Below are 57,671 nucleotides of genomic sequence, written 5' to 3' on the forward strand. Positions count from 1 at the left end.
ATGAAAAATGTCACTTTCAGAATTTCCTTTCAGGATTTTGCTGCTCTGAAAGACTTTGCTGAGTCAAGAAATATGACCGTCAGCGAAGCTATGAGAGAGCTGATCCGAAGCATCGGAAAACAGAAGGCATTTGAAGCCAGACTAATTGAATTTATGAAGAAGATTGAGTCTGAGCTTGGAGCCGGAAACGGCGATAATGACGCCGTCAGAAGACTTACTGATGAAATGGTGAATATCAATAAAGGCTTGTCAATTCTGCTGAACAGGCATGGGCGCAATGAGTGGGAAGATATGAATAAGCTGAAAAAGGCTCTATATCTTCTTGCAGGTTCAAACCCTCATGCAGCTAAAGAAATCAAAGCAGTCTTTGAGAATTAGGAGATAATTATGTCAAATGGTAAAACATATACAGGGTTTGAGGCTTGGAAATATAACCTGAAAATGTCACTGAGAATGAGGCTGTTCATACTTTTAGCCCTGACGGCTATTTATCTGGGATTTATAGCCGCATATATTCTGCTGAAATATGATGCGGAAGAAATTAAAATTTTAGCAAAATGGGCGGCATCAGCATTTTGGGCGCATTTTCTTCCCAAATACCCGTTTAACATTGTCCATGAAGGTGAAATACTCAAAGTGACAGCAGCAAGATATTACGAAATATTCTATGAAATAGGCACGGAGCATATAAACATGCTGAAGACATTTGCTGTCAGGTCTTTGCTGGTTTATCTGGGCTATTTTCCGGCAATATGGTTCTTTAAAAAGAAGGCAAATGAGCATTCCGCTGAGGATTTCAGGAGGGGAACTGAAATACTCACGCCAAAACAGCTTAATAAACTGACAAAGAAGGAAAAGTGCTATTTGAAAATCGGTGAAGTCAACATGCCCGTTTCCGCCGAAAACAAGCATTGCTTCATAGTCGGCCGCCCCGGTACTGGCAAAACTGTTCTGACCAGCGCACTGATTGAGCAAATAAGAGCCAGAGGCGATAAGGCGGTCATCTATGACTTCAAAGGTGATTATGTCAGCAGATTTTATGATCCGGAAAAAGATTTGCTGTTCAATCCACTGGACAGCCGCTCTGTCAGTTGGAATATTTTTGCTGATATGCACACTCCGATGGATATAATATCCATGACATCATCGCTGATACCGGAGCTTCCACACACTTCGCAGCCTTTCTTCAATCTTGCCGCCAGAGATGTGCTCAACGGGGCATTCAGCTATCTTTACAGCACAAACAGGAAAAGTTATGCCGCTCTTTGGGAGATTATCAGCAAAGCTCCTGAAGAACTTTCTGAAATTCTCAAAAATACCAAAGGCGGAACTGCCGGAGCAATACACATCGCTGATCCGGCAAATAAGCAGACAGGCTCTGTTATGTCAACCCTGCACCTGTATTCAAAGATCTTTGAGTATATGCAGGACAGCGAGAACGGTTTCAGCATCGGTGACTGGATAAAAAACGGTTCGGGGATACTCTTCATATCCAACTATGCAGAGCTGAAGGAGACACTGCGCCCTATTCTGACTGTGTTTATAGACACTATCGCCAGAAACCTGCTAGCACAGCCGGAGAACACAGCCAACAGGCTTTTCCTGATGATTGATGAATTCGGCACGCTCCAGAAAATGCAGAAGATTATTGAACTGCTGAATCTCTCACGAAGTAAAGGCGGTGCGGTGTTTCTCGGCATTCAGGATATTGGTCAGATAGACAATATTTACGGCAAAGAGTTGAGAAGCAGTATAATCAATGCTTGCAGCACAAATGTCATTTTCGGGGTAAACGACCCTGACACGGCGGATTTCCTCAGCAGGAAAATAGGCGACAGGGAATATAAAACTCCATATTCCGGCTTTACGGTCGGATCTGCCGATGAAAGAAACGCTCTCTCCCTGAACAAACAGAGAGTCAAAGAGCCGCTGATGATTTCCTCAGAAATAATGCAGCTGCCTGATTTAAAATGCTTTGTCCGCTTCCCTAACTTTTCCGGCAGCGTAACTAGCCTGAAGCCTAAATCATACATGGAGCTTCAGCCCAGCTTCCTCATGCGTCCGGATTTGTCTCTGGACAACATCTTTCTGGAATGCAGGGAAATTCTGAGCGAATTGAACCTAAAAGCACGGGAAGGAAAGGGAGCTGTTGAGATAGAGAAATTCTAACAAAAACATTCGGTTTAGGGCAGAAATGCCCTAAACCTCTATGAATACAGTTCTATTCAAATAGTATCACAACATATTTTCGTTAAAGTAATCCGTATCGATTTCTTTGATTTCGTATGTATCCTTCACCGATACACCTATATTATGCTTTACCATCAACTCCGCCAGTTTGCGCCCGTCAATGAGGACGACTTTTCTTTCAAGATTTTCGGCATATCTGACAGCCTCTGCACTGAACTCTGAAGTAGTTATAAACACTCCCTTGTGCGCTTTTTTGCCAAGCAATGCTCCGGCAAACTTCTGGATTTCAGGTCTCCCCACCTTACCTTCCCATTTTTTTGCCTGAATATAAATTTCGTCCAAACCAAGAATGTCTTCCTTGATAATTCCGTCTATGCCTTCATCACCGGAGCGTCCGATTGCACGTCCGGCATCTTCCACAGAGCCGCCGTAGCCAAGCCCCAATAGGACATCAACAACAAGCTGCTCAAAGAATGATGGAGTACATTTTGAAATCTGCTCCTGAATGTCGGAAATGAGTGTGTTTTTCAAATCCTTATATGCGCTCTGGAACTGCTCCGAAGGTGTGAAGGATGCGTCATCTTCTCCAATCTCCTGGACATCATTCTTTTTTGAAGGTGAAACAAATTCGGCAAACTCAGAAAATTTCATCAGATATTCTTTGCTGATATATCCCTTCTGCTCTTTAAGGGTTCTTATGCCTCGGTCAGTTATCCTGAAGTATCCTCTTCTGGTAACTTCAATCAGCTTCGCTTTTGAGAGATATGTCTTTGCCCATTGCGCTCTGTGGTAAAAAATCGGAATTTTATTGCTTGGGAGAGTAAGAGTCAAGTCGGCTTCAGACAGAGAAAAATATGCGGAGAGTTCCGGCAGGAGTTCTTTGACGGTATGTTCCTGCCTGTCTTCAATAAGTTTTAACAGCGGATACATTATTTTGTCATATGATGGTACGCTCATCACTCCTCCTTGTTTTCTATCCTTTTGAGCATCCTGTCAAAATCGCTCTCGAATAAGCGATCCTGAATAATGCGGTATTTTTCAAATTCACTTTCGGCGTGTTCTTTGGCAATCTGAGCGGTTATCTTTCCCGAATCCTGCAAGACTGCACGGTCGTCAAACTCCAAAAACATATCTAGCCGCTTTGCCCAGTCTTCCATTGTCATGGGAATTTTGCGCCTCGCTCTTTCCTCTGCCAAGTCAAGATAGGCGTTCACGATTCTGCCCAGTGACTGAAGTTCGTCTTTGGTGAGATAGTTTTTTGCTGTCGATACATCAGATTTGACTATTTTTCCGTCAGGTGCTTTTTCCCAAGTGGTCAGCCCCATGTGTTCTTTGGTGCTGTCTGCCCTGTTCATGATTAATTCCGCCGCCGTGCTGCCGTGCACTGCGTAATGAAGCTTATTCTGCACCTTTGCGAAAAAGGTTTTGGTGGTGGGTGCGTCTTTGTTGTAATCAACGCTGGTTGCGTATATATCGGTCATTTTCTGGTAAAAGCGCCTCTCACTAAGGCGTATTTCCCTGATTTCCTCAAGCAGACGCTCAAAGTAATCTTCCCCCAGAAAGCTGCCGTTTTCCAGTCGTTTTTTATCAAGGACATAGCCCTTTATGGCAAATTCTTTCAGAACGCCCGTTGCCCATTGGCGGAACTGCGTAGCCCGAACAGAATTTACCCTGTAGCCGACAGAGATTATTGCATCAAGGTTATAAAATTCAACTTGTCTGGCAACGTTTCTGCTGCCTTCTGTTTGAACTATTCGAAATTTTCGAACAGTTGCTTCAGGGCTGATTTCTCCACTCTCAAAAATCTCTTTGAGATGATAGTTTATGGTGTTGATCCCCACATCAAAAAGCTGTCCCATCAGTTTCTGCGACAGCCATATTGTTTCATCCTCATATCTGGCTTCAATGCTCTGTTCGCCTGATTGTCCGGTGAATATCAAAAATTCTGCTGTGCTGTTGCGGATTAGCTTTCTATCTGGCATTAGGGTTCCTTGTCTTAGATTGAAAGCAAGAACTCCGCTTGAGTATATCATGTCTATCCCAAACATGTGCTGATGCCGCATCATATAAATTGATCTTAAGTTTACTTCTTCCACCGCATTTTGAGTTGTATGTATTCCTTTCTTCTTCTAATAAAAACACTCTATCAATGATTTTCTTATTGTTTTCATCATCTTTATTTCCATATATGCTAACATAAATATCAGTAACTTTACTTTCTAAGATCGCATTAATTACGTGTTGGTCATTTTCGGAAAAGGACATACCGTAAATAAATAAAGTGCGAGAAATGCTCTTTAAGCTTCTCAAACATTTATGCAGATAGGCATTATGTATTATTTTCTCTAACTTCTGCTCACTGGTGCCTTCAGAAACAAATATAGGGAATTCATTGTTTTGAAGAGACTGCTCTATTTGGTCACGCAAAGCTATACCAGTTCTATTAAAAGTTATCTTTCTTATCCTACTCCCATCATCAAAAAGATGTAAAGCTCCGTGTAAATAATGTACATTACTTTCATGAGAACCTGTCCAGTAAACACAGTCATCATCGTCAGAACCACCAAATCCATCTTGCGGCTTCAGTTCTTGAGAAAATTTCATGAAAGTCCAATAAAGCAAAAGATCATAGTTCAAGGTATAAAATCTTACGAAATGCTCTAAAAAAAATTTACAAGATGAATATTTTAAATCATCTACCGAAACTGATTTATTAGGGTGATTCTTTGTGAGCACTTCAACAAGTTGCTTTTTGAGCCATTCTGCACTATCAGAATAAGTTTTTATATCGTCTTTTTTTTTGGGAAAGAACGCACGAACAACACTTATCGAATCGAGAAGAGTTTTGATAACTAACTCAAAATCAGTGGTGTTTATTACTTCAAAAAGTTTCTTGAGCTCTTTTCTTTCTGAAAAATCAGCAGAATCAAATAAAGCCCTGTAGTTAAAAATCTTGCTACTATAAGCGATGCTAAAGCCATTACCCATTAATAAGCTGCGCCTTTGCCCTTCTGTTGCTTTTAAAGCTTCTTCAAATGTCATCAAGCCAGTTTCAGTCTTTGACATTTTATTCTCCAAATTACTTACTTATATTCTCGACTTATTCAAGAGTACTTTTCATTATCCTTACAATTTTAAAAACCCTTTTTCAAAAGCCTCAGGAAAGACAAACTTTTTCTCTGCTTTTTTACCATCGGAATTAAAAGAGATAGTAATTCTATTGCCATACAGTTCAGTAACCCTGCCATTACCAAATTTGCTGTGGGATACATTTGTGCCAACTCTCACCTTCGATATGTCAATCTTCGCTACTTGCCTTTCAGCTTCAGGTTCTTTTGTCTGAACTTGGATATTAGGAGTATGTTTTTGATAATCATCGTTGCTTATGACAGTATCAAAAAGTCCTACATTTTCATCTTTGTGTTTATTTATCCCTGTGTATGTCAAGCTTGCGTCTTCGTATCGTTTAAATTTATAAATTGCGTCATTCATTAATGCTGAGTTGAACACACCGAGGGAGATCAAAAGCTCAAAGTCCACAAGGTCAAGCCCTGTAACTTTTCTGAAAAGCTCAGGCTCCAACTGCCTTATAACATCCTTCAGGCAATATTCCCTGTAATCACTCAGATACATAAAGACTGGAATTCTCGTAGCAAATTTTATCAGCTTTTCCTGAATCTGCTTACGTTTGGACTTATATTCTTTTTCCTCCTCCGTCAGAGCCTGCTTTTCTTTTAGAGAAAGCTCTTTGCCTTCTTTTCTGGCTTTCTTAACCGCTTCCGATTTATTGATAATAGTTTCAATATCCGCATTCAAGCTCCTGAATCCCTCAATTTTCATAAGAGCTTTCATAGCTTCATCATTTGCAATCAGGCGGGACAGAGTGTCATTATCAACATTAACGAGCAACGCACTTTCCCAACGTCTGGCAAGCAGAGTTGCTGACGTGCCTGACATTGCAATCTGGAGAATTTCTCCTGCGTCAACCTCTCTCATGCTGCTGCCATCATAGGCGAGTACAGGAAGAAAACTGATAAACTCCTCAACTTTTTTCTCTGGATTCCCCTCTTTGATGTTTAATCTGCAACTATAATCAGATATTTGCCTCAAAGCACGATCCAGAGCAAAGTCAAAAACATAGCAAACATGCTTCAAAATTTCTTTTTTCCCATCTTCTGAATCAATCACCCACGGGCTTTGAACACGGAACGCAGACTGAAAATATGTTTCAGGACTGGAAAGATTACGAAGCATAAGAATACCGCTCCACGGCTTAACAGTTACACCTGTAGTGAGTTTGCCGCAGGAAAGTGTTATTGTTTTAGTTTTAAGCGGGTCACCCATAGCACGGCGGACAGGTTCTAGTGCGTTCACGCCTATTCCTGCCTTTGTTCCGGCACTCACTATAACTTTATAATCATGATAAAAGGAGTTTTGCTTTTCATCTAAGAGATTCTTCATCGCATAACATGAAGCAACATCAGGCAAAAACCATAATGTATGCGTCAAAATACCAAGTAGTCTGGCATCAGAATATGGTAAAGGCGGCTTCTTTGCCCCCAGCTTAAGATCGTCTACAGTGGTTGCTAAATATGAGCCACGTATAAGATCCAGCCACTTCTGAACATAGTCCTTGTATTTGAATATAGCCATCTCTTCTCTGCCCGTGGCGGAAAAGAATTCGTTAAGGTCAAATTCATTAAATTCGCCTTGCATAGCGATATTTCTGATACTGTCAGGCAATTTATAAGTCAACATAACCATCTGAGGCAAAGAAGCATACGGGTTATCGGGTTTCTCGCCCCAGTTCTGCTTTGCCTGCTGTTCATCGCTATATGTCCAGTTGTAGATCTGGTCTTCTATAAATTCACCGGAGTTCAAGGCTCGAAAGGGTGTTCCCGAAAGAAATAGGTAATATGATGTGGTTATAGGCAGGAATGTTTCATTGTAAGCGTTGTCTGCTTCTTCCTTTTTATATTTTTCTATATCAAGAGCATAATAAGATTCATCATCCTCTTCAAACAGCTTCTTTACGCTGTCACGCCATGCGCCGAAGTGATATTCATCAAAAATCACCAAATCCCAGTTGGTGGTATGTACCCATTCATTTTTTACTTTTATTCCGCCGGAATCATTTCTGCCTAAATAATCCTGAAAAGAGCCAAAGCAAACGATAGGCTTAGAAATATCTGCGTCTTCATACCTCATTCCGTTATTAGGGCTTATGAACTGCCAGCCCTCAAAATCCATATGAGTAAGTAGGTCTTCCCGCCATGAGCTTTCAACTGCGGGCTTAAATGTCAAAACTAACACTTTAGTGAAGTTCATTCGGCGGGCAAGCTGATACGAGGCAAAGGTTTTGCCAAACCGCATTTTTGCATTCCAAAGGAATTTGGGAATACTTTGAGGATATTCTTTATTCATTTTTTCAAAGTAACTGATGGTTCTGTTTACCGCCTCTTCCTGCTCAGGACGCATGGGGAAGGCGCATGTGCGGTTTTCTATGTTTGCTTCGTTGTTTTTAACCGCCAGATAAGCAGCCTGAACATCAGCAACAGTACACCGAAACCACTCGCCCTCGATTCGGATAATGCCCTTTCTTGCCAGCACACGGTGAATATCGTGATCAGTAAATGTTGAACCGTCAGGACGAATGGCAGATTCTGAAAAAACTATTCTATATTGCTTTTCACCGGGCTTAATAGTTGCATCATACTGTTGTGCTACACGTTCGGAAGCACCTTTTTCGGTATAGCCGACTTTCAGCAAACCTTTACGGTCAGGGTGAAATTTATCCTCATAGGCGTAAATTGTCGGATTAGCGAAAGGACGAACCCGAAAAAAACGCTCTTCAGCCATTATCAAGCTCCATCGGCTTTATCATAGATTCAATAAACTCAATTTCCTCTGCGGTTAATCCGTATTTTTCATAGAGTTCTTTATCTGTCCACGATTTTGAGAAGTCCTGCATGGGAACAAAGGAATATACTTTTTGCATTGCTTGTTGTGTATTTTTTACAAGGCTTATCATGAAATGAAAGAATTTTGTATTAATATATGAAACCAGATTCTCAGCTTCCTCTCGACATTTTAGTGGACCAATAGCGAGATATGTTTCAGTACTACAAGAATTAGGTTCAACAATAAAAGGATTCACTCTATCAGTTGCCGGATCCCCTGTACCCCACACACGTGGCACAAATACTTTGTATGAATTTACTAGTTCTTGCCCCTTTCTTATGTATTTTTTATCAACATATCCGATACCTTCTTTTCTCCAGCCGTTATAATAATATCGAACACTACCAGAGAATTCGGTTAGTTCAAAAGGAGCTCTAATTCTTTTAAAACTATTTTTCTCACGAACATCAAACCCAAAAGGATCATTAGCACTTACAATATCAATAAACGGCTGTTCATTTTGTGTTTTAACTTTATGGAATATTGAAATTTGCTCTGAATGTCTAATAAACATTTCCATACCCTCTTCTAAAAGAGGGCGTATAGATTTTGTCGTTATATTATTATGATGAGTATAAATTTCACAATCACCGTGAGTATCTCTGCTCCAAAGAAAATAGCATACGCCTCCTTTGATTTCGACACCAGGAAAACAATCTGACGCATTAACGAAATCATTCAATACTCTTATACGATCATCATGTAACATTTGTGCACGAAAAGAATCTAAACCACGTCCACCAGTAAACCAACGTGAAGGCATAATCATGACCAAATGCTTAGGGGATAACTTTTGAGCCTGCTCGACAAACTTATGATAGATGGGGATAGCACTTGCTTGCGCTCCTCCATCACTCAACTGATATGGCGGGTTCCCGATAATAACATCAAACTTCATATTGAATATCTCCTCAGGATTTCTTATATGTATAAATTCATAAGCATGTGTTTCCAGCTCCTTGCCACGATCATATTCACTTTGAGATGCTCCGCAAAACTTACATTTTCCGTTTTCCCAAGTATGCTCAATACGCTTGAAACGCACGTTCCCCTGTTCATCACTGAATTTTGAAACAGAATATTTTTTATTAGGATATTTTGAGCAGTATAGACTGCGGCGAGAGAGCAATGATGTGAGTTCCGTAATTGAGATACCATAGAGCTGGTTGTGGTATATATGATCGAGTCTTTTTTGCAGATCAGGGAAATCCTTTTCTAAGCCATCTATCAACCTTTTCGCTATCTCTCTGAGAAACACACCTGATTTGCAAGCAGGATCAAGAAATCTTGCATTTTTATCCTGCCATATGCTTTCAGGCAGCATATCAAGCATCTTATTAACAAGCTCAGGCGGAGTGAAAACCTCATCGTTCGATAAATTCGCTAAGCAGTTTAATACATCAGGATTATAACCGACTTCATTCATCATACTGCTGTACCTTTTTATAATCAGTCAACGGGTACTCTTTTATCGGCTTGGGGATGTACGCCTTTATTTCCTCGTCATACTCCCACTCGTTCAAGAAAACAGATATCTGTGTCTCATGCCCCTCAAGCATCTGATCCAAATAAAAATCACGGCGTTGCATAAGAGAACCAGAGACAAGAGACCATTCAGAAAAGGTTATAGGTGAATCTTCTAATGTTTTCAATGTAAGAGCATCACCGCAGATGATATTATGCTTCAAGATATATTTAACAGCCTCTCTGCATTCATCACTTGCAGTTCCTTTGCAAACAGCAGAGTATTCAACATCAAAGATACTAAATAATCTCTCACGGCATTCTTCTATATTATCAGGCAGAAGATCGATACCGTATAAGCTTGTTACGGCAACAACAGCAAATTTCTCATAATCTGACGCATTCTTGCCATAACGCTGCCTGACGACAGCCAGCTTTCGCCTCAGAATCTCAGCCAAAAAATTCCCATTACCGCAGGCAGGCTCTAAAAAACGGCTGTCAATACGCTCCGTTTCCTGCTTCACCAAATCAAGCATGGCATTTACCTCACGTTCCGAAGTAAACACCTCCCCATGATCCGCCACCCGCTGCTTGGACTTAACCTGTTTTGTCATGAATAATGCACCAAATAAGTAAAATATTTACAAATAAGATAACAGTATTGTGTTTTCTTGTCTAACGGTTTCAAAACGTTCATTTTTTATTACGAAAAAGAATATTTAGTAGTCGTTAACGTGCAACCACTCATTCATAGTAATATTTTTCTTTTCTTTTATTAAATGCTGGCATCGTGCCTTCTAGTACTTGAACAATCTTTTCATTAATTTCTTTATTTTCAATACTTCCTGAGATGACAGCAAATTTATTATTATTTTCTTTTTCAATGTTCACATAAATAACTTGCTCTGAATCAGCAACTACAGCAAGATTAGGATTGTGTGTAACCATTATAATTTGCCGTTTCTTCTTTGCTTTTTTTATAAAAGGTACTAATACTTTTGCTACACTTTGATTATCAAGATTATCTTCTGGTTGGTCTATCATGAGAGGAATATCACTCTTATCAAGGAGTAAATAAAATACCAATAATAATGCGCCACGCTCACCAGGAGAAAGTTGCTGAAGCTGCTTGCCACCTTGTTTCAACTGGTAATTATAATCTAAAAAATCTAAGCTAAATAAGTATTTATACAATCCTGCCCTATCGTTTACTTGATCTCCGATAAAATGTTCTACATCCTTCTTCAAATCCACGTTAAAAGCTTTTATTATATTTTCAAGAAAAAGAATAATTGAATTTTCATTGTTAAAATCAATCTCGTCGCAAAGTGTATTAAGATTTTCTATTGATCCTTCAACAGTATAAAATGTACCGGCACGTTTTTGATTAATAAAGCTAAAAAATTTACTTTGAAAAGTATTTTGGGGAACGAAAGAAGCATCAATATTAATACCATAGCTTTGCAACACATCTCGGTTTTCTTCAATAACGGTATCCACTTTTTCTTTTATCTTCTTATATAGTTTTATAATTTCGTTTTTATTCTTAAAAATTTCTCTTGTTTTTAATATCCTCTTCTTAAACTCCTCCTTTAATTCATTTGCAAGTTTTTCATCAAGATATGAAATTGTGTCTTTTAAATACATAATTGTATCAGGTGTCTCATTGTCGCCCATAATGAGTTTTCTATTGTCTTCCCACTCTTTTTTCTGAATTAAGTAATTTTGGTATTGTATTTGTTCTGAATTTAACGCTGCTCTTATATTTTGGAGTTCATTCTTTTGAATGATTATTTGATTCGCAATGGAGCTATCTCCTTCATTAACGGAAAGCTGTTTATCAATATTGGAAATCAGCAATTTTTTCACAGTCATTATTGTGTCCAGTTTGCTATAATCAATATTCAGTGACACTATCTCTGAAATATTTAAATCAAATGATTCAAGAATATCCTTTTTATTTTCAAGTAACTTATCAAGCTCTTGAACTTTAATTTCAACTTCTTTCTTAAAATTACCAAGCTGCTGAATATCAACCAAATGGTTATTTTTTTCTAAACGGATATTGGAAAGATTTTGTTCAAGCAGTTCAATACTATGAGCTAAATCATCAATTTCTCTGAGCTTTGCACCATTGACTATTTTTTTTGCTGGGTCACTATTTGGATCGATAACTGCTACAGGAGGAATTAAAGCATCATAATCTTTTTGCTTTAATTCAAGCCTTTTCTCTATTCCAGCTCTGTATTCTTTTGTTTGCATGTTCTCTAATGAAATAACTCTGTCATTAATCTTTTTCAGCTCACCCACTAACATATCTATTTCAAGTTCAATAGTTTTTTTATGTGAATCAATATAATCTTGAAAAGTTTCAAGTTTCATTTTTTCAGAATCATCAAAATGCGCAAACACCACTTTTTCAATTTCCTTCTGAAATGCCTCAACACTTTTTATTTCATTAGTTAAATTCTCAAACTTTTTTTGAGGAATGTATTTAACTATTTCAACTTCAGTATTTGAATTAGTCTCTTGCAAATTTTTTGTAAGTCTGTCCTCGCTTTCCCATAGTAAAGTTGCTCTAAAATTTTCAGCTAACTTTTCTTTTTTAAATCGCTCTTTATGTAAAAACGAGAACGAATCATGATCTTTGTAATTCCCACATAATGCGATTATATCTGCCAATGCGCTTTTACCACTGCCTTTATTTCCAATTATAGACACAAGCTCGCTATTTATAGGAATATCTATGTTTTTAAACCACTGTCCTTGCTTATCTGAATATGTTTCGACAGAATTAATTTTAATATTTTTAATGTATTTTGTACGTTTGTGATTTATTCTTAAAAACAACTCTGGAATCTCACCAATAAAGACTCTGTCATTAAATTCGTTAAGAGCCTGTCTAAGTCCATCAAATGTGGGATCTGCCTTAATCCATGTAAAACAATTGCCAATCCTATCTTTATCACTGGAATAAGAAAAATGATGTGCATCACTGCAATCAAGCAAGTCGGACTTAACACCATTCTCAATCAGTTTTGCTTTTGCATTTTTAAATATTTCAATAGAATCAGAAGATGTAAAAATTAAATCTGCACTATTAATAATAGTTTTTTTGGTTGAAATAGAAGAATCCGTCCATTTTAACGAATCCCACTCTGTTTTACCTATTGCAATCAAATACTTATTATTAAAGCAGTCTTTTTTTAGCGAATCGAAAATCCTTTTTTCATCAAGACTGAGATTATTAAAACCTTCTACAATGTCAGTCTTATACTTTTGTAATTCTCCTGCGGGAACAGTAGATTTTATTTCTTTGCCCAGTTCAGCAACACTTTCCCTTGTTATTGCTCTTGTCCAACTCCTGCCTGAATCCAACTTATAACTTTGCTCAAGTGTATTAAGAAAATGACTTTTTATAGTTTCTAAACTTAGCTCATCTGAAAAAATAACATGCAAATTAATTCGCTTAAGGTTTTCAAATTGTACACCTGCAAATTTTTCAATTCTAAACTCTAAAACAGGAAGTAACTTTCTTCCTTTTAATCTATTATTATTTTTTTGTTCGTTTGTTAATCTTTCATACCCATCAAGAAATAGATAATCATTAATGCCTAAAACAGCGAATTCAGAAGGAAGTTTCTCCAAATCACTAATAAATTTCTCCCAAACGTCATCAGTGTCACCACCATAATGGTGGCATATTGATTTAGGCGTATGAATATGTAAATCCCACTTACGCCATTCTGAACCTCTGCTAAAATTGTTCATAAGTCCCTCGGAAAACATTTAATCAATTTTCTATAAAAAACCCACAATTGATAAAAAACAACATATTCACACTTCTTATATTTTTAGCATATTGCCACATATGCTTCAATAATCATTTAAATGTGATATATTGCAACATGGCTACTTTCAGAAATGTTTAGCAAAAATCTATAAATTCTATCTTCGACCAATATTTCTGATTTCACTGTCAGCTGTCAATCTCATCGGGGATCCTAAATATGAGTTAACTCTATAATTGTTTATACCTTCGCCACGGCTTCCCGAAGGTGCGGCTGATTCAGGTGGGCATATCGCCTTGTAACACTCAAATCACTGTGACCGAGAAGTTCTGACACAGTATAGAGGTCAACACTGTTTAAGACAAGCCTGCTTGCGAAGGTGTGCCTTAAATCATGGAAAGTGAAATTTTCAATTCCAGATTTTTCAAGTGTAGAACTGTACGCTTCCTTGATGCTTTTCATTTCAAATAAATCCTCATCATCCTGAAGATTATATTTATTAAAAAATTCAATAAAGCAATCATACAGAGTGTCGTTTATTGGGATATGCCTCTGCTTGCTGTTTTTGGTGTTTGTCTGATTCACAAAAATGTATCTTTCGGTGAGATGAATATCTGAAGCCTTCAGAGACAGTATCTCAGAAAGCCTCATTCCTGTCCGCAGGGCAATCTGGATAATGTAATAGAGCTTTTTATTACGGTTCTCTTTTGATGCTTCCAAAAGCTTCTCAATCTGCTCTTCAGTGAGGCACTTCACCCTGATGTTATCGACAAACATCTGCCTCAGATGTTTTGCCGGATTCACCGCAATGATATTAAGCTCCACAGCATAATTCAACATCCGCTTAACCGTTGCAATATACCTGTTAATAGTGCTTTTAGAGATTTTCCTTTCAGCAAACAGGTATTTGAAAAACTGGTCTATGTCAAACTCACTGAGATTTTTAATCGGTATGCTGCCGAGATATTCCCTGACGATCTTGAAACGCCGCTTTTCCTTCTCAAAAGACTTATTTTTCATCATGTAATGAGGGGAAAAATGATTATCTATAAACTCTGCAAAAGACATATTTTTGAGCTGTCTGTTGACTATGCCGATCTTTTTATCAATCACATCTACACGTTTTTTAAGCTCAAGCTCTTTAGCGAGCTTGTAACTATGACCCGCCGCTTCCCAAACATGTTTACCATTAAGCACATAGACAATATAATAGAGCTTATTTTTATCTTCTCTCAGATCATTGCCGCATTTGCATACAGAGTTTTTCACGGAGACTTTTTTATGACATGCGGAGCATTTAACCATGAGAGCCATAGACTTAACACCTGTTTTTTTCTAACGTTTTTTCTAACATTACCCCCCAAAATACACCAAAAAAGGCGAAAAAATCAAGAAAAATATTTTTGTAAAAATCAGGATAAATATTTAATAATAAAAAATAAATCAAAATATTCAAAAAAGCATATAAATAGGCAAAAAACCGTTAAAACGGACTCAAAATCCGCCGGTGGCAACACCGTGGGGGTTCGAGTCCCCCTTTCGGCACTCTTTATTATCTTCATACAAGCTTATAAGGCGAACCTCCCCATCGGTAACACAACGTATTAAATACGTGTGACGAAAACTCTTGCACATTGTTTTCTACAATGTTAGTGTCACGAAAAATTAATAACGTGACATGGTATGGAGTTTATTAACTGTAACACAGCGATATTCGACAGATCAGTTAAACTATTAGTATTAGTTATTGTTTTGTTTCTCACAGAGGGAAGGGTTCAGGCTGATTCAATGAAAATCGTTGTTCTCAACAGCGACGGTTTTGAAATGATATGCGGGTGATGCGATCTCCGTTGAGCCTGATTTCTGGGGCGGATATTATAATGCTGAAAACAGCGAAAACCTTAGCCGCATGGAACGGCAGAAAAACAGTTTCGGATGAGGATATACTTGAGGCAGCAAAATTCGTGCTTCCGCACAGAATGAGGAGACAGCCTCTCCAACAGGTGGGTAAATCATGAATCATCTCACACAGCTTATAGATTACGGCATTATCGGGATTCTTGGGCTTATGAGCGTTGCTGCGGTTGCGGTGTCCATAGAGCGCTTCCGCTTCTTTGCGGGGATCAGGCCGGAGGACTACAAAACAGTGCAGGAATATGAGGCAGTACTCACCAGACGGCTGTACATAGTGGCAACCATCGGGAGCAATGCGCCTTATGTCGGGCTTCTCGGAACGGTTCTCGGCATAATGCAGACATTTTACGCCATGGGGCTCACAGGCTCTGCCGATGTGACAGCCATAATGACAGGCCTTGCACTGGCGCTTAAGGCCACCGCAGCGGGTCTGTTAACGGCTATTCCCGCCATTGTGCTGTACAACATGCTCCACAGAAAGGTAAACGAACTCATACTAATGAAGGAGGCGTCCCTTGCGGGAGAAAAGCTTTGACTCCATAAATGTTGTTCCGTTTATAGACATCATGCTGGTTCTGCTCACCATAGTTCTTGCAACGGCCACCTTCATTAAAACAGGCGTTATCCCTGTGAAGCTGCCGGAAGTGAACCACGCTGAGCCTTTCAGGGAAACTCCCGCTGTTGATGTCACAAAAGACGGCTTTTACCTGTTCGCAGGGCAGAGAGCCACAGCGGATGAGCTTAGAGATCTGCTTGCTGCAATTGACAAAAACACGGTAATAACCGTACGCGCGGATAAGGAATCACAGATCCAGCCCTTTGCCGTGCTTATGAGCATGCTGAAAGAGCAGGGTTTTGAAAAAATAAGCCTCCAGACGGAGCTTGAGAACTGAGATGCTTCGTTCTGTTCTGGAATCTGCTGTTCTGCACGGCGTTCTTATATCTGCGATACTGTTCCTTTCACAGAGTCAGCTTTTTAAAGCGGAAACCGAAAATAAGCAGACAGAAAATATAATTATATCCACCTCAATACTGAAAACAGCGAAGCCTGAACCGCCTGCCGCTCCCACTGTTCAGCCGGAGACTCCTAAGCCTCCGGTGAGCAGGCCTCAGCCTGTTAAGAGGGAAACATCAAAGACTGAGACAATAAAACTGAAAGCCGCCCTCGCCTCACCTGAAACAGCGCCCCACGCCGCTGAACAGTCCGCACCGGCTCTTTCCGAGGAAACTACCGGAACGGCAGATGCATCCGCCGACCCTGCACCGTCAGGCGCATCAGCGGAGAACACAGGGAAATATGCCGCAAAACACTCACATTCAGCGGAGGAACTGGCTGAAACATACAAAACCGAGCATTTCAGATACATTCTGGCTTCCATCCGCTCCAACCTGAAATACCCCGTGATTGCCCGTAAAAACGGCTGGGAAGGCCGGGTTGATGTATCTTTTATCATCAAAAAGAGCGGCCATATCGAAAACCTGACAGTCAGCAGCTCATGCGGCTTCAAAGCACTGGATGAATCTGCTCTGGCTGCCGTCCGCGCTGCTGTGCCCTACCCTCCTCCGCCTGTTGAGGCTAATATCATAGTCCCCCTTGTTTTCGGGCTGAAATAGCAAAACCTGAGCCCTGACTTCGCTCCGGTTGCCCGGAATCGGGACTGGCAGCTAAATATTTTTATTGTTGACTTAATCACAAACCATAATCTTTCAAAACACTGTTATTGTAAGCAAATAAACATCACAGATTTATGCCATGAAATTAAAGCAGTTTTTGACAGAAAAAATGAATGGATCGTCATTATAAATTGTCGTAATAATCACTATAGCACAAATAAAACACGATACCATCCCAGCAGGAGCCTGAAACAAATAAACATGTTGAAATTACAGGGAAAAAAGCACTAAATTTGATAGTGAATAATAACCGGGGTGACTGATGAGTAAAATTTTAGATAAAAAGCTGCTCTCAAGGGATGTGGTGCAGATGAAGCTTCTCGCACCGGAAATAGCCTCCGAGAGACAGGCGGGTCAGTTTATAATAGTGCAGGTCGATTCCGATTTCAGTGAGCGCATTCCCCTCACCATAGCTGACGCTGATGCGGAAGAAGGCAGCATTACCATAATATTTCAGATTGTCGGCAAGTCCACTCTCAAGCTTGCTCAGAAGAATGTCGGAGACCATGTTGAAAACCTGCTGGGGCCTCTGGGCAAACCGACGCACATAGAAAAGGCGGGCACGGTTGTCTGTGTCGGCGGCGGAATAGGCGTTGCGCCGCTTCACCCCATAGCTCAGGCGATGAAAAAAGCGGGGAACAGGGTGATCACCATAATCGGCGCACGGAATAAAGATCTCCTCATCCTTGAAGACGAGATGCGCGCCATAGCCGATGAGCTGATAGTCTGTACGGATGACGGATCATACGGCCGCAAGTGTCTTGTGACCGAGCCTCTCAGGGAGATATGCGAAAAAGGCGGTGTTGACCTTGCCGTGGCGATAGGCCCTGCGATCATGATGAAATTCTGCGCCGAGACCACCCGCCCCTTCGGCGTGCTCACATACGCATCCCTCAATACAATCATGGTTGACGGAACAGGCATGTGCGGCGGGTGCAGGGTAACTGTCGGCAATGAAACCAAGTTCGTCTGTGTTGACGGACCCGAATTTGACGCCCATCTGGTGGACTTTGACAATATGATGCTGCGTCTGCGCTCCTACAAGCCGCAGGAGCAGGATGCTAACCATGAATGCCGCCTTCAGGCTGCCATAGACGAACTCCAGAGGTGACAGATGTCGTACATTCCCGCTGATGAATTAAGGAAAGAGGCCGAAAGCCTCATTAATGAGATAGATTTCACAAGCCTTAAACCGAAGGACAGGCTGAAAATCCCCATGCAGGAGATGCCTGCTCAGGAGCCAAAAGCCCGCGCGAAGAACATTCAGGAAGTGGCGCTTGGTTATTTTGAGGAGCAGGTAAAGCTTGAGGCAGAGCGCTGTCTGCAATGCAAAAACGCCCCCTGTATAAAAGGCTGCCCCGTTGCGATAGATATTCCCGGCTTTATCAAAGCAGCAGCGGAAGGGGACTACCAGAAATCGGTAAACATCATAAAACAGTCCAGCATGCTGCCCGCCATATGCGGAAGGGTCTGCCCGCAGGAAACACAGTGCATGGCAGAATGCACCGTGGGAAAATCCCTGAAGGATCTTGATAAATCTGTGGCAATCGGCCGCATTGAGCGCTTCGTTGCGGACTGGGAAAGGGCAAAGGGAAAAATGTCCGTTCCTGAGATAGCCCCGCCCACAGGGAAAAAGGTAGGCATAGTCGGCTCAGGCCCCGCAGGACTGACAGCGGCGGCGGACGTTCGCAAGGCAGGGCACGAGGTGGTGCTTTTTGAGGCCTTCCACAAGCTGGGCGGCGTTATGATATACGGCATACCTGAGTTCCGTCTGCCGAAGGAAATACTTGATAAAGAGATAGATAACCTTCTCTCCATGGGTGTTCAGATCAAAAAGAACTTCCTTGTGGGCAGAACAAGAAAGGTTAAGGATTTAATAGAGAAGGACGGTTTTGATGCCCTGTTCATAGGAACAGGCGCAGGCCTGCCCAATTTCATGAACATAGAAGGTGAAAACCTTGTGGGGGTCTCCTCAGCAAACGAGTTTCTCACAAGGGCAAACCTAATGAAGGCGTACAACCCGGACAAGGCGGACACGCCTATTTTCACCGGAAAACGGACAGCGGTCATCGGCGGCGGCAACGTGGCTATGGACGCTGCGAGGATGGCGCTGCGTGTCGGTGCGGAAGAGGTTTATGTAATCTACAGGCGTACCGAAAAAGAGATGCCGGCCCGCCGCGAAGAGGTAGCACACGCCAAGGAAGAAGGAATAATATTCAATTTCCTTTCCAGCCCCGTCCGTATCATCGGCGATGAAACAGGGAAGGTAAAAGCCGTTGAGTGCCTTAGATATGAACTTGGCGAGCCGGATGATTCCGGCAGAAGAAAACCTGTCGCGGTTAAGGGAAGCGAGTTCATCCTTGAGATGGATTCCGTGATAATGGCTCTCGGCAACTCATCTAACCCGCTGATAAGCCAGACTGCGCCGGAGATAGGGATAAACAGGTGGGGCAACATCACTGTGGATGAAGACGGCAAAACATCCATGGAGAGAGTTTACGCAGGCGGAGATATAGTTCTCGGTGCAGCTACGGTAATTCTTGCCATGGGTGAAGGGAGGCGCGCTGCCGCCTCGATAAACAGGCTTCTTGCAGAAGAATAGTCATACACCCCCTGCCGGTTTCAGCGTTGGCGGGGGGCTCCTGCTTCCCCGCTACAAATCATTACAATTTGTTTCTCCCCGGCAACCACGTTTTTTCGTTTATAATTATATTGGGTTTCAGGAGGAAGCTATGAAGCCCGGTGATATTCTCTTGTTCGTTACAACGGTTATTTTCATAGCCGTTATGACCATAGCACTGATTTCAGTCTTTTTTTGAGGTGGATGCAGCATGCAGACAAAGATTATGATCATAGACGATGATCTGAAACTTATAAAAATGCTAAAAAAATATCTCTCAGAATACTCGTTCATCATTGATGCCTTTGATGAACCGGAAAAGGCCCTTGAAAAATTCGCGGAAAGCACGCCGGATCTGGTAATTCTGGACATCATGATGCCCGGTATGAACGGCTTTGAGGTGTGCAAGCGCATCAGGAAATTCTCGGATGTACCCATAATAATGCTGAGCGCAAGGGGAGAAGTGGAGGACAGAATAGTCGGGCTTGAGATAGGCGCTGATGATTATCTGCCCAAGCCTTTCGAGCCCAGAGAACTGGTGGCGAGGATTCAGGCTGTCACAAAACGGAGAGAGCCCCAGACAACAGCAGAAAAAAGAGTTCAGGCATATATATTCGACAGGCTCACTGTTGAGCCGTCAAAATTTACGGCAACTCTGGACGGCACAAGGCTTGATCTCACCACCAGCGAATTCGGAGTGCTTCATCTTTTTGTCAGAAACGCATTCATCACTCTGGACAGAGACAAAATTCTCAATGAACTCAAAGGTATCGACTGTGATGCATTTAACCGCACGGTTGATGTCACAGTGAGCCGCCTGCGGTACAAGCTCAAGGACGACCCCAAAAACCCACGGTTCATCAAAACAATGTGGGGGACAGGCTATATGTTTATCGGTGAAAGAATAAATGCTTAAGAAACTGATCAGCTCCGTATTTACCAAGCTGCTTTTCATCATAGTCTGCTCTGCGGTTCTTTTGAATATAACCGTTTACGGCATATTCAACAACTATGTGGAAACCTCCGAAACAAGCATAGACAGACACAGGGTTTACTACATCCAGTATCTCCGTGATGAAATAGGCTACCCGCCTGATATGGAAAAAGCGGAAGCCCTATCGGAAAGAACCGGGATAACCATAATCTATGACTCGCCGGACGAAAGCTGGACAGTGAAAAAACACGATGGCAGGTTCCCTGAGAAAAAGCTCCATTACAGAAAAATTGACGAAAACCTCACTCTGGGGGAGCTCCACGGCTACCAAATGGCAAAAATAAACGAAGGCAGCGCGAAGCTTACCTTTATGTTCTGGCCTCTGCCGGGGGAGATGGAGCGTCTCAGGATGTACGGCTGGTATATCATAGGTGCTGTTTCCCTGCTGATGGGAGCGGTTTATATGCTGATAAGGCATATACTCAAGCCTGTCAACTCCCTCTCCGCTGCGATCAGGGAGGTTAAAAAGGAAAACTACGAATACAAAATAAACAGGTGCGGCAGTGATGAGCTGGCACACCTCTGTAATATGTTTGACTCGCTTACATCGGAAATCTCCCGCTCAATCAAATATAAAGACAAGCTGCTCACAGGGATAAGCCACGAACTGCGCACACCCCTCACAAGCCTCCGCATTGCTGCTGAAATGGTGAAGGACGAATACCTCCGCAGTGATATGACAGAGGATATAAAGCAGATGGACACTCTGATCAACATTCTGATGGAGGGGGCAAGGCTCAAACACGGGGCATTGAAAAAAACGCATACAGACATCAACAGCCTGACCGGAGACCTATGCACGCAGTACGGCGAAAAAACAGGAAGAGTCATATTCACCCCCCACCCTTACCCTATCGAACTGAGTGTTGATACAAAAGCCGTGGAGCATGCTGTCAGGAACCTCATAGACAACGCCCTTAAATACTCGGAAGAATCAGAAGAGCCTGTACGCGCCGACACAGGAGTGCTTAACGGGTTTGCCTTTATAAAAGTCACAGATAAAGGCATAGGCATTCCGGCAGATGAACTGCCCTATATAACCGAACCGTTTTACAGAACAGACATTTCCCGCAGCAAGAAAACCGGCGGCTACGGCATAGGGCTTGATATATGCAAACAGATAGCCGAAGCACACGGCGGAAGGCTTGAAATCAGCAGTGTGCTGCATAAGGGAACAGAGGCATGCCTCTTCCTCCCTGTTGAGCAGCAGACAGCAATACACTCTGTTACCGATTTTAAAGATTATGAAAAGCATTGAACTCTTAAAAGCGCTACTGTAAGCGAAAGAAGGAGGAAAGCAAATATGGATACTGAAAAAGTCATTGAAGCATTTAAGCTCACCTGGGCGGAATATCCCACACCTGTCATGCTCCTCAGCAGAAAGCATGATATATTGGCTCTCAATAAAGCAGGCGAGGAGTATGGACTGCCTTTGGGCGTGAAGTGTCACAGTATCGGCGATGCCGCCTCACATGCAAAATACTGCAAGGCCGCAGCGGCGCTCAAATCGGGAAAGGCTGTGCGCAGCGTTTGTTTTATGGAGGAAAGAGGGATAGTTTACGACGGCTTCTGGCTCCCCGTTGGGGAGGATTATCTGATACACTTCGGCAATGACATAACAGAATATGCTAAAGACGAAATGTTCATAAGATCAGACAGCCACTAACTGAAAAAGCCGCTCAGGACAGAGCGGCTTTGTATATTCTTTAAGCGGCGGCTACCTGTGCCGTACATATCTCCTTTAAAAAGTTTTTTCTGAACGGCGCCGCCGCTTATGTTCAGGCTTATAATTAAAGTATAAGGCATGCTCCGGCGTATGCAACTCAAAGTGTCAGAGAAAAGCGAATAATTATTTATTGAAACACAAACTCGCTGATGGCAATGCATAAAAAAACCCGCCTTTTTGAGGCGGGCTGAGAGACTGTTGTTTTGATTATGCTTACTGAGCAGCCACAGACAAGTCAGTTTCGCCGATTATAAACTTCATCGGGTTAACCTGCACACCGTTCACCAGCACTTCATAATGAAGGTGGGGGCCTGTGCTTCTGCCGGTGTTGCCCACTTCCGCTATCACCTGCCCTTTCTCAACATTATCCCCTTCTTTCATGAAAAGTTTGTTGCAGTGGGCGTATCTGGTGACATAGCCGAAGCCGTGGTCTATTGTGATCACGTTGCCGTAGCCTGCTTTTCTCCCGGAGAAGATAACAACGCCCTTGGCGGCGGATCTGATGGGAGTGCCTATCTTGTTTGCTATATCAAGCCCTTCGTGGAAAACGCGTCTTCCTGTAAAGGGTGATATGCGGTAGCCGAAGCTGCTGGAAATCCAGCCCTTTGTCGGCCATATGGAGGGGGTGGAGCTCATTATCAGCCTGTGCTCCTCAAGGAAATCGGAAAGCTCCGAAAGGCTCGCCGTTCTCTTCTCAAGTTCAAGGCCAAGGGTAACGAGGTTTTCGTTAAGCTCCTCAAAGAACTCCTTTTCCTTCCTTTCACTGACTGCTGAAAGGTCCTGAATTATGTCGACCTCTTTACCGCCTATAGCAAGCTGCTTCTGTGGAACCGGTCCGTTGGCATAGGTGGCAAGATTTCGAACTTTGTACTCCAGCTCGTCAACACTGGCGATCTTTTTCTCGATCTCCTCAAGCTGCATGGCATAGCCTTCAATTTTTTCCTTAAGCTTTTCATTTTCGCGTTTGAAAACCAGCATATCATGACGCTCGGAGTAGAGGCTGGTTAAAAAGAAAAAGCCCGTAAAGGAAACAACGGCGTAAAGTGCCACCAGCATCATGACAAATTTGATTGCGGAGAGGCTTATTTTTCTTGTTTTAACCTCGCCCAAACGCGATTCGTCAAATATCATAATGGTATAGCGTTTCTTCATCGTACCTCCGAACGCTTAAGAGAGAATCAATCTATGTTTGTTTTACATAATAAATTTCTCTTTAGCAAGAATTACCTTTGTTCAGCGCAGCTTTTCCAGTATTTCCATTACTGCCGAAATGCAGTCTTCCTTTTTGACAGCAACGGTTTCTCCGGTTCTGCGCACAGTTACCTCTACATTCCCCTCTGCAAGCGACTTTTTGCCGATTGCAACACGGACAGGATAACCCACCAGCTCAGCATCGGTGAATTTAACACCCGCCCTTTCATCCCTGTCATCGTACATAACATCAAGACCAAGGCCTGAGAGCTCTTTATAAATAGTATCTGAAAGATCCGCCACTGCCTGCTCATTGGGGTTGAGGGAAACGATAACAACCTCAAAGGGGGCAAGCTGAACAGGCCATATTATACCTTTTTCATCGTGGTTCTGCTCTATGGCGGCGGCAACAACCCTTGTCACCCCTATTCCGTAGCAGCCCATGATCATCGGGTTTCTTTTGCCTTCCTTATCAAGGTACACGGCGTTCATGCTTTCGGAATATTTCGTTCCGAGTTTGAAGATGTGCCCCACCTCGATTCCTCTGGTGAGAACATACTTTCCGCCGTCAACAGGGCAGATGTCCCCTTCGATGGCGTTTCTGAAATCGCCGAAGGTTCTGACCTCAAAGTCCCTGCCGAGGTTAGCGTTTATAATGTGCAGATCCTTGATGTTCGCACCCATGACAACGTTCTTCATGGCGCGCACGGCGTAATCGGCATAAACTTCTATCTTGAGCCCTGCGGGGCCTATGAAGCCTGCGGGGGCTCCGCCTGTCTGCTCTGCTATGTCTTCATATGAGGCAAGCTCCGCCGAGGGAGCGCCGAAAAAGTTTTTGACCTTGGCAAGGTTGAGTTCGTGATCCCCTCTTACGAGGAAGCAGTAGAATTTGCCGTCAACATTGACAACCATAGCCTTGAGGATCTTCATAACCGGAACACCGAGGAAAGCGGCAAGCTCCTCCACTGTTCTGGTATTGGGGGTTTCCTTCTCCGCTGCGGGAAGGATCTCCTCTTTCCACTCCTCCCAGTTATCAGCGCATACAGCCTTTTCAAGGTTGGCTGCGTAGCCGCCCCTGTCACTGCTGATTACGCTGTCCTCACCTGTATCGGCAAGCACCATAAACTCGTGTGAATATGAACCGCCGATGGCGCCGGAATCGGCCTCGACCATAGTGTACCTCAGGCCGCAGTCATCGAATATGCGGCGGTATGCATCACGCATTTTGCCGTAGCTGACATTTGCGCCCGCATCATCCACATCAAAGGAGTATGCATCCTTCATTATGAACTCTCTGCCGCGCATCAGGCCGAATCTGGGGCGGACTTCATCACGGAATTTTGTCTGTATCTGGTAGAGGTTTATGGGAAGCTGTTTGTATGAGGTGATGAAGCTTCTTACTATATCAGTCGTAACTTCCTCGTGGGTGGGGCCGAAGCAGAAGTTTCTGTCGTGCCTGTCCTTTATGCGGAGAAGCTCCTTGCCGTAATAGCTCCAGCGGCCTGACTCCTCCCACATTTCAGCGGGCTGGACAGCAGGCATGAGAATCTCTATGGCGCCTGAGGAGTCCATGTTTTTTCTTATTATATTTTCAGCCTTGCGGATAGCCTTGAGTCCCAGGGGGAGGTAATCGTAAATCCCTGAAGCGAGTTTTTTGATCATCCCTGCCCTGAGCATAGCCTTATGGCTTACTACTTCCGCCTCTGCGGGTATTTCTCTGAGCGTGGGGATAAAGTATCTGGTTAATCTCATGCCGCCTCCGAAAATGATGGTTGAATATCCGAAAAAGGTTACAATTATTCGGTACATAAATCAACGGGTACTTTTACCATAATTTCTTTGATCTGCCCATCCCGTTGGGCTATAGTGAATAACGTGCGGCGGGGGAATTTATGCAGGATAAACAGCTCGGACAGTTGCTTATAGAGATGGGCTACCTCACGGAGGAACAGCTCGGTGTCGCACTGAGTGTTCAGCGTGTCCACTCCGGAATTCTGGGGGAGATACTCACATCCCTTGCGTTCGTCTCCTCCGCTGAAACCGCCTCCGCTGTCGCAAAACAGGCAGGCAGACCGTTCACTGATATTTCAGGCATCAGGCCGGACAGCGCTCTCCTGCGGATGTTTGATACTGAAATGCTGAAAAGCCTCTCATTCATACCTTTTGACCGAAGCGGAGATACAGTCCGCATAGCCTCGGCAGACCCCTTTGACATACGCATAACGGACATTGTCCGCAGGAAAACAGGCTTCAGGCCGGAAATCCATGTGGCGGACAGGGAAAGCATACTCAGGAGCATTGAGATAAGCTTCTACCTCATAGAAAAGCCGGTGCGGGACGAAATATCCCGCCTGATTGCTCAGAGTGCTGATACCCCTTCCCTTTTGGACAATATACTGAAATACGCCGTCACGGAGCGGGCAACGGACATCCACATCTCCCCCGAAGCACTGGGAGCGCACATTTTTTTCCGCACTGACGGCATAATGAGGCACTGCTTCTCCATTCCCGCCGGTATCCACGCATCGCTCATTTCACGGATTAAGATACTCTCCCATCTTGATATAGCGGAACAGCGCCTCCCGCAGGACGGCTCCATGACTGCGGAGTTTTTCGGCGGGGAATATGACATACGAGTGTCAACCATACCCACTGCCTACGGGGAGAACGCAGTGCTGAGGCTTCTGGGCAAAAATCTCTCCATGTTCAGTCTGGAGAGCCTCGGCTTTGACGAATCAGTGAGAGGAAGGCTTGAGAAATGCTTCGCCAGACCGCACGGAATATTCCTCGTCACAGGTCCCACGGGTTCAGGAAAAACAACCACGCTTTACTCCGCATTGCGGAGGATTAACGCTCTTCAGCGGCGCATCCTCACTGTGGAAAACCCTATAGAATACAGGTTTCCATTCATAAAGCAGACTCAGGTGAACGAAAGGGCAGGCTACACATTCCCCGCCGCCATGAAGGCATTTCTCAGGCAGGATCCGGATGTCATACTCCTTGGGGAAATGAGGGATGAGGAAACAGCGGAAATAGCCATGCGCGCCGCCATCACCGGACATCTGGTTCTCTCCACCATGCACACAAACGATGCAGTAACCGCCGTTCCGAGGCTTCTTGATCTCGGAATAAAAAATTATCTCATCGCCTCCGGCGTTTCGGGCATTATGGCTCAGAGGCTTGTGCGCAGGGTATGCCGCTTCTGCGCTGTGAGAAAGGAAACAGATGCTGGCGACATCCTCTCATGCGGCATAGACCCTGAAACAGCTGCCAAGGGGAGCACAGACGGGAAAATTTACCTGCCCGAACCTGCGGGATGCCCTCACTGCGGCGGCACTGGCTACACAGGCAGAACTGTGATCTCGGAATTTCTGGAAACCGATGAAGAGATTCAGGACATGATTATAAAAGGCGCAACCCCCAACGAGATACATAAGGCCTCGCTGAACAAGGGTATGCTGACAATGGCTGATGACGGCTTCCTCAAGGCTGTAAAAGGGATAACCACCCTCAGTGAAATCCGCAGAGTGGCGCTGAAATGACCTTCTCAGTGTATGCGTTTGACCCGGCGGGGAAAAAGCAGCGCCTCACAGTGGAAGCGTCCGATGCGCAGGAGCTCACCGCTTATCTCGCGCACTGCGGGCTGGAACCGCTGAAAATCAGGGAAGCTTCTCCCCTGACACGTTTTTTCCGCAGGAAGCACAGGATTTCTCCGGAGGAGCTCACCGAGATTCTGGAGAGCCTGCACCTCGTGATTAAATCAGGCATACCTCTTTCCACGGGGCTCAGGGAACTTACCGGAGACACAGATAATAAAGATGTAAAAAATATATTAAACCGCATATCATTCCGCACCTCATCCGGAGATTCGTTCTCCGGAGCCTGTGAGTCATGCGGCGGAGTGTTCGGCGAAACCGTGCTGAGCCTTATCCGCATAGGGGAGGAAACAGGCAGGCTGGATAAAACCCTGAAAGACGCATCAAACCATGTGCAGAGGGTGACAAACCTTAAAGCGGGCATCCGTCAGGCACTTATGTACCCCGCATTTGCCTTCGCAGCGCTGATGTCCGCCCTTCTCTTCTGGATTATCTATGTAATGCCGCAGATGGCAGATACCTTCCGTGTGTTCGAAACGGAGCTTCCCCCCGTTACTCTGGGAATACTCCGTGTTTCCGCATTTCTGGGCAGATACGGTCAGCTGCTCCTGATGCTTGCGGCGGCTGTCTGCCTGCTGTTTGTCTATCTGCGCAGAACAGACATCGGCTTCCGCCTGAAAACCGACAGAATTATCCTGAGAATACCGGTTGCGGGCAATCTGATATTTTTGTTCAACATAGCCTTCTTTGCCGAATACATAAGGCTTATGACTGGCTCCGGTCTGCCGCTGTACCGTTCACTGACGGTTATGGAGGAGAGCTTCACAAACAGGGTGTTCACAGGGGCGGTCAAGGGCATTATGGATACTGTCAGCCGGGGAGAGTCGTTCTCCTCCGCAATGGCGGGGCAAAAGCTTTTCCCGCCGCTCATGGTGAGGATGGTCAGCATAGGCGAGCAGACAGGGCATCTCACCGAACAGCTTGCCTCAGCGGCTGAACATTACCTTGAAAAGGCTGAAAGAACGGCAAAAACAGTGTCAAAGGTGCTGGAACCTGCCGTGATTGGCTTTGTGGGAATATTCATGCTGATAATCTTCATAGGGCTCCTCAGCCCGGTTTTCAGCCTCATCAGCGGAATAAAATAGCTACAGCAGAATAAACCCGGCAGCGGCTGAAAGCCCCACCACAGCCCATGAAGGAGTCTTCATAAACTGAAGAAGTCCGAATGCGCAGAGAGCTATTATCACCTCGAAACGTCCTCCGATCCCCTCTGTGAAAACCGGATTGTAAAAAGCGGCAAGAAGAAGCCCCACGACAGCGGCGTTTGTCCCGGCAAGTACACTCTGGGCAGGGGGCAGGCTGCGCAGCTTCTCCCAGAAGGGCAAAACACCCAGAACAAGCAGCATTGAAGGAAGAAATATAAAAACAAGGGCAAGCATTCCCCCTGTAAATCCGTTGGGTTCCGCATGGGACGCAGCGCCGAGATAAGCGGCAAATGTGAACAAAGGCCCCGGAACCGCCTGAACTGCTCCGTAGCCCGCCATAAACTCATCCCTTCCCAGCCAACCGCCCGCAGTAACCTCCGCCTGAATAAGCGGCAGAACAACATGGCCGCCGCCGAAAACCAGTGAGCCCGCCCTGTAAAAGCTGTCCGCAAGCCTGACAGAATGCAGATCAGAATAAGAAGCCGCAAAAGGAAGGAGAACAAGAAGAGAAAAAAACAGCGCAAGATACAGCGCCCCGCTTCTCACAGAAAAACGCTTCACCGCGGCAGCTTCCCCCTGCTGACGCATTATAAGGAAATACCCCGCCGCGCCTCCGGCAATTATAACGCCTATCTGCATCAGACCGGAAGAGACAGCAAGCACCGCACAGGCTGATATTATTGCTATTCCGGCTCTCAGTCTGTCCGGGCAAAGCTTCACCGCCATCCCCCACACAGCGTGGGCAACCACTGCGACAGCCGCCACCTTAAGCCCCTTAAGCCAGCCCGAATCAAGGGCTCCGCTGAATGAGGCAAGCCCGTATGCGAAAGCTATCATCGCAAGGGAGGAGGGCATGGTGAAACCGACCCATGCGGCAAGACCGCCAAGCTTCCCCGCCCGTCTGAGCCCCACGGCAAAACCCACCTGACTGCTGGCTGGCCCCGGCAGGAACTGGCACAAAGCCACAAGATCAGCATACTCCTGTTCGCTCATCCATTTTCTGCGGGCTACAAACTCATCCCTGAAATAACCCAGATGCGCCACAGGCCCCCCGAAGGATGTAAGCCCCAGCCGAAGGAACACTGTGAATACTTCTAATATATTTTTCATTCCACTCATTGAATCTTCTCCGCTGTTGATATATTATCAATATAACATAACAATATCGTAAGTCAATATTGTAATCCGATATTAAAGGACTATTTATGCAAAGGGAAGCCGAACTGGCGTTTATAAAACTGCATATACTGCACCATGCGGCGAAAGAGGAAGTCTACGGAGCAGGGCTGATGGAGGAGCTTGCCCGCCACGGCTACAGGATCGGAGCCGGAGTAATGTACCCTGCGCTGGCGAAGATGGAGAAACAGAGCCTTATCTCCTGCCGCACGGAAAATGTGGGCGGCAAGCAGAGGAAATATTACAGAATAACGGAAAACGGCAGAGAACTGCTTGCTGAGATGAAGCTGAAAGTTGAGGAACTGCACGAAGAGCTTAATGAGGATTAAGCCGACAGACGATAAGCACAGGCTTCTTTTGCGATTTTGCGTCATTGCGAACCCTGAACTTTATGTATATTTAGAGACTGCCGCGTCGCTTCACTCCTCGCAGTGACACTGTAACCGACTTCGCTCCGCACGGCGCAGTCCCATCCATGGAACTGTTTTGCGTCATTGCGAACCCTGAAAGGGTGAAGCAATCTCTTGTTGATAACATCAAACTGTACATCCTGTCAGTTTGATGTACACGCTCGCGCCGTGATAAACACGGCTTCGCTACGCACGGCGCAACTCCGTTCATGGAGTTGTGAGACTCTTCGCTATCGCTCAGAGGAGAAGGCTATTCTTCTCTTTAATTCATCCGCATGCTCAAGAGCCCGCCTCCTTATATCCTCCTTATCTCCTGCGAGGTAAGGCACAAAAAGATAGCTGCCGCTCACCACGGGCTCTGCATACACCATTCCGGTGTACTCGGCAAACTCTTTAATATCATTCAGAAGGTTAAACGCAGGTTTGGACGATGAGTCATCAACCCTGCCACCCATAGTGGCGGAGGCTATGAGCGTTTTCCCCCTGAGCTTCTCCCCGCCTTCACCGAAGGCAAATCCGTCCGTAAAAACATCAGAGAGCCATTTCTTGAATATCCACGGCATATTAAACCACTGGAGCGGGAACTGGAAGATGATAATATCCGCATCTAAGAGGGCGGCCTGTTCAGCTTCCACATCGAAGCATCCGCCGGCTGAAATGTCTGTGAGGCAGCGCACAGCCACCCCGTCCGTTTTACTGAGTTCCTCTGCTATTGTGCTGTTAACAACAGAGCTCTCCGGACTGGGGTGACCGGACACCAGAAGTATTTTATGCATCAGTACTCTTTATTTCGTTCCGAAAAGCCTGTCTCCGGCATCGCCGAGACCGGGGACAATATAGCCGAGCTCATTAAGCTTTTCATCAAGGGCAGCAGTGTACACCTTAATATCAGGGTGAGCGCTGCAGAAAGCCCGCACACCTTCGGGAGCGGCGATCAGGCTCATAAACTTGATCGATTCCGCACCCTTCTCCTTAAGCATTTGCGCCGCGGCAATAGCGGAACCGCCTGTTGCCAGCATGGGGTCTATCAGTATGAACTCCCTCTTCTCGCAGTTCTGCGGAACCTTGAAGTAATACTGCACAGGTTGGAGGGTTTCGTGATCCCTGTAAAGGCCGATATGCCCCACACGGGCGGAAGGCATGAGTTTAAGCACGCCCTCCACCATGCCGAGCCCCGCACGGAGAATCGGCACGAGCACCACCTTCTTGCCGGAAACCTCATCGGCTTCCATCTCACAGATAGGGGTTTTTATCTTAACCTTCCTCAGGGGAAAATCTTTGGTAATTTCATATGCCATAAGCATGGCAACCTCATCCACAAGCTCCTTGAAGTCCCGCTTTGAGGTTTTTTTGTCCCTGATGTAACGCAGCTTATGCTGAATCAGCGGGTGGCTGATCACAGTAAGATTCTTAAACTCCTCCATTACTTATCCTCAGGAAGAATCAGGTTGAGAACAACGCCCACTATACCCGCAAGCCCTATGCCGCCGAGGGTAACTTTCCACATGGAAAGGTTAACGCCGCCTATTCCGCATACAAGAATAACGGAAGAGATGATCAGGTTTCTGGGTTTGGACATATCAACTTTTGCCCTGACAAGGGAGTTGATGCCTATGCCCGCTATCATTCCGAAAAGAAGGAACATTATGCCGCCCATTACAGGAACGGGGATGGTTTTAAGCACAGCGCCGAGCTTGCCGAAGAAGGCAAGGCATATGGCAAACACTGCCGCTATGCGCATATACATAGGGTCAAAAGCCTTTGTGAGCGCCACTGCGCCCGTAACTTCGGAATATGTGGTATTGGGAGGTCCGCCGAGAACGCTTGCCATACTTGTCGCAAGACCGTCACCGAGGAGTGTTCTGTGGAGTCCGGGGTCTTTGAGGTAGTCTTTCCCCGTGGTGGAGCTTATTGCGAGAACATCGCCCACGTGCTCAATAGCAGGAGCAATGGCAACAGGGAGTATGAATATAATCGCTTCTATATCAAACTGAGGAAATGCAAAAGAACCGTTTCTGGAAGCCTCTATCCAGGGAATGGAGATCCATGCTGCCTGCATAATGGGCTCAAAGCTCACATGCCCCATGATGAGGGCTGCGATATAACCGACACAGATTGCAGTAAGTATAGGGATGAGGCTGAGAATTTTTCTGCCGTATGCAACTACTATTATGGCAGTAAGGAGGGTTATTCCGGCGATGATTACCGCCCTTATGCTGTACTGACCGTCACCGAAGTGCTTTGTCATGCCAACAGCAACAGGGGCGAGGTTGAGGCCAATCACCATTATAACAGGGCCTGTGACAATGGGAGGAAGGTATCTTTCTATCGCCTTCACTCCGCCCTGCTTCACAAGCAGACTGAATAAAATATAGGTAAACCCTGCGCAGGTAAGACCGCCGAGAGTTTTGGCAACGCCGAAATTCTGCATACCGTACTGAATAGGTGCGATAAATGCGAAAGAACTTGCAAGAAAAACAGGCACTTTACCCTTTGTAATAACCTGGAAAAGCAGAGTTCCGGCTCCTGCGGTAAACAGGGCGATTGACGGGTCAAGCCCCGTCAGCAGGGGAACAAGAACCAGCGCTCCGAATGCCACGAAAAGCATCTGAAGCCCCAGAATGGTCTTCTTTACTCCCGAAATAGTCTCCATAAAACCTCCTTAATTTATAATAAAAATTTTTCCATCCCTGGAAAATTTTTATACACGCTCGCGCCGTGGTGAACACGGCTTCGCTGCGCCCATCCGGTTATTGAGACTCTTCGCACAAGCTCAGAGTGACGCTGTTCAGTGTGTCATTCTGAGGCGCAGCCGAAGAATCTCCATCCCCCTTTACAGGCGTAACTCCGCAAATCTGGTTATTGAGACTCTTCGCACAAGCTCAGAGTAACGCTGTTCAGTGTGTCATTCTGAGGCACAGCCGAAGAATCTCCATCCCCCTTTACAGGCGTAACTCCGCCCATCCGGTTATTGAGACTCTTCGCACAAGCTCAGAGTGACGCTGTTCAATGTGTCATTCTGAGGCACAGCCGAAGAATCTACATCCCCCTTTGCAAAGGGGGAAAGAGGGGGATTTCAGTTAATGCTTCCCGCTCATCGGCAGACCTGTACCCGTTCTGATTCGGATGCTTTCAGTCCGCCTTCCCAAACATTTACTCCGATACAAAAAACAATAATTATAAAAGATTTAACCGATCATTAAACATACGCAGACCGCACCCGGCGGCAACGCACAACAAAACATTTGATATTAAATTAATATTCTTTTCAGATCAAGCGGTGAATAAAATGCGCATTAAAAAAGCCGCTCCTTTCAAAAAAGAGCGGCCTGAGTATTCCGTGTCTATTCTGTTCTGAATCTTCTGACCAGAGAGTCAAGCTCTTCTGCCAGCCTCTGGAGATCCGTAACCGTCCGGCTGACCTCTGTCATACCGGATGAGCTTTCCTCCACACCTGCGGAGATAACCTGAACATTATCGTTTGTTCCGGCTATCGCCCTGCCCTGCTCATCCACGGCTGTTCTTATCACGGCCATAGCGGAACGGATGTCGTTAACAGCGTCCACTATATTGTTAAAATATCCGTCAACTTCCTTAATTGCCCCGACACCTTCATCCACTGTCTTCTCTGCGCTGTCCATATGGGCGGAGGCGCTTTTTGTCTCAGTCTGGAGACTGGTTATCAGCCCGCCAACCTCTTTGGTGGCGTTCTGGGTTCTTTCCGCCAGCTTGCGCACCTCATCAGCAACAACGGCAAAACCTCTGCCCGCTTCCCCTGCCCTTGCAGCCTCTATAGCCGCATTCAGAGCCAGAAGGTTGGTCTGATCAGCAATATCGTTTATAACACTGATAATATCGCCTATTCTGGATGACGCTTCGCCGAGCCTGTCTATTGAGCCGGCCAATCTGCCCGTTTCGGCGCGGATGCCTTCGATCCTTTCCACTGCCTCAGTAAGCTGTCTGCGGCCGTTTTCAACCGTTTCCGAAGCTGTTTCCGAAAAGCTTATGCCGTCTGTCAGGCTTGCGTTTATTTCTCCTGCCGAGGCGCTCATCTCCTCCAGAGCGGCGGCAACTCCGGAAACCTGCGCCGCCTGTTCCTGAAACGTGCTGCTGAACTGTTCCGTGGTGGAAGCCAGTTCCGAGTTGCCTGATGCCACACCTGCGGCATTAAGCTTCACTTCGGAAATTATTCCGTTTATCTTTGATATAAACCTGTCAAAATGATCGCAGAGTACGCCGAGTTCATCATGCACACTGCTGTTGATTCTCCTGGTAAGGTCTCCTTCACCTCTGGAGATCTCCTCAAATATTCCTGCCAGAATTTTTACCCTTCTGAATACAAGCACATTAAGCACAGTAAACATTACCGCAAGAATAGTAATTACCAAAGCAGCAGCGCCGAACATGAATATTTTCACAATCCTGTTTGCTTCGTTTATCTCGGCCATAACTATTTCGGATTTTTCTGCCAGAAGGAAATAGCCTATCTCCATACCGTTCAGACCGGTTGCAGGAACTGCGGTGATAAAATATCCGCCAACCTCGGCATATCCGTCCTTCACAAGAAGAGCGGCATCTATATCCTTAACAGCGTCAACAAGCTCGCTGTTAAAGCTTTTCTGCGCGACCACATATCTGCCCATCTTCGGATTTTCCCGTGCTTCCTCAGCTATATCGAGATATTTCTGATCCATAAGCATGAGAACGTCAGTTTCTCTTTCCTTGAGTTCTTCAACTATGTCGTTTACTCCCTGAATAAACTCCATAGAGCCAACATACTCACCTTGATGGAAGATTGGCACAATAGCCCTGTGGGAAAGCCCTGCAAAGCCTATTTCAAAAACTACCATGGGCTTTCTTACTCTTTTCATTTCAATAAGCGAGTGACGGAATGAACTGAGGTCGTCCCCGTATTTTTTAGGACTCCATGCGCGCAGGAAAGACTTTATATCCGCGGTATGAATATGAATCTGAACATTTTTCAGTTTGGTATTTTCCTTAAAGCTCTCAGAAAGTTTCTGAATCGGCTCTAAGGCAAGCTCCCTGTTACCTGTGACCAGAGCATCAACAACAGCCTGATTGCTTACAACGGCAAGCGCATTTGTAAGCCCGACATCGTCTTTTGCGGCAAGTTTTTCATTAAGCGAATAGACAAGGTTGTCTGCTGTCTTTGCAAATACCGACTTAGATATGTCTCTGGTGAGACTGAGCATATACAGAAAAAGACCGGCAAAAACAACCAAGGACGCACCGAGAACAAAAACAGCAAGTTTCTTTTTAATCGAAATATTAAACATAAATAAACCTCAGAACCCTTTTTGTGTGGCAGATAAAGTTTCTAAAGAGTAATAATAGCTTTGTTCATATTTATTTCAATAAAAATTTAACACTGATTTAGTCTCATACAATCATAGTAATCTGCTATAAAATAAAAAAGCCCGCGGTTTTTCCTCCGCGGGCCTGCATCAGGCATTTAGTCAGATAATTATTATTCCTGTTCGGCAGGTTTAAGATCTCCCAGCACATAGTCAATAACATCCTTTGCGCTGAAAGAGTGGTTGCCGTTTGTGATAAATTCCTTAACCGCGGCAAAGCAAGAACCCGCTGTAACCAAAGGCTTTTCGAAATAACCGTTCATATACTGCGTGGCGTGGCCTATGTTGGCGAGAAGGCCGTTGCAGAGGCATTTACGCCCTACCGTATCCTCCTCTTTACCGCCTTTGTCCACATATGATTTCACAGGCTCAGCGGGGCATCTGTAGCCCACTGTGCCGTCTTCCTTTCTGAAAAGTGTACGAAGATAGCCGAGATTGCAGATTCTGGGTCTCGCGGCATATTCCGAAGCCTCGGAAAGTGTACCGAGAACCTTAAGCACCTTAAAGGGAAACCCTGTGGGGGAGGCGAATATATCTGTCTTCACTTCGAACTTGCCGAAAGAGAGGATAGCCTTTCTGAGTTTTTCATCAAGCCCTGATTCTCTGCAAAATGCGAAAGCTGTTCCAAGCTGCACACCAGCAGCGCCTTTTTTGATTGCTTCCTTAAGCTTATTAGCCTCGGCGAATGCTCCGGCAAGCCAGAAGGGAACATCGAGTGACCTGAGTTTTTCAAGATCAATCAAGTCCTTATCCCCGTAGACAGGCTCACCCAAATCATCAACAACCATACCGCCTCTTGGAGGTGCGTTGTGACCGCCCGCGATGGGGTATTCCACAACCAGACCGTCAACCTTGCCTGTGGATTTCTTAACCATTGTTGTGGCCAGTATATTGGAGGAGATGATGGCAAGGAAGTCCGGCCTTTTAAGGGACGGAAGCCCGCTGCCGAAAAGCTCCTTCGGATCGAGGGAAATATGAAAGCTCTCATCCTTGAGCGCTCCCTCAACATTAAGCCTCATATCGCCTCTGAGGTTCTCGGAAAAGCGGTCGAGTATGCCCGGAATCTCTCTGGGAATCCCCGCGCCCATTATTACATAGTCAACCCCGGCGAGCATTGCCCCGTAAAGGGAAGCGAGGTTGGGAAGCTGTATTTTTTCAAGCAGATTAATGCCCACTTTGCCGCTGTGCCCTTCTTTGGCGAGGTAGACCTCCGCAAAGTTGGCGGCCACAGTGAGTTCAACAAGCTCTTTGGGTGAATTAATGCTGTGCATCGGCACATTCATATACCTGCCGCTTTCGGCGAGGCCCTCTTCCCTGAAATATTTTTTCAGAATTTTAGCAGCGGCATCCTGAAAGGGAAATGCGGCAAGAGCGCGTCTCATGTGTCCGCCTTTGTCACCTTCCTGAAGCCTTCTGGCGAAAATCACGTCCATGGCTACGCCTGAAACCACGCCGAGCTGCCCCTGTCTGGAGACCTCTCTGGCGAGTGTCCAGTTGGAAACCGCAGCGCCCATTCCGCCTTGTATGATAAGTGGATGACTCATTTTTTACTCCGAAAATGCAAATTAAATGTCGTTCGCACAAAATAAATTATTGTACCGGATTTTACAAGAGTTATATATCCCTTGCGTTAGCAGGATAAAAATATAACTTATGTATTATAGTTGACATGCAGAAACATACTGTAATAATACTATGCATAATCAGACAGGAAATACAAATTAAACCAAATATACAATAAGTTAACAGGTATTATTATGACATCGCTTCAGGAAACGAGTGAATCGGTTGCAATCAACCGGAGAAATTTTGTAAGAGCTAAAATCGCAATAAAAATGTGCGGCTTTTTCTTTGAGCAGGGGGACGACGGCTCAAAGGCTTACACTGGCGGCTGCTTCATGTGCAAATCACTGGACATGAGTGAGGGCGGCATGCAGATAATCCACAACGGCAGTCTTAAACCGGGTGACATAGTTGAACTGAGGACAAAAAACGCAATAACATTCCCCAAATGCCTTAAATGCGACCAATATTATAATATGAGATCTAAAATAGAGCTCCAGCCTCTGACCGTGCGCGTTGTGTGGACTCAGGGCGGCAGATGCGGGCTTGAATATGTAAATCTGTCAAACTTCAACAGAAATGTCATTTCTAAAATTGTCTGGCAGAAGCATATAGAAGAGACCAGAAAAGAGAAGCAAACTAAACAGTAAAATTTATCATCTAATAATTGATATTATTTTATTGACAACCCGACAGGTATGGAATATGCTTAGACATACATTACATTACCTAGGAGGATGCCAATGAGCCTTGTAACCAGACAAGCACCGCTTTTTAAAGAAATATCCGTCGTGGGAAAAGAATTTAAAGACGTAAGCCTCGAAAGCTACAGAGGAAAATGGGTTGTTCTTTTCTTCTACCCCCTCGACTTCACATTTGTTTGCCCCACTGAAATCACAGCGCTTTCAGACGCAACACCCGAATTTGCAAAAAGAAACGCACAGATAGTCGGCGTTTCCACTGACAGCAAATTCTCACACCTTGCATGGATTAACACTCCCCGTTCCGAAGGCGGCCTCGGCGAAATAGCCTACCCCCTTGTTGCGGATTTCACTAAAAAAATCTCCGAGGACTACGGTGTACTTCTCCCCGGCGGAATGGCTCTCAGAGCAACTTTCATCATCGATCCCGAAGGCGTTGTACAGTTTGAGCTTGTTCACGACCTCGGCATAGGCAGAAACGTTGACGAAATAATGAGAAGCCTTGACGCTCTCCAGTTCGTAAGACAGCACGGTGAGGTTTGCCCCGCAGGCTGGACACCCGGAAAAGACACGATGATCCCTGATCCTGAAAAGAAAAAAGCATTCTTTAAGAAGAACCCTGCGGGACATCAGTCTTAACAATAAAAATCCGCGCATCCTGCCGGATTTTTATACACGCTCGCGCCCTGCTTAGCAGGGCTTCGCTACACACGGTGCGCTCCTGTCCGTCTTGCCTGTAAAAAATTTTCCATCCTTGGAAATTTTTTATACACGCTCACGGGCGGGTCAACCGCCCTTCACTGCACACGGTGCGCTCCCTTCCATGGGAGCGTTTTCGTTTGCTGGCAAAGTCCTATTCAAATTTAAAAAGTATATATTTTCATAAATCATCCCCAGCCATCCTTCACAAATAAATGGAGTTTACCCTTATCAGCAACAGCTTCCCCCTTTGCAAAGGGGAACCGGAGGGGGATTTTACATATATAACAAGCCAGTAACTGTGCTTGCTGCCTGCTCCTGCGCTCCGTTCCCGGAGAATATAAGCTTACAAAGTTCTATAAACGGAACTGCGCGAGATATTGACACAGAACATTAAAAAGTAATAGAATAAGAGATAAATATAATCTTTTATCACTTATTCTTTTTTGCTTACGGTCTCCGAGGCCGCCTGTTGGCGGTTTGTACGATTATCTGAATCAAACCAAGGAGGAGACATGCCTATCGGCTGGAATGATTATGACCCGTCACAGTTCTTTGACGAGGTAATGGAAAAGAAAGGAACGCCCCGGAAGGCTTCCAGAGAACTTTTCGAGCATCTGAAAAAGCTTTCATCAAGAGACATATACACCCGCAAGAAAACAGCCGAGGCAGCAATAGTTGAACTGGGCATAACCTTCACCGTTTACGGGGAAGGGACAAATATAGACCGTGCCATGCCGTTTGACATCATCCCGCGCGTGATGTGCGGCGATGAGTGGAAAAAAATATCCGACGGACTCTCCCAGAGGCTGAAAGTTCTGAATATGTTCATCAACGACCTGTACAACAAGCAGGAAGTGATAAAGGCAGGGATAATACCTGAGGATGTTATATCCACCTCCCGCAACTTCCGCCGCGAGTGCATAGGCATGACACCTGCCCACGGCGCATGGGCAAACATATGCGGAAGCGATCTTGTGCGTGACCAGAGCGGAACCATGTATGTTCTGGAGGATAATCTCCGTGTTCCCTCCGGTGTTTCCTATATGCTTGAAAACCGCAAGATAACCAAAAGAGTTTTTCCCGAATTATTCAAAGATATAAATATCATACCTGTGGACGACTATCCGTCCAAACTGTTCGACATGCTCACCTCCATGGCGCCGGACGGAGCGTCAAACCCTGAGATTGTGGTACTCACGCCGGGAATATTCAACTCAGCCTATTTCGAACACGCCTTCCTTGCTCAGCAGATGGGCGCTGAGCTTGTGGAAGGAACAGATCTGCACGTCAGTGACGATAACAGGGTATACATGAAAACCATAGAGGGGCTTGCCCCTGTGGATGTGATATACCGCAGGATAGATGACGACTTCCTCGATCCGGAAGTGTTCAGGAGCGACTCTGCCCTCGGTGTGCCGGGGCTCATGCGTGCATGGAAGGCGGGTAATGTGGCAATAGCCAACGCTCCGGGAACCGGCGTGGCGGATGATAAGGTCGTGTATGCCTATGTGCCGGATATGATACGCTTTTATCTCGGTGAGGAGCCGCTTATCCCCAATGTTGAAACATATCTCTGCCGCAGGGAAGACCATATGAAGTATGTGCTTGAACACCTTGCGGAACTCGTGGTCAAGCCCGCAAACGAATCCGGCGGCTACGGCATGCTTGTGGGCCCCCACTCCACAAAGGAGCAGGTTGAAACCTTCCGGGAGCTTATCCAGCAGAACCCAAGAAACTACATCGCCCAGCCTACGCTGAACCTCTCGGTCACCCCTACCCTCACGGAAGACGGTATAGACGGCCGCCACATTGACCTCCGCCCGTTCATATTACAGGGTTCCGGAACATATGTCACCGCAGGCGGACTTACCCGTGTGGCTCTCAAAAAGGGCTCTCTGGTTGTCAACTCCTCGCAGGGGGGCGGCAGCAAGGACACCTGGGTTATAGAGGAGGAGGTGTAGCATGCTTTCAAAGGTTGCAAACAGAGTCTACTGGCTCGGAAGATACATGGAACGCACGGAAAACACGGCAAAGCTTGTAAATGTCTACACCAGCCTTCTGCTTGATATGCCGAAGGGAACTGATGTCGGCTGGCACAGCCTGCTGAAAATAACGGGCTCTGAGGAAACTTTCGGCAGCATGTACGATGAAATGAATGAGCAGAATGTTACCTCCTTTCTGCTGACCGAACAGAGACACATGGGTTCCATGCTCTGTTCCCTCTCCATGGCCAGAGAAAATGCCCGCACCAGCCGGGACATTCTTCCGAGGGAGGCATGGGAGGTTGTTAATGAAATATATATCCTTGCGAAAACAGATAAAGATACGATATTATCCCGCAGCGGGCGCTACCAACTCCTCACCCGCATAGTTCACAGCGGGCAGAGGCTTGAGGGGATACTCGCCGGAGGACTCAGCAGAAACCACACCCACACGTTCCTTCACCTTGGGCGGCTTATAGAAAGGGCAGATACCACAACAAGAATAGTTGATGCCGGAGCCCTGCTGCTGTCTGAAAACAGCCTGAAAAAGATGCGCAGTCTGGAAGGAATAGTATGGATGAACCTGCTGAAAACCCTCAGTGCATACCAGATGTACAGACAGGAAGTGAAAAGGCAGATTGTCGGTACGGAGGTTATCCGCTTCCTGCTTAAAGATGCCAGATTCCCGCGTTCGGTAAAATTCTGCGCAGACTCGCTGGAACTTCTGGCAACCAGACTGCCCAACTGCTACGCTGTGCGCGGAAAAATAAATATGCTGCTCCAGAAGCTGAAGGATTTCTCACCGGACGGAGCAGGCGAAATGGAAATACACAGATTCATGGATGACATACAGATTGAGCTTTACGATATAGACAGCGCAATATCAGCCACATGGTTTAACTCGGAACTTGCCGGATGAAAAGATTCCATTGCTCCTGTGGGGCGGAGATTTTTTTTGACAACACAAGATGCCTGAACTGCGAACAGGATCTGGGCTTTGACCCGGCAACTCTACGCATGTTCACCATTCAGGACGCCAAGGGCGGCTTTGTTACGGAGGTGGGAGAATCAGGCCCGCGTTTCCGCCTCTGTGAGCACAGGCCGGAGAATGTTCTCTCCTGCAACTGGCTGATAGCAGAGGACGACAGTCATGATGAGTGCGTAAGCTGCCGCCTTACAAGGATTATCCCTCACCTGAGCATTCCGAAAAATGTCAAACGCTGGCGCATTCTTGAAGATGCAAAAAGGCGGATGATCTACAACCTTCTCAACAACAGGCTCACCTTTGAAACAAGGGAGGAGAACCCCGAACAGGGGCTTGTGTTCGATTTCCTTGAGGACAGACGCTCCAACCCGCTTGTTTCGGAAGAACATATCTACACAGGCCACAACAGCGGCGTTATAACCATAAACGCAGCAGAAGCCGATCCCGAATACAGGGTTGCGGTGCGGGAGGAAATGAACGAACGCTACCGCACAAATCTTGGGCATTTCCGCCACGAAATAGGGCATTACTACTGGATGCGCCTTATTCAGAACACGCACTGGGAGGCTGAGTTCACCTCTCTTTTCGGCGATCCTTACTGGGATTACGACATCTCCCTGAAAAATTACTATGAAAACGGCCCCAGAGCCGACTGGCAGGAGTACCACATAAGCGCATACGCCAGCATGCACCCCCTTGAGGACTGGGCGGAGACATGGGCGCATTATCTCCACATGAACGATGCCCTTGAAACCGCAGTGTCATTCAACGTGCTTAAGCTTGAGTTCCGCAGGGACAACTTCCGCCAGATTTTCGCCAAATGGATGGAACTGGCAGTGGCAATGAACGCCCTGAACAGAAGCGTGGGCAAGTTTGATGCCTACCCTTTTGTTATCAAACACATGGTCTACAGAAAGCTGGAATTTATCCGCAGAGTGGTTACGGAAGCGAGGGAAAGTGCAGCTCCGGCGGTGTTTTCCGCCTGCGGAAGCAGCGGAGCACCGATTAATTAATCCACAATGTATGCCTTATTTTTAATCAGTTTCATTAAGCTTAATTAATAATTATTCTTAAGTATTGTCAGGTAATGAAATTTTCACGCTATTCGATTTATTTATAAAGGCATATTTCTTGCTTATCCCCATGGAGTTAAATCTGTTCCAAAACGGGGAAAATCAGTATGTCAGTCCAAAATACAGTTACCTATAAAGATGTTCTCATTCCGAAGGAGCTTATGGGGCTCATAAGCTACATGGCAGGGGTCGAGGAGTACAGGGAAGAACTGCGCACTCTCGGCGGTCAGTGGGATCTCTTAAGCATTCTGGGCAAGATAAGCGGCACAGGAACGGACATGACCGGAACCCGCGAGGGCTTCCGCCACCTCACCTGCGAACTCCTCAGCCAGCTTGGGCTTGAGCTTCTGGATAAAACAGTGCGGGAGATAGGCGCAAAGGCGCAGGTTGCAGTGGACATTCTCATAAGAAACCTGTTTGAGCGCACGGCGGATATAGGTTTTCTCGCCACTGACGATGATGTCAGGGAGTACATACTAAAAGCCGAAGAACTGAGAAAGATGCCCGCCGGGGATGAGGAGCAGATAAACCGCACAAGAATCAGGGAGGATATGACTGCCCGCATTCAGGAGCGGTTCGCTGAATATGTTTCCAAATACTCGGTTTATTTCAATATAGTCCTTCTGGACACTGAGGGGAATCTCATTGTTCAGCTTGATAAAAACAACAAAGTAACAAAATCCGCTGATCCGCTGATAAAAGAAGCGCTCACCACTAAGGATGAATTTGTGGAGGTTTTCAGATACTCCGATATTCTGCCCGCACATGAAAAATCGCTTATATATGCATACAGGGTGACAGACGGGGCAAACCTCCGTTATCTGGGTGTTTTATGCCTCTGTTTCAAGTTTCAGGACGAAATGAAGGAGATTTTCCGCAAGCTGAAAACCGGGGACGAGTGGTCGGTAATATCCATACTGGACAGCGAAGGGAAGGTAATAGCCAGTTCTGATCCTTATCAGCTTCCCATAGGCGCTCCGGTTGAAATGGTGAGCGGGGAATCCTACGGCATAGTCAAATTCGCAGGCAGAAAATACATAGCCAAAACATGCCCCACAAAGGGGTATCAGGGTTTCTTCGGCCTTGGCTGGTACGGGCATGTAATGATGCCCATTGAGCATGCGTTTTCATCCTCAAACGGCAGACGCGAAAGCATAGACCGCAGAATAATGGAAGCGGTAATGAGCGATCCCCGCCTCTTCTCCGAGGAGCTCCGCAGCATCCCCATTCAGGCGGACAAGATTCAGGGAGAGCTTGAACGCACGGTATGGAACGGCAATGTAAAAGGGAATGACCCTCGTTCCAAGATACTCCTCTGGAGCGTGTCAGACGCAGGAGCACGCACAAAAAGCGTATTTGAAAAGTCCATAGGCAACCTTCACGAAACAGTAGTGGACTCAATTCTGGGCAATGTGTGGTTCTGGGCGGCTCTGGCGGCGGACATAATGGACAGGAACCTTTATGAGCGCGCCAATGACTGCCGCTGGTGGGCGCTGACCTCAGCATTCCGCCGCATCCTCTCTGCCACGCCCTCCCCTAATTCAGAGGATCGTGCAAAGATAGCCTCCATACTTTCATACATCAACGGCCTTTACACTGTTTACTCAAACCTCTTCGTATATGACGGAACAGGAAAAATAACCGCTGTCTCAAATCAGGCGGATGAATACCTCGTGGGCACAGTGCTCACAAAGGAATGGGCAAGGCAGACTCTGGCACTGAAAGACAGCCAGAAGTACACAGTCTCCCCGTTTTCAGTAACCGAGCTCTATTCTAACAGACATACCTACATCTACGGAGCGGCGATACTCGCACCGGAAAACGGCAGGAAGACAGTTGGCGGAATAGGCATAGTCTTTGACAGCGAGCCTCAGTTCAGGGGAATGCTGAACGATTCCCTGCCTAGAGATGAAAAGGGGCGTATACCGGATGGCTGTTTCGGCGTATTCGCTGACAGGCAGAGGATGGTTATAAGCTCCACAGACCCGGAACTCAAACCCGGCGACATAATATACACCGATAAGGAGCTTTTCAGCCTTCCCGCCGGTGAGGGGACATCAAAAATTGTTGAGTACAACGGTTATTACTACGCAGTCGGTGCGCACACCTCATCAGGCTACAGGGAGTACAAAACGGAAGACGGCTACGTGAATGACGTTATAGGCCTTGTGTTCATGCCCCTTGCCAAAATATCTGACACAGCAGGTGTTAAGGTGCGCAGGCGCGATATGAACATACAGGTTTCCAGCGACAAAACAGGCATGGACTGCCTTGAGGCGGCAACCTTTTTCATAGGCACAAAATGGCTGGGGATCGATGTTAAGCATGTGGTGGAAGCAATTGACCCGGACGGACTGACCCATGTTCCCGGCAACAGGCGCTTTGTCAAGGGGCGCATAATCTATCAGGATGTTCCGCTCCTTGTAGTGGACATACGATCACTTCTTGAAATGCCTGAAAAGGAAATGGATTCTGAAACTCAGATAGTAATACTCACCACAGGAAAGGATAGGTTCGGCCTTGTGGTTGACGCTCTGGGAGAGATACCCGAAGTCCCCAACTCAAGGGTGGACAGGAGCGAGCACATACTTGAAAATTCAAAATATACCGACTGTATAGTGAAGCCTGACCCGAAATCAGGCCAGAAGGAGATGCTGCTTGTGCTTAAACCGGACGGCATAATAGCCGCACTGCGTGATATGCTCTAGCCGCTTTTTTCGCTGTCAGGGTTCATGCGCGAGGGGATGTAGACAATAAAGTCCGTCCCCTTCCCTTTCACGGAGTTCACCTCTATACGCCCGTGGTGCTTATCTATGGCTTCTCTTGCTATTATGAGCCCAAGACCTGTGCCCTTGTTCTTCGTGGTGAAAAACGGGGTGAACAGCCTCTCCAGCACCTGCTCCTCCATTCCGGGGCCGGAGTCGGAGATAACTATGCGGAGCATGGAACAGGCCTTATCCATCTCCTTGTCCATATACTTTATGGTGGGGTCGATGGAGATCTCCACCTCAATATCCCCTTCCGCCTGCGCCTCGCAGGCGTTTTTGAGTATATTGGACAATGCCATGAACAGCTTTTCCCTGTCTGCCTTAATTGTTCTCAGGTTGCGCAGAACACGGAAGCGGAGTTCTATGCGGGAGTAAACAATTTTTATTCCGTCCCTCAGTTCGCTTATGAAGCTTTCAACATCTATTTCATCAAACTTCACAGTCATTTCACTGAGCATGTGTATGTTGCCGAGGATAGATTTTATCCTGCCGCTCTCTTTCTGTATGATCCCTGCGCATTTCTCGATGTACTCATTCTTAGCCTTGGCGGCTATGATCTGCGCTGTGCCGTCTATGACTGTCAGGGGGTTTTTTATCTCATGCTGAAGTGAGGATATATCCATAATATCCCCAAGGGGCTGGTTGAACTCGTCAAGTGCTATCACAAAAAATTCGTAATCCTTGCGGGAGGAGATCACCTTTATCCCGTAAGTCCCTCTTGGAGTTTTGAAAACAAGGTTATCCCCGTTTATTTTGCCCAGAAGGAACTCACCGAACCTTCGTATGCCGAAGGCGGACATCTCATCCATGAGCAGTTCCGCCTGAAAATTCGCTGACTTCACCTTCCCCTCCCTTGAAACAGAAAAGAAAGCGAAAGGCACATCCTCGAATTTTTTGTGGGGAGTCATCACTCTGTCACATCGTATGGCTCGAAGCTGAAATCCGTGGCGTAGCTGTCCGTGATTTTATGGGTTCCTGTATCGACTTTGTAATACATAACGTTATCTGCAACAGGGAAAACGGCATAAGGAAACTGACGCAGTGATCTGTTCATGTAGTCCACCCACGCAGGCAAAGCTGCGCTGGCTCCTGCCATTGAGTGGCCTATGGCTTTGAAATCGTCAAACCCGATCCATACACCGCTCACAACATTGGGAAGATAGCCCACAAACCACGCATCCTTAAAATCGTTGGTAGTGCCTGTTTTGCCGCCTGTGGGTCTGTGGAGGATGCGTGCTCTTTTGCCTGTACCCTGCTCCACGACATTTTCCATAATCTCTGTCATTATCTGCGCTGTTTCGGGCTTGATAACGTCTGTTTTGCCTGAGGGTTTATATTCCCTGATCAGCTTTCCCCTGCCGTCCTCTATTTTTGTCACATAGTAAGGCTGAACCCTGTATCCAAGGTTGGGAAAAACGCTGAATGCGTAAACCATTTCAATGAGCGGAGCGGAACCGGAGCCTATGCTGATGGAAAGATCCCTCGCGAGGTGTTCCGTCATTCCGAATTTTTTAGCGTATGAAAGTATTGTGCCTATGCCTATTTTCTCGGCTATTTTGATTGTCACAACGTTTCTGGACTGTGTGAGCGCTTCCTTAAGTGTGGTCAGTCCGTAAAATCTGCCGGAGTAGTTTTCGGGCTTCCAGTACTCACCCTCTTCCTCCATGGGCTTTACCACAGGGGCATCATAGGTTTCCGTCATTACGTTATAGCCGTTCTCAAGTGCGGCGGAATAGACTATGGGCTTGAAGAGACTGCCCACCTGACGTTTCGCCTGAACAGCCCTGTTGAACATGGATTTTGAATATTCAAACCCGCCTGTGACAGCGAGGATCGCCCCTGTGTCCGGTTCGATCGAGATCAGCGCACTCTCCAGATCAGGGTCGGTCTCTATTTCGTAATAGCCGTTCTCCCTGTTCAGCACTGAAACAAAGATAACGGAGTTTTTCTTTATGATAGTGGCGAAATCCGTAAGGCGCGAATAACTTCCGCCTCTGGGTCTTGCCCACTTATTGTCATTGAGGCGGAGAATGCCTTTTGAACGGTCAGCCAGAAGTATTTCCGCCTGATTTTTCTCGACCTTGGTCACAAGCGCACGCTGAAAGCCCATGGAAAGGATATACGGCCTCTCCTCTTTAAGGATTTCATCAAGCCTTGCCTTGCGTTCCTCTGTGCTTTCACCGCTCTTTTCTTCAAACAGGGCTATGTCGCCGGAGTAGCCAAGCTCCTTATTAAGACGGAGAATATTGCTTTTGATGGCTGTTTCGGCATTTTTCTGCAAATCAAGATCCAGAGTTGTGTAAACCCTGTAGCCGCCGTTTTCCGGCTCCTCGTCATCAAGCTCGTCCTTGATGAATTTCACAACCATGTCAGTAAAATAACCGGCGTATGAGTTTTTCGGCTTTATCCTGTCTATGATCCTGACCTTTTCGTCTGCGGCTTTTCTGTAAACATCCTCTGTCACGTAGCCCGTTTCAAAAAGCCTGTAGAGAACATGGTTTCTGCGGCTCACTGCCTTTTCCATGCTGATATGCGGAGCGTAAATTCCCGGTGCTTTGGGGATTCCGGCTATCATAGCCGCCTCGGCCAGAGTGAGCTCGGAAGCTTTTTTGCCGAAGTAGTTCGCGGCTGCGGCCTCAACGCCGTATGCACCCCTGCCGAAATACACCTGATTGAGATACATTTCCAGTATCTCCTCCTTTTCAAGAAAGTTATCAAGGCGGTAGGCGAGGATTGCCTCTTTTATTTTACGCTTAAGCTTTTTCTCAGGAGTGAGATAGATTATCTTCACAAGCTGCTGGGTGAGCGTACTGCCCCCTTCAACAACCCTTCCTGCCTTCACGTTGGATACAAAGGCACGCATAATGCCCATCATATCCACGCCGCCGTGTTCAAAGAATCTGGCATCCTCAACTGCAACAACCGCCTGCCACATGTAGTCCGGCATTTCCTTTATGGATATGGGATAACGTCTTTCCGTACCCAGTTCTGCGATGGGGTCGCCGTTGCGGTCATATATTATTGTGGGTCTGTCGTACTGAAAATCCTTAAGCTGTTCAACGGACGGAAGCTGACGGCTGAGTATGTATATATAACCCAGAACGCTGCCGAAGGTGAAAAGCATAATAAAAAGCGCCGCGCCTATGATAAGGTACAAAGGCTTGGTGTTTCTTATAAACTGTCTTATTGTCTCTATCATTTTTTCACACTGTACTCAAAGAGCATGTCACGGAGCTTAGCCGCTTTTTCAAACTCCAATGCCTCTGCGTATTCCTGCATTTTTTTCTTAAGTTCGGCTATGTCTTTCTCTTTATTGCCCGTCAATCTTATACCATCCTCATCAGGCAGATCAACAGTTACATAGTCTTTTTCGTAGATGCTTTCCATTATATCGGAGATTTCGTTCCGTATGGTTTCGGGGGTTATGCCGTGCTCCTCGTTATAGGCAAGCTGCTTCTGCCTTCTGCGTTCGGTCTCCTCCATGGCGGACTGCATGCTGGGGGTTATCCTGTCCGCATAGAAGATAGCTCTGCCGTTCACGTTTCTTGCGGCACGGCCTATGGTCTGTATCAGGGAGCGCTCGGAACGCAGGAAGCCTTCCCTGTCCGCATCGAGTACAGCCACAAGGCTTACCTCCGGTATGTCAAGCCCTTCTCTAAGAAGGTTTATACCCACCAGAACATCAAACTTGCCCAGACGCAGGTTGCGGATAATCTTGATCCTCTCCAGCGTGTCTATCTCGGAGTGCAGGTATTCCACACGTACACCCACTTCCTGATAATATTTCGTGAGCTCTTCGGCCATGCGCTTCGTCAGGGTGGTGACAAGCACACGCTCGCCGTTTGCAGTTATCTTCTGAATCTCCGCCAGAAGGTCGTCCACCTGTGTTTTGGCGGAGCGAAGCTCAATCACAGGGTCTATGAGCCCCGTGGGGCGGATTATCTGCTCCGCAACTATCCCTTTTGAATCATTAAGCTCATAGTCCGCCGGAGTGGCGCTCACGTACATGACACGGTTTACCGCGCTGCGGAACTCCTCAAACTTAAGCGGACGGTTATCCAGAGCAGCAGGAAGGCGGAAACCGAACTCCACCAGGGTGGTCTTGCGAGATCTGTCGCCGTTGTACATGCCGCGGACCTGCGGAACGGTTATGTGCGATTCGTCTATGATGACAAGAGCATCCTTCGGCAGATAGCTCAGCAGAGTTGGCGGAGCCTCGCCGGTTGTGCGACCTTCAAAAAAGCGTGAGTAGTTTTCTATGCCGTTGCAGTAGCCCGTCTCCATTATCATTTCTATGTCATACATAGTGCGCTGGGTGAGCCTCTGCGCTTCAAGGAGACGGTTGTTCTCTTCAAGAAAGCGGCAGCGCTCCAGAAGTTCGTTTCTTATGTTCTTTACCGCATCTTCCCTTGTTATTTTATGGGTCACATAGTGCGTGGCGGGATAAACGGCAAGCTTCGGGCGCTCCCTTATGGTTTTGCCGGTAACAGGGTCAAACTCCGAAAGCCTGTCCACCTCATCCCCGAAAAACTCTATGCGGTAAGCCACCGAGTCCTCATGGGCGGGGAAAACCTCTAGGGTGTCCCCCTTAAGGCGGTATGTTCCCCTGTGGAAGTCATAGTCATTGCGCTCGTACTGGATCTCCACAAGCTTCTCCAGCACCTCCTCCATGTCGGCGGGTTCGCCTGTTTCAAGAACAACAAGCATCCCGCTGTAGGCCTCCGGCGAACCGAGACCGTATATGCAGGAAACACTGGCGACGATTATTACATCGCGCCTCTCAAGCAGGCTTCTTGTGGCGGAGTGGCGGAGCTTGTCTATCTCCTCATTGATGGAGGAATCCTTCTCGATGTAGGTATCGCTGGAGGGGACATAGGCTTCCGGCTGGTAATAGTCGTAATAACTGACAAAATACTCAACGGCGTTTTCAGGGAAAAATTTCTTAAACTCGCCGTAAAGCTGCGCCGCCAGAGTCTTATTGTGCGCTATTATCAGCGCTGGAACATTAAGACGCTGGATAACATTGGCCATTGTGTACGTCTTGCCGGAACCGGTAACACCCAGAAGAACCTGAGCATCCGCACCGTCGCGGAAATTCTCCGTAAGCTGGTCTATGGCGGCGGGCTGATCCCCCGCCGGAAGATAATCGGAATTAAGTTTAAAACTCATGAAAGTTATTCTATATTTTTTTAGCGTCTGTACAATGGATAATTAGTATCTCCGGAGATAAAAGCTTGATTTTTTCATCATACGGTAATATTCATTTTGTTTCGGAAGAATAAAAAGCAGGGCGCTGAAAGGTGTCCTGAAACTTTTATGAAGGTGACAGAAATGCCTATTTACGAGTACAGATGCAGGTCATGCGGAAAAGTTACAGAAATGATGGAAAGCATCACAAGCGTTGAGAAAGTAAAGGAATGTCCCGCCTGTAAGGGTGAGGCGGAAAGGATCATGTCCGTGAGCGGCTTTCAGCTTAAGGGCGGCGGATGGCATGATCAGGGGTATTCAAAAAGCCCGTCATGCGCATCAGCAGATTCGGCTTCGCCTAAGTGCGCCTCCTGCCCTGCCGCAGCGGGTAAATAGAACAACCGGAGCAGCGCCCGCGTAATCAGGTGGGCGCACTGTTATTATATCAGCCTGCGGTTCCGCCGCCGGCTTTGTGAACAGAGTTGATATAATCCCCAAGGATGCTGTCAGTCTTGCTTATGTGGTGCGCAAGCCAGTCCTGCATTTTTCTCTGAAGAGTCAGAGGAAGGGAGACAGAGTAGCCTTTTGAGAAGTAGATGTCTTTTATCTCCTCAAAATCAGCCTTGAATTTTTTGTGCTGAATGATGTGGAACTCCATGTCGTGATAGTTGTTTTCACGCATGAATTCCTCTTCCCTCGGAAGATATTTGAGTATATGAAGCTCAACAAAACGCATGGTTTTACGGATTTCTTCCTTACCCTCGCCGTTTTTCATAGCTTCGAGCAGACGGTTCATGGCGGCGACAAAAAAGCTGTGCTGCTGATCCATGAACTCTATTCCCGTGATAAAACCGTTCCCCTTTTTAATCATGGATATTCCCTGTCTAGTATTGAATTTGATAATAATCAGTTTTACAACAAGACGAAAACGAACACAATCTTTATTCGGAGAAAATTTTTAATATTTTTCAGACCCGTTATGCAACAGGCGGTTGCGAGATAAAGACAGGTTTTTCCTCCGGCTTGCCGTAAAAATATCCCTGACCGTAATCCACGCCGAGAAGCGTTATCTCACGGGCTATGGTCTCGTTGAAAATAAACTCCGCCACAGTCTTCATACCTGAATGTCTGGCGAGGGAAACTATGGAGGCTATGATCTCTCTGGAAGATTCATCCTCCTCCACCCTTTTAACGATAGATGCGTCTATCTTGAGGTAGTCCGCCCGGATGTTCATGAGGTAGTCAAAGTTTGAAAAACCCGCTCCGAAGTCATCTATGGAGATCTTCGCCCCGCCTGATTTGAATTTTTCAAATATTCTGTTTGTTTCATCTATACTTACAAGCTCCTGAGACTCAACAATCTCAATAACAAGCCTGCCCAGCACGCCGTTGTTTTTTGCCACGGTGAAGAGATAGTCCATAGTATCACGGTCGAAAATATCCTCAACGGACAGATTTATGGAAAACTGGTACGGCAGGTTCTTGAACACCGCAACGGACTTTTCTATCACGCGGGCTGTAAGCCTTGGGTACATATTGGTTTTCTTGGATATGTCAAGAAACTTAGCAGGGCTTATCACATCCCCGTTCTCGTCAATTATCCTCATAAGGCATTCATACTTTTCGCTGTCCCCGCTCTTAAGGTCTATTATCGGCTGATAATAGGCTGTTACGCGGTCATTTTTCAGCGCATCGGAAACCTTGCGGATTATCTCAAGGTTTTCCTCAAAATCGGCAATGATCCTGTTATCTGCCTGAGAATAAACAAGAATATCCTGTTTGAGCTTTTTGGCTCCGTTCAGTGCCATGTCAGCATAAGCCAGAAGATTATCCTTATCCGCGGCTATCCCCGCAGTGAAGTAAATCATCTTATCCTCACCGTGGCGTTCCTGAAGAATGGAACCCACCCTGCGCATGGCGGAGGCTATCTTCTCCTTAAACACGAGTATATCCGCATTGTCGGCCAGTATTCCGAACTTGTCCGAGTGAAGTCTGTAAACCGAGTAGCCGGAAAGCGCCGGGCAAGCCACAAACTCTCTGGCGGTTTCTATCAGAATACGGTCGGCAAAATGATTGCCGAAAAACTCGTTTATCTGCTTGAAACCCCTTATATCCAGAATGGCAAGCACAGGGTATTCGATCGGTTCGGCATCGTTTATAAGCTTGACCCTGCTTCCCAGCCCCGTAAGGCTGTCGCTGTTGAAAAGCTCCTCAATCCTGTTGCGGTTTTCCACAAGCTCGGTAATGTCATTGGCGCAGGCGATATATTCGATAACCTCGCCTGATTCGTTAAGGATGGGCGCTATTGTCGCACTTATGTAAAAGCTTTCCCCGTCTTTTCTCCTGTTTCTCAGAACACCTTTCCACACTCTGCCCTTGGTTATTGTTCCCCAGAGATCCTTGAAGTTTTCTATGGGTGTTGTGGGGTGCTTGATTATGTTATGCCTGTTGCCGATCAGCTCATCCCTGCTGTAGCCGCTTATTTCGCAGAATTTATCATTAACATATGTCATAACGCCGAACTCATCGGTTATTGTTACCACCGAGCTCTTATCAAGGATCGATTTGTACTGCTCAAGGAGGTTTCTGTGCCCCTCCTGCTTTCTTTCAAGCCTGCGGATCATCCTGTAAATCAATATGCCTGAGATTATCACCGCAATGAAGAGATATGAAATCACCCTTTTAACCTCTTCCAGATCAGCCTTAACAAGCTTTTCTATAAGCTGGCGCTCCTCTTCGAGCTGTTTTTCAAGGTCGCTGAAATAAAAGCCTGTGCCGATAACCCAGCCCCACGGCTTGTACTCTGTGACATAGGTCATCTTCCGTTCAGGGATCACTGTGTCCGGCCTGGGCCAGAAGTATTCCACAAATCCACCGCCGCTCTTCACTATTTTATCTATTTCCTGAAAAATGTACTGCCCGTCCCTTGAGCGCATATTTTTCAGATTTTTCCCTTCAAGCTCAGGAGTGACAGGATGCACAACCGCCTGAAAATCCATGGTATTTACCCAGAAATAACCAACGCCGTCTCTGCCGTAGCGTTCACGGCGGATGGAGTTCTTAACCCTCTCCTTAGCCTCCTCCTCCGCACTCTCCACAGTAAAAGAGCTTCCTATAAACAGAGGGGAATCCTTCAGCTTCTGCACATAGCCAATCTTTCTGCCGCCGCTGCTGGATAAGTTATCCTGAATCATGTATGAGCCGAATCCGCCACCGCTGTCCCTTAATTCAGAGAGAATAGCCTTCATCTCCGATCCGCCTTTGAGAATCTCCATTATGTTCCTGCCGATGAAGCTTTTATCCTCTTCGTGGTAAATTACTTTTCCGTCTTCTGCCACTATGAAGAAACGGTCTGAATCATCCGCGCCTTTGAAAGCGGAGATCATCCTGCCGAAGTCCGCACTTCTGTATGAACCGCCGCGGGAGAGGCTCAGACTGACATATTCCGCCGCTGAGGAAACCTTAAGCGCGACAGAGGACTTTTTCCTCTCCATGTTGTTTTCCCTTATGGCATCCATTCGCTTTATCATCCGCTCAACTTCGTTCTTCACTTCTTCCTGACTGTTTTCCACAAACCTTTTTTCCAGCAGAGCGGCGCGTTCCATGTAATCGTTCTTGGAGTTGGCATTCACAAAATACATGACAACCGCAGAAAAAATCATCGCGGTGGAGAGGGAGGCAAATAAACTGAGCAGCGAAGCGCTGTATTTAAAAGCGGACATTTATGCACCTTCAAATAATAGTTCAAAAAAAATAATTCCTATATTGTAACTATTATTTTAACAAATAACAATCTTTCCTCTTGTATTTTTGTTCGCCGGATAATAATTTATTGACCTGCGGAGAAAACTGGAATGGCAAATTTAGCTACAAACAAAAAAGCATTTTTTGACTACGAGATAATTGAGAAGTTTGAGGCGGGTCTCGTTCTTCAGGGAACTGAGGTCAAATCCGCAAAGGGCGGAAATGTAAACCTCAAGGACTCTTTTGTAAAAATCATCGGTGAAGAAATGCACCTGATCAACTGCCATATCTCCGAGTATAAACAGGGGAACATCGCTAACCATGAGCCTACACGCTCACGCAAGCTGCTGCTTCATAAGAAAGAAATTACACGTCTCATCGGCAAGATGAACGAAAAGGGGCTCTCTGTGGTTCCCTTAAGCATCTATCTCAACTCCCGCAACCTTATCAAGGCAGAAATAGCGCTCGTTAAAGGCAAAAAAAGCCACGATAAGCGGCAGGTTATCAAAGAACGCGACCTGCAAAGGGAAATTAGCAGAGAATTTAAGATCAGATAACCCCACCTTCTCAGTCCATAATACCTTTTATTCAAGATACTTAGGTATCGTCATAATTTAATACATAATTTATCTCATTTTTCCCATTGACGAACTTTCCATACGGATTATGTTTGTATGTACAAGCAAGGAGAACGCAATGGAAGGTCATACGCCTACAAAATGTCTTTATGCAGCGAGTATGGGATTTGCAAGGCAAATATCAAAGCTCGCCGAGGAGTGTTTCTCAAAGACAGGAATGCACCCTTCGCAGGCTTTTCTCCTTATGCTGACTGCAGACGAACCGGGCATAAGCCCCACCAGGGCTGCTGAACTGCTGGCACTCGCCCCATCCACCATAACCCGTTTCGCGGATGGTCTGGAGAGAAAAGGCTATATAACAAGAGACAGATGCGGCAAAAACGCCGAAATGTACGCCACTGACAAAGGGCGGGAAATGACAAAGAAAATAACCGAAGCATCGCTGAAACTGTATGAGCTGTTTTCTGAGAAATTAGGAAAAGATGAGGCTGACAGTCTGGCTCAGCTCATAGGCGAAGCTGCGGAGAAAATGAGATAAATCTCTATCAAATAATAAGAACAAGGTTTAAGGAGGATACCATGAAAACACTTGTGCTTTACGGCCATTCATCACCTGAGCAGTCATTCTCAAATGCAGCCATAGTTGCGGAGCTGGCTAAACTGCCTGATGTAAAAGTGAGAACTCTCGCGGAACACAGAATAAACGGCCATTTTGATGTGGCAGCGGAGCAGAAGGAGCTTGTTGAGGCCGACAGAATAGTTTTTCAGTTTCCGTTTAACTGGTACAGCCTGCCGTGGCTCCTCAAACAGTGGGTAGACGAAGTACTCACATACGGCTTCGCATACGGCGAAGGAGGCGACAAGCTGAAAGGCAAGCCCGTTATACTCTCCTTTACCACAGGAGTTCCCGCAGAAGGGTATGTTAACCCCACTACGGATGCGCTTCTGCTGCCTGTTAAGCAGACTCTGGCTCTCACTCAGATTAAGCTGGAGGAGAGCGAATCATCCAACGGAATGATGTATATCCCCGGTTTTGCCGGAGATAAGGATGAGGTACAGGGCAAAGCGCTTGCACATGCGCAAAGGCTTGCCGCAAGGCTTAAATAAATATCAGAAAACGTGCCCTCCCGACACGGAGGGCGCGCCTTTTTGTTTTGTAAGCTTACAAATGTCTTGCACTTAAATGCCGAACATATATACTAACTGTCCTCATGGGGGCGATTGGTTTCGACGGGGAATCGTAGGTCCTGGGAGCATGCCGAGGTCGGCACCTCGTTAATTAGCCGGCAAATAGTAACTGCAAACGAAGAATTTGCACTCGCTGCTTAATTGACGGCGACGCACAGAGCGAGGCCTGCTCACGGCTGACCCGAGTGCGCCAAACAATAGTGAGCCAAGACCTTTGAACCGCCTTGCGCAAAGGGACTGAAACCTAAAGGCTTACTTTAAATCATAGCTGTCTGTGGCTGAGATTTAAGGGACACCTGATCACAGAACAAGCATGTAGCGCCTTCGACTGTAAGTTTTTCGGACGCGGGTTCGATTCCCGCCGCCTCCATTTTTTCTAATATTATCAGCAGTTTACAGCAATGTATAATTTCTTGTACACAAACGTGTACACAGGAGCATTGCTATAAAGTCCAAATACCTTCAATTTAATACTTCATGCTTCTACTTTAGAAAGCGCATACCGCTTGATATGATTAATACGCTCGGACGCAGGGAAATAAAATTTTCTCTTGATTCAAGCGACTTATTGTATTCAAATACTCTTGCGAATGTATATAATTATTCCATTGAAAAATTCTTTAAGCAGGTAAGAATGTTCGGACTATTAAAACCAGAGCTAAAAGAGCTTGTCTGCAGGTATTTTTGGGATAATGTACCACGATTAGGCTCTATTGGACTTTCTATAAATAATCAAAATCAAAAAGAAGGTAATTTAGAACGTTTTCTCGTGAACTTCCAAGATATAATTAATGTTAAGATTGACCGAGAACACTGCCCTTTTATTGTTGGTGGAGATAAAGGTGAGGGTGTTACGGAATATTTAGAAAAGAACGGGATAATAGTAAACAATAAAGACTATCAACACCGAATGCTCTACAAATATTGTAGTGATGTCAATAAAGATCTTGCACAGCTTTTCCTCAACTACTCTAATGGAAATTATGACAACACTCAATTTGAGAAAAAATATGGAACACCACACGAGATAGTTTTAGATAAAAATAACGAAACAGAGATTAAGCATTCAAGATTTGAGCAACAAAAACCTTATATGCTTTCTGAAGCAATTAAAGCCTATATTAATGAAAGCAAAGCATCGGGCATAACCGATAAAAGCATCAGTGAATATAGCTCTGCTTTGGAGCTGTTTATTCGTATACAGGGTGATTCGGACGTGACAGCTATAACCAGAGAACAGCTTGTAAAAACAAAAACAATCCTTGCCAAGCTTCCGCCTAACCTGAACAAGAAAACTGCCTATAAAAATAAATCTATAGAACAAATTATACGCCTGAAACATAAGCCTGTTTCCCAGACAACCTTAAATAACTACATGATAAGGATTTCGCAGCTTTTCACATGGATGGAAAAATACGGCAAAATCCAGACTAACATAGCCAAAGACCTGACTACTAAAATCAAAACCTCAAACAGGGATTTCAGAGAAGTTTTCAGTGATGACATGATAACCGCTTTTTTCACCTCATCAGAATATCTCACCACAGATAAACCCGAAAACCACTGGATACCTCTCATTGCCTTATTCTCAGGTATGAGACAAAACGAAATATGCCAGCTTTACGTTGACGATATTAAAAACAAAGAAGGCGTGTATTACTTTGATATAAACAGCAAGCAGGATAAGCAGCTAAAAAACAAATCTGCCGAACGCATGATTCCCATTCATCAGACTCTCATTGACCTCGGCTTTATAACCTATCTTGAAGCATGTAAGGCTAAAAAACATACCCGCCTGTGGAAGAACCTTCTAAAAGGCAGAGACGGGTACGGAACAGCTTTCAGCCAGAGAGTCAACCGCCTTATAGATAATGTGGTTACAACCAACAGCAAAGTTAATTTCCACTCATTCA

At 45.8% G+C, this 57,671-nt stretch carries 46 protein-coding genes, 1 other RNA gene and 1 pseudogene (1 of these 48 cut by a window edge); 27 read left to right on the plus strand and 21 right to left on the minus strand.

Annotated features, from left to right (window positions below; genetic code table 11):
* Both OSQ85_RS09070 and OSQ85_RS09075 read left to right on the plus strand, forming a co-directional pair.
* On the plus strand, nt 1-378 hold the full coding sequence (locus OSQ85_RS09070) for a hypothetical protein (protein WP_265822582.1): 378 nt from the start codon (nt 1-3) through the stop codon (nt 376-378).
* A 9-nt stretch (nt 379-387) separates the two neighbouring features.
* Nucleotides 388-2,169 (plus strand): type IV secretion system DNA-binding domain-containing protein, encoded by a 1,782-nt coding sequence (locus OSQ85_RS09075; RefSeq protein ID WP_265822584.1) that lies wholly within the window; start codon nt 388-390, stop codon nt 2,167-2,169.
* Between the two features lie 66 nt (nt 2,170-2,235).
* On the opposite strand, the gene OSQ85_RS09080 is transcribed toward OSQ85_RS09075, so the two are convergent.
* The 8 genes from OSQ85_RS09080 to OSQ85_RS09115 all read right to left on the minus strand — a co-directional run bounded on the left by OSQ85_RS09080 (nt 2,236) and on the right by OSQ85_RS09115 (nt 14,720).
* Nucleotides 2,236-3,147 carry a restriction endonuclease gene (locus OSQ85_RS09080; RefSeq protein WP_265822585.1) on the minus strand — a complete coding sequence of 304 codons (912 nt, stop codon included), beginning with the start codon at nt 3,145-3,147 and terminating at the stop codon, nt 2,236-2,238.
* Complete coding sequence (locus OSQ85_RS09085) at nt 3,147-4,172, minus strand: virulence RhuM family protein (protein ID WP_265822586.1); 1,026 nt, start codon at nt 4,170-4,172, stop codon at nt 3,147-3,149. The genes OSQ85_RS09080 and OSQ85_RS09085 overlap by 1 nt, the downstream gene beginning before the upstream one ends.
* Nucleotides 4,162-5,256: a DUF4917 family protein gene (locus OSQ85_RS09090; RefSeq protein ID WP_265822587.1), complete on the minus strand. Its 1,095-nt coding sequence runs from the start codon at nt 5,254-5,256 to the stop codon at nt 4,162-4,164. The genes OSQ85_RS09085 and OSQ85_RS09090 overlap by 11 nt, the downstream gene beginning before the upstream one ends.
* Before the next feature lie 60 nt (nt 5,257-5,316).
* Nucleotides 5,317-8,049, minus strand: coding sequence for a DEAD/DEAH box helicase (locus OSQ85_RS09095; RefSeq protein ID WP_265822588.1), 2,733 nt, complete (start codon nt 8,047-8,049; stop codon nt 5,317-5,319).
* Nucleotides 8,042-9,580 (minus strand): Eco57I restriction-modification methylase domain-containing protein, encoded by a 1,539-nt coding sequence (locus tag OSQ85_RS09100; protein ID WP_265822589.1) that lies wholly within the window; start codon nt 9,578-9,580, stop codon nt 8,042-8,044. The genes OSQ85_RS09095 and OSQ85_RS09100 overlap by 8 nt, the downstream gene beginning before the upstream one ends.
* Nucleotides 9,570-10,229: a hypothetical protein gene (locus OSQ85_RS09105; protein ID WP_265822590.1), complete on the minus strand. Its 660-nt coding sequence runs from the start codon at nt 10,227-10,229 to the stop codon at nt 9,570-9,572. The genes OSQ85_RS09100 and OSQ85_RS09105 overlap by 11 nt, the downstream gene beginning before the upstream one ends.
* Before the next feature lie 130 nt (nt 10,230-10,359).
* The gene (locus OSQ85_RS09110; RefSeq protein ID WP_265822591.1) at nt 10,360-13,386 is read right to left on the minus strand and encodes a TrlF family AAA-like ATPase; all 3,027 of its coding nucleotides are present in this window, start codon (nt 13,384-13,386) and stop codon (nt 10,360-10,362) included.
* A gap of 260 nt (nt 13,387-13,646) precedes the next feature.
* On the minus strand, nt 13,647-14,720 hold the full coding sequence (locus OSQ85_RS09115; protein WP_265822592.1) for a tyrosine-type recombinase/integrase: 1,074 nt from the start codon (nt 14,718-14,720) through the stop codon (nt 13,647-13,649).
* Between the two features lie 566 nt (nt 14,721-15,286).
* Between OSQ85_RS09115 and OSQ85_RS09120 the strand changes: the two genes are divergently transcribed.
* The 9 genes from OSQ85_RS09120 (at nt 15,287) to OSQ85_RS09160 (ending at nt 22,274) form a co-directional block, all read left to right on the plus strand.
* Nucleotides 15,287-15,424, plus strand: coding sequence for a hypothetical protein (locus OSQ85_RS09120; protein WP_265822593.1), 138 nt, complete (start codon nt 15,287-15,289; stop codon nt 15,422-15,424).
* The gene (gene exbB / locus OSQ85_RS09125) at nt 15,421-15,855 is read left to right on the plus strand and encodes a TonB-system energizer ExbB (protein WP_265822594.1); all 435 of its coding nucleotides are present in this window, start codon (nt 15,421-15,423) and stop codon (nt 15,853-15,855) included. Before OSQ85_RS09120 ends, exbB begins: the two co-directional genes overlap by 4 nt.
* Complete coding sequence (locus OSQ85_RS09130; RefSeq protein ID WP_265822595.1) at nt 15,836-16,213, plus strand: ExbD/TolR family protein; 378 nt, start codon at nt 15,836-15,838, stop codon at nt 16,211-16,213. Before exbB ends, OSQ85_RS09130 begins: the two co-directional genes overlap by 20 nt.
* 1 nt (nt 16,214) lies before the next feature.
* Nucleotides 16,215-16,934 (plus strand): energy transducer TonB, encoded by a 720-nt coding sequence (locus tag OSQ85_RS09135; protein ID WP_265822597.1) that lies wholly within the window; start codon nt 16,215-16,217, stop codon nt 16,932-16,934.
* Between the two features lie 322 nt (nt 16,935-17,256).
* Nucleotides 17,257-18,105, plus strand: coding sequence for a sulfide/dihydroorotate dehydrogenase-like FAD/NAD-binding protein (locus tag OSQ85_RS09140; RefSeq protein WP_265822598.1), 849 nt, complete (start codon nt 17,257-17,259; stop codon nt 18,103-18,105).
* A 3-nt stretch (nt 18,106-18,108) separates the two neighbouring features.
* Nucleotides 18,109-19,596, plus strand: coding sequence for an NADPH-dependent glutamate synthase (gltA, locus tag OSQ85_RS09145; protein ID WP_265822599.1), 1,488 nt, complete (start codon nt 18,109-18,111; stop codon nt 19,594-19,596).
* 229 nt (nt 19,597-19,825) lie between these two features.
* Nucleotides 19,826-20,530 carry a response regulator gene (locus OSQ85_RS09150; protein ID WP_265822601.1) on the plus strand — a complete coding sequence of 235 codons (705 nt, stop codon included), beginning with the start codon at nt 19,826-19,828 and terminating at the stop codon, nt 20,528-20,530.
* Nucleotides 20,523-21,866, plus strand: coding sequence for a HAMP domain-containing sensor histidine kinase (locus OSQ85_RS09155; RefSeq protein ID WP_265822602.1), 1,344 nt, complete (start codon nt 20,523-20,525; stop codon nt 21,864-21,866). The genes OSQ85_RS09150 and OSQ85_RS09155 overlap by 8 nt, the downstream gene beginning before the upstream one ends.
* Nucleotides 21,867-21,911: 45 nt before the next feature.
* Nucleotides 21,912-22,274: a hypothetical protein gene (locus OSQ85_RS09160; RefSeq protein ID WP_265822603.1), complete on the plus strand. Its 363-nt coding sequence runs from the start codon at nt 21,912-21,914 to the stop codon at nt 22,272-22,274.
* A 273-nt stretch (nt 22,275-22,547) separates the two neighbouring features.
* On the opposite strand, the gene OSQ85_RS09165 is transcribed toward OSQ85_RS09160, so the two are convergent.
* Together OSQ85_RS09165 and OSQ85_RS09170 are read right to left on the minus strand one after the other, a co-directional pair.
* Nucleotides 22,548-23,486, minus strand: coding sequence for a M23 family metallopeptidase (locus OSQ85_RS09165; protein ID WP_265822604.1), 939 nt, complete (start codon nt 23,484-23,486; stop codon nt 22,548-22,550).
* A gap of 81 nt (nt 23,487-23,567) precedes the next feature.
* Nucleotides 23,568-25,277, minus strand: a complete 1,710-nt coding sequence (locus OSQ85_RS09170) for a proline--tRNA ligase (RefSeq protein ID WP_265822605.1) — start codon at nt 25,275-25,277, stop codon at nt 23,568-23,570.
* 140 nt (nt 25,278-25,417) lie between these two features.
* On the opposite strand from OSQ85_RS09170, the gene OSQ85_RS09175 reads away from it, so the two are divergent.
* Together OSQ85_RS09175 and OSQ85_RS09180 are read left to right on the plus strand one after the other, a co-directional pair.
* A complete protein-coding gene (locus OSQ85_RS09175; RefSeq protein ID WP_265822606.1) occupies nt 25,418-27,067 on the plus strand; it encodes a GspE/PulE family protein in 1,650 nt (549 codons plus the stop codon).
* A complete protein-coding gene (locus tag OSQ85_RS09180; RefSeq protein ID WP_265822607.1) occupies nt 27,064-28,266 on the plus strand; it encodes a type II secretion system F family protein in 1,203 nt (400 codons plus the stop codon). Before OSQ85_RS09175 ends, OSQ85_RS09180 begins: the two co-directional genes overlap by 4 nt.
* On the opposite strand, the gene chrA is transcribed toward OSQ85_RS09180, so the two are convergent.
* Nucleotides 28,267-29,445 carry a chromate efflux transporter gene (gene chrA, locus OSQ85_RS09185; RefSeq protein ID WP_265822608.1) on the minus strand — a complete coding sequence of 393 codons (1,179 nt, stop codon included), beginning with the start codon at nt 29,443-29,445 and terminating at the stop codon, nt 28,267-28,269.
* 86 nt (nt 29,446-29,531) lie between these two features.
* Here chrA and OSQ85_RS09190 point away from each other — a divergent pair, with 86 nt between their 5' ends.
* The gene (locus tag OSQ85_RS09190) at nt 29,532-29,831 is read left to right on the plus strand and encodes a PadR family transcriptional regulator (protein WP_265822609.1); all 300 of its coding nucleotides are present in this window, start codon (nt 29,532-29,534) and stop codon (nt 29,829-29,831) included.
* Between the two features lie 311 nt (nt 29,832-30,142).
* On the opposite strand, the gene OSQ85_RS09195 is transcribed toward OSQ85_RS09190, so the two are convergent.
* The 5 genes from OSQ85_RS09195 to OSQ85_RS09215 form a co-directional block, all read right to left on the minus strand.
* Nucleotides 30,143-30,688 carry an NAD(P)H-dependent oxidoreductase gene (locus OSQ85_RS09195; protein WP_265822610.1) on the minus strand — a complete coding sequence of 182 codons (546 nt, stop codon included), beginning with the start codon at nt 30,686-30,688 and terminating at the stop codon, nt 30,143-30,145.
* Between the two features lie 9 nt (nt 30,689-30,697).
* Nucleotides 30,698-31,336, minus strand: coding sequence for a uracil phosphoribosyltransferase (gene upp, locus OSQ85_RS09200; RefSeq protein WP_265822611.1), 639 nt, complete (start codon nt 31,334-31,336; stop codon nt 30,698-30,700).
* Nucleotides 31,336-32,565 carry a uracil-xanthine permease family protein gene (locus OSQ85_RS09205; RefSeq protein WP_265822612.1) on the minus strand — a complete coding sequence of 410 codons (1,230 nt, stop codon included), beginning with the start codon at nt 32,563-32,565 and terminating at the stop codon, nt 31,336-31,338. Before OSQ85_RS09205 ends, upp begins: the two co-directional genes overlap by 1 nt.
* A gap of 691 nt (nt 32,566-33,256) precedes the next feature.
* On the minus strand, nt 33,257-35,209 hold the full coding sequence (locus OSQ85_RS09210; RefSeq protein ID WP_265822613.1) for a methyl-accepting chemotaxis protein: 1,953 nt from the start codon (nt 35,207-35,209) through the stop codon (nt 33,257-33,259).
* Nucleotides 35,210-35,400: 191 nt separating this feature from the next.
* Entirely contained in the window at nt 35,401-36,831 is a 1,431-nt protein-coding gene (locus tag OSQ85_RS09215; protein WP_265822614.1) for a nitronate monooxygenase, read from the minus strand.
* 213 nt (nt 36,832-37,044) lie between these two features.
* Between OSQ85_RS09215 and OSQ85_RS09220 the strand changes: the two genes are divergently transcribed.
* From OSQ85_RS09220 to OSQ85_RS09245, 6 genes are all read left to right on the plus strand, one after another.
* Nucleotides 37,045-37,500 (plus strand): PilZ domain-containing protein, encoded by a 456-nt coding sequence (locus OSQ85_RS09220; protein ID WP_265822615.1) that lies wholly within the window; start codon nt 37,045-37,047, stop codon nt 37,498-37,500.
* A gap of 93 nt (nt 37,501-37,593) precedes the next feature.
* A complete protein-coding gene (locus tag OSQ85_RS09225; RefSeq protein ID WP_407649350.1) occupies nt 37,594-38,190 on the plus strand; it encodes a peroxiredoxin in 597 nt (198 codons plus the stop codon).
* A 575-nt stretch (nt 38,191-38,765) separates the two neighbouring features.
* Entirely contained in the window at nt 38,766-40,214 is a 1,449-nt protein-coding gene (locus OSQ85_RS09230; RefSeq protein ID WP_265822617.1) for a circularly permuted type 2 ATP-grasp protein, read from the plus strand.
* A 1-nt stretch (nt 40,215) separates the two neighbouring features.
* Nucleotides 40,216-41,154 carry an alpha-E domain-containing protein gene (locus OSQ85_RS09235; RefSeq protein ID WP_265822618.1) on the plus strand — a complete coding sequence of 313 codons (939 nt, stop codon included), beginning with the start codon at nt 40,216-40,218 and terminating at the stop codon, nt 41,152-41,154.
* The gene (locus tag OSQ85_RS09240) at nt 41,151-42,233 is read left to right on the plus strand and encodes a zinc-binding metallopeptidase family protein (RefSeq protein WP_265822619.1); all 1,083 of its coding nucleotides are present in this window, start codon (nt 41,151-41,153) and stop codon (nt 42,231-42,233) included. The genes OSQ85_RS09235 and OSQ85_RS09240 overlap by 4 nt, the downstream gene beginning before the upstream one ends.
* 167 nt (nt 42,234-42,400) lie before the next feature.
* Nucleotides 42,401-45,001, plus strand: a complete 2,601-nt coding sequence (locus OSQ85_RS09245; RefSeq protein WP_265822620.1) for a chemotaxis protein CheW — start codon at nt 42,401-42,403, stop codon at nt 44,999-45,001.
* Here OSQ85_RS09245 and OSQ85_RS09250 read toward each other — a convergent pair.
* The 3 genes from OSQ85_RS09250 to uvrB form a co-directional block, all read right to left on the minus strand.
* The gene (locus tag OSQ85_RS09250) at nt 44,998-45,903 is read right to left on the minus strand and encodes a two-component system sensor histidine kinase NtrB (protein ID WP_265822621.1); all 906 of its coding nucleotides are present in this window, start codon (nt 45,901-45,903) and stop codon (nt 44,998-45,000) included. The two genes, OSQ85_RS09245 and OSQ85_RS09250, sit on opposite strands and share 4 nt — an antisense overlap.
* 65 nt (nt 45,904-45,968) lie before the next feature.
* Complete coding sequence (locus OSQ85_RS09255) at nt 45,969-48,260, minus strand: penicillin-binding protein 1A (RefSeq protein ID WP_265822622.1); 2,292 nt, start codon at nt 48,258-48,260, stop codon at nt 45,969-45,971.
* Complete coding sequence (gene uvrB / locus OSQ85_RS09260) at nt 48,257-50,230, minus strand: excinuclease ABC subunit UvrB (protein ID WP_265822623.1); 1,974 nt, start codon at nt 50,228-50,230, stop codon at nt 48,257-48,259. Before uvrB ends, OSQ85_RS09255 begins: the two co-directional genes overlap by 4 nt.
* A gap of 162 nt (nt 50,231-50,392) precedes the next feature.
* Here uvrB and OSQ85_RS09265 point away from each other — a divergent pair, with 162 nt between their 5' ends.
* Nucleotides 50,393-50,644 carry an FmdB family zinc ribbon protein gene (locus OSQ85_RS09265; RefSeq protein ID WP_265822624.1) on the plus strand — a complete coding sequence of 84 codons (252 nt, stop codon included), beginning with the start codon at nt 50,393-50,395 and terminating at the stop codon, nt 50,642-50,644.
* Between the two features lie 49 nt (nt 50,645-50,693).
* Here OSQ85_RS09265 and OSQ85_RS09270 read toward each other — a convergent pair whose 3' ends face one another.
* Nucleotides 50,694-51,119: a bacteriohemerythrin gene (locus OSQ85_RS09270; protein WP_265822625.1), complete on the minus strand. Its 426-nt coding sequence runs from the start codon at nt 51,117-51,119 to the stop codon at nt 50,694-50,696.
* A gap of 106 nt (nt 51,120-51,225) precedes the next feature.
* Nucleotides 51,226-53,970, minus strand: a complete 2,745-nt coding sequence (locus OSQ85_RS09275) for a cache domain-containing protein (protein WP_265822627.1) — start codon at nt 53,968-53,970, stop codon at nt 51,226-51,228.
* Nucleotides 53,971-54,102: 132 nt separating this feature from the next.
* Between OSQ85_RS09275 and smpB the strand changes: the two genes are divergently transcribed.
* The 6 genes and pseudogenes from smpB to OSQ85_RS09300 form a co-directional block, all read left to right on the plus strand.
* Nucleotides 54,103-54,549, plus strand: coding sequence for an SsrA-binding protein SmpB (smpB, locus tag OSQ85_RS09280; RefSeq protein WP_265822628.1), 447 nt, complete (start codon nt 54,103-54,105; stop codon nt 54,547-54,549).
* A 139-nt stretch (nt 54,550-54,688) separates the two neighbouring features.
* Nucleotides 54,689-55,108: a MarR family winged helix-turn-helix transcriptional regulator gene (locus tag OSQ85_RS09285; protein ID WP_265822629.1), complete on the plus strand. Its 420-nt coding sequence runs from the start codon at nt 54,689-54,691 to the stop codon at nt 55,106-55,108.
* Nucleotides 55,109-55,149: 41 nt separating this feature from the next.
* Complete coding sequence (locus OSQ85_RS09290; RefSeq protein WP_265822630.1) at nt 55,150-55,677, plus strand: NAD(P)H-dependent oxidoreductase; 528 nt, start codon at nt 55,150-55,152, stop codon at nt 55,675-55,677.
* A gap of 106 nt (nt 55,678-55,783) precedes the next feature.
* Nucleotides 55,784-56,131: a transfer-messenger RNA gene (ssrA, locus tag OSQ85_RS09295) on the plus strand.
* 72 nt (nt 56,132-56,203) lie between these two features.
* Nucleotides 56,204-56,380, plus strand: a pseudogene (locus tag OSQ85_RS14130) (DUF6538 domain-containing protein); the annotation flags it as partial.
* A 12-nt stretch (nt 56,381-56,392) separates the two neighbouring features.
* Nucleotides 56,393-57,671, plus strand: partial view of a site-specific integrase gene (locus OSQ85_RS09300; protein WP_265822631.1) — the 5' portion only. It continues 206 nt past the right edge of the window; 1,279 of the gene's 1,485 nt are visible here — the first part of the coding sequence; the start codon lies at nt 56,393-56,395; its stop codon lies beyond the right edge, outside the window.

This window comes from Geovibrio ferrireducens (genome assembly GCF_026226615.1).
GTDB lineage: Bacteria > Chrysiogenota > Deferribacteres > Deferribacterales > Geovibrionaceae > Geovibrio > Geovibrio ferrireducens.

What these genes read in the sequence shown, in the direction of transcription:
- uvrB (WP_265822623.1), bottom strand. Translation starts at nt 50,230, where the DNA reads ATGAGTTTTAAACTTAATTCCGATTATCTTCCGGCGGGGGATCAGCCC.
- OSQ85_RS09175 (WP_265822606.1), top strand. Translation starts at nt 25,418, where the DNA reads ATGCAGGATAAACAGCTCGGACAGTTGCTTATAGAGATGGGCTACCTC.
- gltA (WP_265822599.1), top strand. Translation starts at nt 18,109, where the DNA reads ATGTCGTACATTCCCGCTGATGAATTAAGGAAAGAGGCCGAAAGCCTC.
- OSQ85_RS09170 (WP_265822605.1), bottom strand. Translation starts at nt 25,277, where the DNA reads ATGAGATTAACCAGATACTTTATCCCCACGCTCAGAGAAATACCCGCA.
- chrA (WP_265822608.1), bottom strand. Translation starts at nt 29,445, where the DNA reads ATGAGTGGAATGAAAAATATATTAGAAGTATTCACAGTGTTCCTTCGG.
- OSQ85_RS09240 (WP_265822619.1), top strand. Translation starts at nt 41,151, where the DNA reads ATGAAAAGATTCCATTGCTCCTGTGGGGCGGAGATTTTTTTTGACAAC.
- upp (WP_265822611.1), bottom strand. Translation starts at nt 31,336, where the DNA reads ATGGAGGAGTTTAAGAATCTTACTGTGATCAGCCACCCGCTGATTCAG.
- OSQ85_RS09165 (WP_265822604.1), bottom strand. Translation starts at nt 23,486, where the DNA reads ATGAAGAAACGCTATACCATTATGATATTTGACGAATCGCGTTTGGGC.
- OSQ85_RS09085 (WP_265822586.1), bottom strand. Translation starts at nt 4,172, where the DNA reads ATGCCAGATAGAAAGCTAATCCGCAACAGCACAGCAGAATTTTTGATA.
- OSQ85_RS09195 (WP_265822610.1), bottom strand. Translation starts at nt 30,688, where the DNA reads ATGCATAAAATACTTCTGGTGTCCGGTCACCCCAGTCCGGAGAGCTCT.
- OSQ85_RS09265 (WP_265822624.1), top strand. Translation starts at nt 50,393, where the DNA reads ATGCCTATTTACGAGTACAGATGCAGGTCATGCGGAAAAGTTACAGAA.
- OSQ85_RS09070 (WP_265822582.1), top strand. Translation starts at nt 1, where the DNA reads ATGAAAAATGTCACTTTCAGAATTTCCTTTCAGGATTTTGCTGCTCTG.
- OSQ85_RS09105 (WP_265822590.1), bottom strand. Translation starts at nt 10,229, where the DNA reads ATGACAAAACAGGTTAAGTCCAAGCAGCGGGTGGCGGATCATGGGGAG.
- OSQ85_RS09090 (WP_265822587.1), bottom strand. Translation starts at nt 5,256, where the DNA reads ATGTCAAAGACTGAAACTGGCTTGATGACATTTGAAGAAGCTTTAAAA.
- OSQ85_RS09245 (WP_265822620.1), top strand. Translation starts at nt 42,401, where the DNA reads ATGTCAGTCCAAAATACAGTTACCTATAAAGATGTTCTCATTCCGAAG.
- OSQ85_RS09155 (WP_265822602.1), top strand. Translation starts at nt 20,523, where the DNA reads ATGCTTAAGAAACTGATCAGCTCCGTATTTACCAAGCTGCTTTTCATC.
- OSQ85_RS09255 (WP_265822622.1), bottom strand. Translation starts at nt 48,260, where the DNA reads ATGATAGAGACAATAAGACAGTTTATAAGAAACACCAAGCCTTTGTAC.
- OSQ85_RS09080 (WP_265822585.1), bottom strand. Translation starts at nt 3,147, where the DNA reads ATGAGCGTACCATCATATGACAAAATAATGTATCCGCTGTTAAAACTT.
- OSQ85_RS09215 (WP_265822614.1), bottom strand. Translation starts at nt 36,831, where the DNA reads ATGAGTCATCCACTTATCATACAAGGCGGAATGGGCGCTGCGGTTTCC.
- OSQ85_RS09140 (WP_265822598.1), top strand. Translation starts at nt 17,257, where the DNA reads ATGAGTAAAATTTTAGATAAAAAGCTGCTCTCAAGGGATGTGGTGCAG.
- smpB (WP_265822628.1), top strand. Translation starts at nt 54,103, where the DNA reads ATGGCAAATTTAGCTACAAACAAAAAAGCATTTTTTGACTACGAGATA.
- OSQ85_RS09135 (WP_265822597.1), top strand. Translation starts at nt 16,215, where the DNA reads ATGCTTCGTTCTGTTCTGGAATCTGCTGTTCTGCACGGCGTTCTTATA.
- OSQ85_RS09225 (WP_407649350.1), top strand. Translation starts at nt 37,594, where the DNA reads ATGAGCCTTGTAACCAGACAAGCACCGCTTTTTAAAGAAATATCCGTC.
- OSQ85_RS09205 (WP_265822612.1), bottom strand. Translation starts at nt 32,565, where the DNA reads ATGGAGACTATTTCGGGAGTAAAGAAGACCATTCTGGGGCTTCAGATG.
- OSQ85_RS09110 (WP_265822591.1), bottom strand. Translation starts at nt 13,386, where the DNA reads ATGAACAATTTTAGCAGAGGTTCAGAATGGCGTAAGTGGGATTTACAT.
- OSQ85_RS09270 (WP_265822625.1), bottom strand. Translation starts at nt 51,119, where the DNA reads ATGATTAAAAAGGGGAACGGTTTTATCACGGGAATAGAGTTCATGGAT.
- OSQ85_RS09100 (WP_265822589.1), bottom strand. Translation starts at nt 9,580, where the DNA reads ATGATGAATGAAGTCGGTTATAATCCTGATGTATTAAACTGCTTAGCG.
- OSQ85_RS09285 (WP_265822629.1), top strand. Translation starts at nt 54,689, where the DNA reads ATGGAAGGTCATACGCCTACAAAATGTCTTTATGCAGCGAGTATGGGA.
- OSQ85_RS09095 (WP_265822588.1), bottom strand. Translation starts at nt 8,049, where the DNA reads ATGGCTGAAGAGCGTTTTTTTCGGGTTCGTCCTTTCGCTAATCCGACA.
- OSQ85_RS09075 (WP_265822584.1), top strand. Translation starts at nt 388, where the DNA reads ATGTCAAATGGTAAAACATATACAGGGTTTGAGGCTTGGAAATATAAC.
- OSQ85_RS09115 (WP_265822592.1), bottom strand. Translation starts at nt 14,720, where the DNA reads ATGGCTCTCATGGTTAAATGCTCCGCATGTCATAAAAAAGTCTCCGTG.
- exbB (WP_265822594.1), top strand. Translation starts at nt 15,421, where the DNA reads ATGAATCATCTCACACAGCTTATAGATTACGGCATTATCGGGATTCTT.
- OSQ85_RS09120 (WP_265822593.1), top strand. Translation starts at nt 15,287, where the DNA reads ATGCTGAAAACAGCGAAAACCTTAGCCGCATGGAACGGCAGAAAAACA.
- OSQ85_RS09290 (WP_265822630.1), top strand. Translation starts at nt 55,150, where the DNA reads ATGAAAACACTTGTGCTTTACGGCCATTCATCACCTGAGCAGTCATTC.
- OSQ85_RS09190 (WP_265822609.1), top strand. Translation starts at nt 29,532, where the DNA reads ATGCAAAGGGAAGCCGAACTGGCGTTTATAAAACTGCATATACTGCAC.
- OSQ85_RS09230 (WP_265822617.1), top strand. Translation starts at nt 38,766, where the DNA reads ATGCCTATCGGCTGGAATGATTATGACCCGTCACAGTTCTTTGACGAG.
- OSQ85_RS09180 (WP_265822607.1), top strand. Translation starts at nt 27,064, where the DNA reads ATGACCTTCTCAGTGTATGCGTTTGACCCGGCGGGGAAAAAGCAGCGC.
- OSQ85_RS09275 (WP_265822627.1), bottom strand. Translation starts at nt 53,970, where the DNA reads ATGTCCGCTTTTAAATACAGCGCTTCGCTGCTCAGTTTATTTGCCTCC.
- OSQ85_RS09210 (WP_265822613.1), bottom strand. Translation starts at nt 35,209, where the DNA reads ATGTTTAATATTTCGATTAAAAAGAAACTTGCTGTTTTTGTTCTCGGT.
- OSQ85_RS09220 (WP_265822615.1), top strand. Translation starts at nt 37,045, where the DNA reads ATGACATCGCTTCAGGAAACGAGTGAATCGGTTGCAATCAACCGGAGA.
- OSQ85_RS09235 (WP_265822618.1), top strand. Translation starts at nt 40,216, where the DNA reads ATGCTTTCAAAGGTTGCAAACAGAGTCTACTGGCTCGGAAGATACATG.
- OSQ85_RS09160 (WP_265822603.1), top strand. Translation starts at nt 21,912, where the DNA reads ATGGATACTGAAAAAGTCATTGAAGCATTTAAGCTCACCTGGGCGGAA.
- OSQ85_RS09150 (WP_265822601.1), top strand. Translation starts at nt 19,826, where the DNA reads ATGCAGACAAAGATTATGATCATAGACGATGATCTGAAACTTATAAAA.